We start from the raw sequence: 54,369 nt of genomic DNA on the forward strand, positions 1-54,369 counted from the left end.
TATATATCTTATTACAACAATTATCGTATAAAACAAAAACTGGGAGGAATGTCACCGGTTGAATACCGGATCAATTCCTCCCAGAAAATAGCATAACCATCTTCCAATTTTAGGGGTTCAGGTCAAGGTCTTTTTTATTACCAAATATTTACTCGTTTATCTTCGTCCATGTACATTCCGTCACCGGATTGAACGTCGAAGGTCTTGTAGAAGTCTTTTAAGTTCTTCACTTGAATTTGTGCTCTTAGTTTGGAAGGGGCGTGCACATCGATTGATAGTAGTAATTGTTTGTATTGTTCAGTTGATTTGGTACGCCAGATGGTTGCCCAGTTGATGAAGAAGTCACGTAGGTTTACGTCTGCTTCTCCCTTGGCAGCTTCTAGGGCACAGCTCAAACCACCGGCATCGGCAATGTTTTCTGAAACGGTCAACTTACCATTAACTTTTTGGCCGGCGAAGTCTAAACCATCGAATTCCTTAATCATGTTTTCGGCTAATGCATCGAAGTGCTTGTGATCATCTTCGGTCCACCAGTTGTTTAGGTTACCGTATTGGTCGAATTGACAACCGTTGTTATCAAACGCATGAGAGATTTCATGGGCGATAACGGCACCGATACCACCGAAGTTTTGACTTGATGATTGTTCTAGGCTGTAGAAAGGTGCTTGTAGGATGGCAGCAGGGAAGACAATCACGTTTTCTAGAGGTGAGTAGTAAGCGTTAACTGTGTTAGCGCTCATGTCCCAGATGCTCTTATCTACTGGTTGGTTCCACTTGCTGAATTTATCCTTAGTGATAATCTTGTCGATGTTTTCGACGTTAGTGTATAAATCACCGCCATCTTTCTTACCAACTACCTTGAATTGGTGATAAAGTGGGTTGATTTCATCAGGGTAACCAACGTGAATAGCTAGGGCGTTTAACTTGGTGATGGCCATCTTCTTGGTGTCTTCGCTCAACCAGTCGTTTTGAGATAGACGCTTTTCGTAAACGTTAATCATTTTAACAACCATGTCGTTGACATCTTGTTTAGCCTTTTCACCGAAGTACTTGCGGCCGTAGTAATCACCAACGACTTGGTCAAATAAACCGGATGCTAGGTAGTAAGCAGCTTTTTTAGGTTTAGTAGCTTCCTTCTTACCTGAAAGGGTACGTGAAAAAGTACCACCGATTTGACGGAATTCTTCTGATAACAGACCAGCAGAACCCTTAACAACCTTCACAATCATCCAGTTCTTCATCTTGGCGAATGTATCATCGTTGACGATTTCATTGAATGCTTTGAAGTAGTCTGGTTCAGTCACGATGACTTGATCAGGCACTTGGCCAATTAGACCAGTCACGTAGTTATCCATATCAAACTTGTCAATTTGACTAGCTAGGTCACTGTAGCTCATTGGGTTGTACATCTTGGTGAAGTCGGCATTTTCTTCGGCTGACTTGATGTGTGGTGCAATTGTTCTATCAAAGTCTTCAGCGGCATCGACGATGTTTTTAGCTTGTTGTTCGTCGTAGCCAACCATGGTTAATAGTTTTTGCATCATGTCGCGGAAAACTGGCATTAGTTTGGCACCTGCCGGGTTTTGTTTATCATAGTAGGTCTTATCTGGTAGGAAGGTTGAAGCACCGCTTGCGTACAATGCGTTGTACTTGGCGTTCTTCATGTCCGCTTCAATGCCGAAACCAAATGGTAGGGGTAAACCAGATAGAGTCCAATCAGATAGTTGTTGGTTTAAATCGTCGAATGATTTAACGTCTTCGATTCTTTGAAGGGTGGCTTTAAGTGGTTTGGCACCATCTTGTTCACGCTTATCAAAGTCCATCGCTAAATCGTATAACTTCTTGAATTCTTGCATATCGTCATTTGATGGTTGCATTGATCCATCAAGTAGGGCGTCAAAGTCATTCATTAAAGTTTTATCGATATTATCGACTAGGTCCATGAAACCACCGGTTGAAGAGTGGTCTGATGGAATGATTGCGTTCTTAACCCATTCACCGTTAACGGCTTGATAGAAGTCGTCTTTGATTAGTGATTCGTTAATCTTGTCATTACTCATTTTGACACCTCATTTACGTTTATTTTTTTGCTATATCCCTAGTATATAAAAAAGCTATTCTAAAGTTAATAGAATAGCTTTTCTTTATTGTTATTTGTTGATTAAATCTTCGATTGAGTTGATGTTCTTCATGTACTTAGGAACAGCCAATCCAACCTTAGCACCATTCAAGTTTGGACCAACATCGTCGATTTTGTCCTTGTATTGTTTCAAGTATAAACCAGCAGTGTTAGGTAACCAAGCTGATAGTGAAGCATCGGCAGCGTTAGTTGCGATTGATGCCCACATTGGTTGCATTTCTAGTGCTTGGATAGTTGCCTTGTAACCCATCTTGTTTAGAACTTCAGCCATCACATTAGTTGATGCGATTTCTGAATCCCAAGCAACGTAAGTTAACTTAACTGCTTTACCATTACCTCTAGGAGCGCCCTTAGTCCATTCTTGGTATAACTTAGGGTTCTTCTTGATGAAGTTGTCAGCAGCGACCTTAGGATCAACACCAGCATTAGTTTGTAGCATTACGTCTGACATTTGAGATGGAGTCCAGTGGAATTGCTTTAGAATCTTGTAAGCACCAGGATTATCCTTGGCTAGACCCTTTCTAGCAATTGTGTGGATTTGTTCTGAAGAACCGTAAACATTCTTAGGATCCTTTAGGAACTTAAGAGGGAACTTCTTGAACATCCAGTGTGGTTGCCATCCGGTAACTACGATTGGTTGTTTGTACTTAATTGCTTTAGCTAATGTAGAAGTCATTGCAGCAGTTGAACTAGTTTGTAGTTGCCATTTGTTTTGTGCTAAAGGATATTCCTTTAACGCATTTTGTGTAGAAGCCATAATACCAGCCCCGGCATCAATACCAGTGATGGTGTAGTTGATTTGAGGACCTAACTTCTTATGAGGATTGTATGGAGAAGTTAAACTACTACAAGCAGTTAGAACTGTTGCCATAAGAAACATGGTTAATGTTGCTAAAACATATCTAGTTTTCTTTCTCATTTAAATCCTCCTAATTAGTGTTTTTTGTTCTTGTTAAAGGCTTGAGTAACACGGTCTAGGATGATTGCTAGGATTACGATTGCAAAACCAGCAGTGAAACCTGAACCGGCGTTGTTTCTACCTACGGCGAAGTAAACTTCTGAACCAAGACCAACGGCACCAATCATTGAAGCAATAACTACCATTGATAGAGCAAGCATCATACCTTGGTTAACACCAGACATTAATGTGTTCTTAGCAATTGGTAATTCAACCTTGATTAGCTTTTGCCAACCGGTTGAACCGAATGAATCGGCAGCTTCAATTAAATCAGTAGGAACTTGTTCAATTCCTAGGTTAGTCATTCTAACTACTGGTGGTAGTGAGAAGATAACAGAAGCAATAACCCCGGGTACCATTCCGATACCGAATAAAGCAACGGCAGGAATTAGGTAAACGAATGCAGGCATTGTTTGCATAAAGTCTAGGATTGGTTTAACGATTACCTTAACAGTGTGACTCTTTGCCATCCAGATTCCCAAAGGAATACCGATAACAACGATAATTAAACTAGAAGTAAGAACTAGTGTTAATGTTTGAGTCATATCTCTCCAGTAACCTTGGTTGTAAATTAATACAAGACCGATAAGTTCGAAGATCATTAGTCCCCAGTGCTTGCTGTCATGTAATGCCCAGTAAGTAATACCTAGAACTAAGATAATGAATAACCAAACGGGTAGTAAATCAAATACCCATTGGAATGAGTTAACGATTGCACCGATGAAATCAGTGATACCGTTAAAGAAACCAACGAATTGAGTTAACCAGTTAACGAAACTGTTAATCCAATCCGCAAATGGAATTGGTTGCATAGTTAAAGAAAATAAATTAGCCATTATTTTGCACCTCGTTTCCAGAAATTGCGCCTAATACGGAACTTCTAATGATAATTCCTAGTAGTCGATCATTGTCGTCCAATACCGCGAATGGTACTGAAGTTTTGGAAATGTCGTTTAATAGTGACTTGATAGGTGTATCAGGTGTAGTTGTTGGAACGTCGGTTCTAAGGATTGATTCTAGGTCACGCTTGTCATCTTCGATTTGCTTGATAACATCCTTAGCATCAATTAATCCTTTGAAGTGGTGTTCTGAATCAACAACGTAAACACTTGAGTTGTGGTTGTCCTTCATTAATCTTAGCGCGGTTCTTGGACCGTCCTTTTCGATGTTGATAACATCTGGTCTAATCATAACGCGGCTAGCAGTAAGAATCTTAGTTCTGTCCACACCTTCGATGAATTTTTCAACGTATTCATTCTTAGGGTGTTGTAAGATGTCTTCTGGTGAACCGATTTGAACAATTTCACCATCACGCATGATCATAATACGGTCACCAATACGTAGTGATTCGTTTAAGTCATGTGAAATGAAGATGATAGTCTTCTTTAGGTGTGATTGTAAATCTAGCAGTTCGTCTTGCATTTCTTTTCTGTTAAGTGGATCCAATGCTGAGAATGCTTCATCCATCAATAGAATTTCTGGGTCATTAGCTAAACCACGAGCTAATCCAACACGTTGTTGTTGTCCACCAGATAATTCATTAGGGTATCTATCATCATATCCGTGTAAGCCAACTAGTTCTAAGCATTCGTGTGCTTTTTGATGTCTAGTTTCTTTATCGACTCCTTGGATTTCTAAACCGTAAGCGGTGTTTTCGATAATGGTTCTGTTAGGGAATAGAGCAAAGTTTTGGAATACCATACTCATCTTCTTACGTCTAAATTCACGTAATTCTTTCTTATCGAATTTAGTAATGCTTTCCCCGTCTAATAGAATTTCACCATCAGTTGGTTCGTATAAACGGTTCAACATTCTAATTAAAGTAGACTTACCACTACCGGAAAGTCCCATGATAACAAAGATTTCATTTTCGTTAACATCGAAGTTGGCATCGTGAACACCAACCACGCTGTTAGTTTTAGCTAAAATTTCATCTTTGGATTTTCCTTCGTTGATCATTTCTTTGGCACGACCAACATGACGACCGAAAATCTTGGTTAGATGTTTAACTTCAACTTTTTTGGTCATGATCTTCCTCCTTGAAATTGTAGTTTATTTAAAGCATAGGTACTATTATTACAAAGAAAAATGTTATGTGTCAAATAAGTTACATGCGTAAAATGCCGATTTGCCGGCTTTAAACGGCATAAGCTTGCATGATGGAGCCATTTAAGATTTATTTAATTAAAGTGTGTTAAAATGACTTAAACTGGAATTTTTAGGTTCAAAATTTGATAATTAAGAAGGAATTATTTTGGGTAATTTATTGAAAAAATTCCCCATCAAAATGGTGGGGGTTTTTGCATTAATCGGTGTAATTTTAATGTTTTTTGTTAGTCATGATGACTTTTTATATACTCAACCAATTATGCAGATTCAAAAAGTCGAAGAACTTAGCAAGAATAAGGAAGTCGATACTTTTCAAAACGTTGATCACAGTTATGTACAAAAATTAAGTGGGGTAATCACCAATGGGAAACACAAGGGTGAACACATCACGCTAAACAATACATATACAGACTCTAAGGCGATGGATAAGAAGTACAAAGTCGGCCAAAAAGCCTTTGTGGTCTTACATGGACAAGGTGAAAGTACAATTAAAGACGCCAAACGAGACACACCAGTCGTCTTTTTAATTTATCTAGCAATCGCCTTGATGTTTATCTTCCTTAAAATGGCGGGGATTACTGCCATCGGAAGTATCATCATTAATACCATCTTATTCATGGTGGCACTATACTTTGACGGCTTTAATAACGGGTCAAATGTTTTATGGATTTTCTCCATATTAGCCGTGTTATTTTCAGCTATCACCCTTTGGTTGGTAATTGGGTGGAATCGTCAAATGTTTGTGACTTTAGGATCAACCGTCGCATGTACCTTCTTGTCGATTCTAATCAGTTTGATTGTTTTTCGATTCACGCACGAGAAGGGAATTTTCTACGAATCAATGCAATATGTCACTCAGCCACCACGTCCGTTGTTCCTAGCTGAAACCATTATTGGTTCTCTAGGGGCTGTGATGGATGAATCAACCGATATTATTTCTTCATTGTTTGCGTTGAAAATGGAACGCCCTGACGTCTCAAGAAAACAACTATTCTTGTCAGGTCGAAACATTGGTAAGTCCATCATGGGACCACTAATTAACGTCTTATTCTTCATCTTTATGGGTGAAACTTTGTCGATGACACTTCTATTCCTAAAGAACGGAAATAGTTGGGGATATTCATTTTCAATGAACATGTCATTGGGGATGGTGCAAAGTCTAATCAGTGGGATTGGAATTGTGCTTGCAGTTCCGGTTGCCAGTGGATTAACCAGTTTTTTTGCAGAAAAGAGGCGTAAATAATGAGTGCAATTATCGTTTTAGGCCTTGTCCTATTAGTACTAATGGTATTGGTAGGGGGAAAACAAGGCTTTCAATCATTTTTAAGTTTGGTGCTTAATTTTGGCTTCTTATTCTTTGCGATTGTATTGATTGCATTTCACTTCCCACCAATCGTCGTCACTTTGATTGCCGGAGTAATCCTATTGGCATTGACCATCTTCTTGAGTGGAACCAATGATGAGACCAGTCGACTAGCGTTCATCGCTTCAGTATTGGTATTACTAGCACTTGTCTTATTGATTGTGCCAGTCGAACACTGGGCACAGGTTCAAGGATTCGGACTTGAAGATAGTGATGACCTAGAAGGGCTATCTCTACCAATCGGAATTAACTTTATCGATATTGCCATTTCCACAGCCATCTTAAGTACGCTGGGTGCGATTGCCGAAGCAACAATGGCGATTGCGTCTGGTTTGGATGAAATTAAGGAACAACATCCGGATATCAAACCAAACCGTTTGTTCTTTGATGGGGTCTATGTCGGGAAACAAATTATCGGTACTACATTGAATACATTATTCTTTGGATTATTTGGTGGATCATTATCATTATTTGTCTGGTTCCATGGATTGTCCTATTCATTGGGTGACATTTTAAACGATAAGGTCTTTGATGCCGAATTCATCATCATCTTGTTCTCACTAATCGGTGTTATCATCACGATTCCAATTACATCATTTGTCATGACCGAGCAATTTAAAAATCAAAAACAAACAAAGTCCTAACATTGTTAGGGCTTTTTTATTGCATTTATGCCGATAAAACTTAATACTAGACTTAAATTGAAAAGAGGCGTTGTTAATGAATAAAAAAATAGAATCAAATGACTTATTTGAATTGAAATCCATTACACAAGTTACTGCAATTAATGGAAATATTTTCGCTGTGTTAAACCGTGTCGACAAGCAAGAAAATACCTATTTTGCTGATATTATCAGCATTAACAACAAGAACGAAGTAAAGAAATGGACCGATGGTGGTAAGAACGTAAACCCTGTGCAAGTTGGCGATTACCTAGTCTATGTACATAATGGTGACCTAATGAGGATGCCACTATCAGGTGGTAGTGCTGAACAACTTACCAGGGATGCTAAGATATCCAAACTGGTTAGTGGAAAAGACGGCCAAACCGTTTTCTACCAATCATCAGATAGCAAGGTACCAGCTAAGTTTGAAACTGCTAAATTCCCAGAAACTAGAAGAGTCCACCGTTTTGACAACCGTCATGATGGTATCGGTTGGGTCGATGATCAAGCTACAGACACAATCTATCGCTACAATGTTAAGATGAACCAAAGAAACGAGGTCTACAGTTCTAAGTACGATTTGAGTTTGCAAGATGCTAACGCTAAACAAAATCGTTTATTGGTAATCAAACCAACTAATCCGACATTGGAAACTGAATCAGACGAAACTAGGGCGGTTTACGATGTTGATTTGACCAAGGATACTGAAAAGCAGGTTACATCAAGTATCGCTAAAGGTGAATTTAGCTACGCTAGTTATTCACCAGACGGACAAAAGATTGCCGTTGTCGGAAATGATGCCAAGTATCCAAATGCGACCGTTAACGAGTTATACATTTACGATGAATCAAGCGACAAGTTAACCGACGTTACCAGGGACTTCGAGGGGGAAGTATTTGGCTCAATTACCGCCGACTTCATTCAAAACGAAGGTAGTCATTTAGTTTGGATGTCAGACACCAACTTTGTCTTTAGTGGGGTTATCCACGGACATAGCATTGTCTTTGAATACAACGGACACGACATTACCACGTTGTTTGAAGCTCACTGTCATGTCGTTGATTTGACCGCCATCGATGGTGAGGTCTACTTCAGTCTTTCAACCCCAAACACTCCAAGTCAATTGGTCCAACTAGTTGATCAACAACTAGACGTGAAGTTTGACCCTAACGCTAACTTCTCAGCCCAACACGACTATGCTGACGTAACACCTTTTGAAACACCATCAAAAGACGGCAAGACTACTATTGAGGGATGGGTATTGAAGTACACCGGTAGTTCCAACCATCTTCCAGTAATCCTATACGTCCACGGTGGTCCACAAGCCAACTACGGTGAAAGTTTCTTCCATGAATTCCAAGTATTAGCTAGTCGCGGTTATGCCGTCGTCTACGTTAACCCACGTGGTTCTACTAGTTACGGTCAAGAATTCGAAACCGGCGTCATTGGTAGATATGGTAAGGAAGACTTTGCAGACGTGCAATCTGGTCTAGACGCTGCCTTAAGTCAATTCGCCGACCTAGATGAACAAAACACCTTCATCGCCGGTGGATCATACGGTGGATTCATGTCCAGTTGGGCAATCGGTCACACCGACCGTTTCAATGCCGCGATTGTGCAACGTCCGGTATCTGATTGGCACTCATTATATGGAACATCCGACATCGGAGTTCGTTTCATTAGAAAAGAACTTGGCAAGGATCTATACGATGAGGGCGGATTGGAATACTACTGGGATTGCTCACCATTGAAGTACGCCCACAACGTCAAGACACCTACTAGAATTCAACACGGTGAATTCGACATGCGTTGTCCAGTTAACCAAAGTGAAGCGCTATTCACAGCGATTAAGCAAACTGGAACAACTGTGGATTATATTCGTTATCCACAATCATTCCACGGATTCTCAAGAAACGGTTTACCAAACCTTCGAATCAAACGTTTATCAGACATCTATGAATGGTTTGATAAATATTTAAGATAGTATTAAGAAAAGCTGTTATGGAAATATTCAGCTTTTTTTATTAAATAAAAAATGACATAATAAAGTCATTACATAAAGAAAGCAGGACTGATAATGGATACTGTTATTTATTTAATTTTATTTTTTGTTGTAATCGCACTATTACTATTCGGTGCCTATGAAACACTACCAAAGATTCATAAGTTGAATAAGATCATCAACCAAAAGACGCTTGATTCATTTGGCGGAGATAAGAAACAAATCGACGCATTTAAGTCTGGTGAAAAGAAGTTAAACGTTGTTACTGGTCAATACGTGATCTTAGCAATCGTTGCGACTGCGTTTGTTTTAAGCATCATCTTCCCAGAAATGGCCAACAACTACTTAATCATCGTATTATTTGTACTAGAAGCAATTTACATCTTCCTAGGATTAAAACTACCTAGCCTAGAAAAGAAACATGGTGAATTTACCGGGGATGTTTTAAAGAAACGTCTACAAGCCATTCGTCTTACATTTTTCGCATTCATCGGTTTCTTTGTAGCCGTAGATGTGTTAATTCTAATCATTGAATTGCTATTTTCTCAGAATATAAGATTGCTATAAAACACTGAAGGAGCCTTGGTTAGGCTCCTTTTTATTTATTAAGAAAATATTAAATTAGAAAATGATGATAAAAATATGTTGCATTATTAGAAAAAGGGTGTAATATATAAAACAACTTAACCGATACGAATAAAACAAGATGATCAGGAGAGTAGTTATCCAATGATTGCGCAGAGAGTTCACGTTTGCTGAAAGTGAATGAATCAGAAGATGATGAATATGGCCTGTAATTTGGCATCGCTGATAATTAAGCGATGATGGGGTGGCAACCATTATTAATTGCACGCGTTTATATAGACGTTATTGAGGGTGGGAGTGCAAGCTTCCACTGAATTAGAATGGTACCACGGAACTCCGTTTCTAGATTTAATCTAGGAGCGGAGTTTTTTTGTTGGCTAAGTTAAAAATTCCGTTACATACATTTATATTTTTTAGGAGGTTATTCTTATGAAGAAGAATTACAAGAAATTATTATTGGCTTTTACATTTTTATTGGTCTTACCACTAACCCTTTTAGCAAGTTGTGGTAAAGATTCAGGACACACAGTAAAGATTGGTATCATGGGTGGAGACACACGTGTTTGGAAAGCTGTTCAACAACGTGTTAAAAAAGAAGGCGTTGATCTACAACTAGTTCAATTCACTGATTACTCACAACCAAACAATGCTTTAACTAACAAAGAAGTAGACATTAACGCATTCCAAAACTACGCATTCCAAGATAATTGGAACACAGCTCACCACACTAAGATTGTATCTATTGGTAAGACAATCTTCTCACCACTAACTCTATATTCAAAGAAAGTTTCAAGCCTAAAGGATCTAAAAGATGGTGCATCAGTTGCTGTTGCAAACGACGTTACTAATGAAGCTCGTGGATTAAAGCTACTTGCTAGTGCCGGTCTAATCAAGCTAAAAAACACTGCATTACCAACTCCAAGTGACATTACTGAAAACAAGAAACACTTAAAGATTGTTCCTCTAGATGCTGCCCAAACTCCAAGAGCTTTATCTGACGAAGACGCTGCTGTTGTTAATGGTAACTTTGCATTAGATTCAAACTTAAGTTCAAAAGATATCTTATTTAAAGAACCAACTAACAAATCAGCAATCCCATATATCAACATCATCTCAGCAAACAAGAGTGAAGCAAACAACAAGTACTACAAGAAGGTTGTAAAGGCTTACCAAACTCAAGCTACTAAGGATCTTCTAAAGAAACTTTACAAGGGTGAAAATATCCCTGCATGGGACATCAACTTCAACAAGTAAGTTTTAGAAATAAAATAGAGGTAGAGGTGAAATTATGGCACAAATTAGTCTAGAGCACATAGATGTCACCTTTAAGCAAAAACACCAAGTTTCAAAGGCGGTACAAGACGTAACGCTACAAATTGAAAAGGGTGATGCTTACGGTATCGTTGGTTATTCAGGGGCTGGTAAAAGTACTTTAGTACGAGTAATTAACCACCTGCAAAAACCAAGTGCCGGTAAGGTGATTATCGATAACAAAGATATTGATAAATTCAGCCATGCGCAAATTCGTCAATTAAGGAAGAATATTGGATTTATTTTCCAACACTTTAACTTAATGAACGCTAGAACAATCGAAGACAATATTCTATACCCAATGGTAGGAACTAAGACTTCAAACGAAGAAAGAAAACAACGTGTTCAACGTTTGATCAATCTAGTTGGTTTAAATGGAAAGGAAAAGTTCTACCCAGCCCAACTATCTGGTGGTCAAAAACAAAGAGTGGCGATCGCCAGAGCTTTGGCAAATAACCCACAAATCCTAATTAGTGATGAAGCAACCAGTGCGTTGGACCCAAAGACCACGCAAGCAATTTTGCAATTACTAAAGAAGATTAACAAGGAACTAGGCGTTACCATCGTCTTAATTACCCATGAAATGGACGTAGTTAAGTCACTATGTAATAAGGTAGCTGTCATGGATACTGGTAAGGTTGTCGAAAAGGGAAGTATCTTAGAAGTTTTCAGTAACCCTAAGACACAATTAACTAAAGACTTTATCGACACCACCAACAACGTTAAAGAAGCTGTGGATACACTAAGCGCCCAAGAACGTTTTGTTGAATTATCACGTAACCAACAACTATTCAGATTGCATTACATTGGTGCTTCTACTGAAACACCAATCATCGTTGATTTGTACCAAAAGTTTGGTGCCGTCGCAAACATCGTTTATGGGAACATTGAATTTATTTCAAACGTGCCATTAGGTAACTTGATTATCGAAATCGATGCTGAGAAATCAACTATCAAAGAAATCAAAGAATACCTTGCTGCAAAAGATGTTCATTTAACCAACATCAATTTGGATCAAGAAAAAATCAGAAATAGTAAGGAGGGATAGCAGATGAGTTCATTTTTGACACACTACCTACCAAACGTGATGACAATGATTCCGGACTTTGAACAAGCCACAATCGAAACATTGTACATGACATTCGTAACAGCACTAATTGGTGGAATAATCGGTTTGTTTATCGGTGTTTTACTAGTCTTAACTGGACCAGAAGGAATCAGTGAAAACATTCCTTTCTACACAGTCCTAGATAAGATTGTGAACTTCTTCCGTGCCATTCCCTTCATTATTCTACTAGCTGTGATTGCTCCATTTACCAGAATTATCGTTGGAACTGCAATCGGTACCACAGCTAGTATCGTTCCATTGGTAATCGCCGTAATTCCTTTCTACGCTCGACAAGTGCAAAACGCACTATTAGACGTTGATAGTGGAATCGTTGAATCAGCCCAAGCCATGGGTTCATCAACGTGGGGAATCGTCTTTAGAGTATATTTAAAGGAAGGATTGCCTAAAATTATTCGTTCATCCGTGGTAACATTAATTAGTCTAATCAGTTTAACTGCAATGGCTGGTACCGTTGCCGGTGGTGGACTTGGTAACCTAGCCGTCATGGTTGGTTACCAAAGATATGAAAATGACGTTACCTTTGTATCATTAATCTTAATTTTGATTTTGGTATTCGTCATTCAAATTATCGGTGATATCTTAGCCAGATTAACTGATCACGAAAACGCAAAATAAGAAGGTAGATAATAATGGAAAAAGAAGAACAATTACAGGTATTAAAGGACTTAGTCGCCTTTAATACAGTAGATGCCAACGAAAAAGACATTGCAGATTATTTAAGCCAACTATTTAAGAATCATGGCATCGCAAGTGAAATTGTGGACCAATTTGATAATAGAAGTAATCTAGTTGCTCACATTGGTAGTTCTTCTAAGAAGGTTTTGGCCTTTGCTGGTCATGAGGATACTGTTCACGAAAACAACTTGGCTGATTGGACCCACAATCCATTTATTCCATACGTCGAAGACGGTAAGATTTATGGTCGTGGTGTGACAGACATGAAGTCTGGACTAGCAGCCCAAGCGATTGCTTTAATCGAACTAAAAGAAGAACATGCTGACTTATCCGGTCAACTAAGATTTCTAGCAACCATCTCCGAAGAATTAACTCAGGGTGGGGCCAACTTCCTTTCAAAAAGAGGGGATGTTGATGACGTCGATGCAATCGTGATTGGTGAACCAACCGGTCAAAGACAAGGCAATCAAAACCACCATTATATTGTCTATGCTCACAAGGGAGCACTTATTTACACCGTTAAGAGTGTCGGAAAGGCAGCTCACAGTTCTACTCCAGAATTGGGAATTGATGCAATTGATAACCTTATCAACTATCGCCAGGAAGAAAAGCGATACTTTGCTAAACAAACCGGTGAAGATGATTTTTTGGGTAAGACTATCTACACACCTGATATCTTTGAGGGTGGTAAACAGGTTAACTCAATTCCGGACTTTGCCTATCAAAAGGTCATGATTAGAACCATTCCACAATTAAATAACGATCAAATCATTGCTGACTTGCAAGAATTGGTTGATTCATTTAACCAAAAGAATGGCTATAACCTTCAACTAGAGGTAAACTTCAGTGGCTATCCGGTCAAAAACGATGCCGATGCATCAATTGTCAACGCTGCTCAAGCTGCCAGTGAAGAAATTCTTGGGAATAAACTTGACTTGAAGACATTATCAATGGGAACAGATGCTTCTCAATTTAAGGAACGCAATCAAGACGTGGATGTTATCATCCTAGGTCCTGGTAATGACACTGCGCATCAAACGGATGAATACGTTGATTTAGAATCATTTTATTCATTCATACGTCTATATAAACAAATTGCAATTAACTATTTAAAGTAAACAAAAAAGCCTAAGCAAAAACGCTTAGGCTTTTTTGTTTTAGAATTCGTTCATTAATTTCCCCATGGCATAGTGAATGATCATGGTTAGAATTCCGATGATAATGTTTCTGATTACTGCGACTTTGACTTTACCGTCACCCAGTTTGGCACTCATAAAACCAGTAAGACCAACTGAGACGATAACGGCTAAAATGGTAGCTGGCCAGCGGTAAATTCCACTGGTTAGACTCATTGCAAGAAGTGGGAATAATCCACCTAGTGCGGCTGAGAATAGGGATGAAAATGCTGCTGACCATGGATTCATGTAGTGGTTTAATTCGATATTGTACTTGATGCTTACCATTGTTTCCAATGGTTTCTTAGCAATCAATTCATCGGCAATTTCTTTGGCGGTCTCTTCGGTAATTCCACGACTCATGTAGAATTCTTGCACAATCTTCTTTTCACCTGCTAGGTCGTTTTTTAATAAGTAGCGTTCTTTTTCAACTGATGAGCTTTCGGCGTCACGTTGTGAACTAACTGAGGCGTATTCACCGGATGCCATTGAGAAGGCACAGGCCAATAAATCTGATAGACCAGCGATAAAGATTGTGAAGATGTTTGGGGTTGCCACGGCAACTGAGAATAAGACACCTACGACGGTAAGGATTCCATCGTTAGATCCCAATACCCCAGCTCTTAAGGTGTTTAGTCGTTCGTCCATTGTGGCGGTTTGTTTTTTCTTTTCCATTGTTATCCCTCCCTAGGCTAGACTTCCGACTAGCAAACCGATTAGATAGGTTACTAGCATGGTTAACATTCCGGATGCGACGTTTCTTAACGTTGATTTCAAACGGTTGGCGTTACTCAACATTGCTGCAGCATATCCGGTCAGCGATAGGGCGATTAGAACCGCAATGAAAGTTGCGACTACCTTAATGTTAGCGGGGAAGAGGGAGATAGCGACTAGCGGTAGGATTGATCCGGTCGGAAATGAAATCATTGACGCAATTGCAGCCGCGTATGGACTGGTGAATTGGTTAACGTTAAAACCGTATTTTTCACGAACTGTGGTCACCAAGGCGTCTTTGTTCATCATTTCGGTAGTGGCTTTAGTGGCAAGTTCGTCTGAGATACCACTACTCATGTACTTTTCTTTAACGATGTTGAATTCTGTTTGATAGTTGTCTCTTAAGGCGACCTTTTGTTTTTCAACGGCGTTCTTTTGAGAATCACTTTCTGAATTGACGGAGACATATTCTCCCATTGCCATTGAAACGGTTCCGGCGATCATGCCGGCAATCCCTGAAATGAAAATTGAGAAGGTATTGCTAGTGGCACCGGCAACCCCAATAACGATACCGGCAACCGATAGGATTCCGTCGTTAGAACCCATCACACCGGCACGGATGATATTAATGCGTTGTGCTAAAGTTTGTTTTTCCATATTGAAGGCCCTTTCTAGTTTAGAATGGTTATTAATTAGTAATTATTATAATTCACTTTTTTCGTAAAGTAAACCCTTCATTTTTAAGGTACTACCGAACAATTATTTTTTCAATAACTAACAAAAAATTATCGGAAATATTGATATATCAATATTTTATATAATCAATAAAATTAGAAAATGATTAAAAATTATATTGTAATTTTAATGGAGTTATATTATAGTATTTAACAATATGATGCTCATTGAAAATTGGACTAATTGATTAAAAACAATCAATTGGTCCTTTTTTGCATATTTAGGAGGAATTGTAATGCCCAACTTATCATCATCACTTGTTGGTAAACATAACCAACGATTGAATGCATTAGCTCCATCAGGAATTAGAAGTTTTGATAAAAAGATCTCTTCCATCGATGGCTTAATTAAATTGACAATTGGAGAACCAGATTTGGATACTCCAGAACACGTTAAACAAGCAGGAATCGATAGCATTAAGAATAACGATTCCCATTATGCTGATCAAACTGGTAAAAAAGAATTGCGAGATGCTATCTCCAATCATTTATCAAATAAGTACGATTTAAAATACGATGCTGACAGTGAAGTGATTGTGACAGTTGGTGCGACAGAAGCCTTATACTCAACATTCCAAACAATTATTAACAAGGGAGATAAGGTAATCGTTCCAACACCTACTTTTGCTTTATACTTCCCAATCATCGAAATCCTAGGGGGAGAAGTCATTAAGGTCGATGTATCTGAAGACGACTTCATCTTAAAACCAGAAAAACTAAAGGCCATCCTAGACGAATATGGTGACTCAGTGAAGGCCTTACTATTGAACTATCCAAGTAATCCGACCGGAGTTGAATATTCAAAAGAAGACTTAGCCGGACTTGCAGAAGTAATTAAACAACATCCGATGTATGTTTTATCAGATGAAATCTATAGCGATTTAACATATGGAGTAGAGCACTACTCAATTGCCAACATGTTACCTGAACAAACAATTTACCTAAGTGGTTTATCAAAATCACATGCGATGACAGGTTATCGTGTTGGATACATCTGTGGACCAGCCGAATTCATTAAGAAGGTTGGAATGGTTCATGCGTTCGTAGTTACATCAGTTACAAATTCTGCCCAAGTTGCGGCTGCTGAAGCGCTAATCAACGGTGAAAATGATTCGATTGAAATGGCTAAAATTTACCAAGAAAGACGAGATATCCTATACAAAGGTTTGACCGAATTAGGTTTCTCGATGCCAGAACCAAAGGGAGCATTCTACATGTTCGCTAAGATTCCAGCACAATACGGTAAAGACGATGAAAGTTTTGCACTTGAATTAGCTAACAAGGCTAAGATTGGTGTTATCCCAGGTAGTGCATTTGGACCTGGTGGAGAAGGTTACATCAGATTGTCATATGCTTCATCTAAAGAAGTCATTTTAGAAGCGCTAAAACGATTACAAATTTTTATGAAATAAAGGGGTAATTAACATGGACAGAAGAATTCCAAACATCATGGGGACTCAACACCCAGACAACGCTAACGTTCCTTTTTTTAAGGACGATAACGACAAGTTCGTGTCCGCATTCAATGAAATTAACGAAGCGTATCAAAACTATTCCACATTAGACGCAGATGAATATATGTGGGATTGGGAAGGAAAACATGCTGACTCTTCCGTAATTGATCGTTTGTATTCTGAACATTACGATTACTTCAGTAAACATCCACTTGGAAACGACAAGTTCTTAACTTTCCGCTTACCAAACATCTGGGAAGAAACTGGTTATAGCTTAATGCAAGCTATGACTACTATCTTATTAGCTGAGGATTTTGCTCAAGACTTAGGTTTCAAAGACCGTCCATTATTCGAAGCAATCTTGCCAATGGCTAGAACCGCAGAACAATTGGTTAACATGGAAGAAAAATTCTCAAGCTTAGCTCACTTCAAATCAAAAGAATTTGAAAATGGTCACAAAAACAACGACCGCTTAAGAATGATTCCATTATTCGAAAGCTTTGAAGCTCAATTCAATGCTCCAGATATCTTGAATAAGTACGTTGAAATTTACAAAGACGAATTTGGTGAAGACCTAACATACCTACGTGTGTTCTTAGCCGGATCAGATTCAGCTCTATCAAATGGTTTCTTAAACAGTATCATTGGTAACAAGTTAGCCTTAACTAAGTTAGGTGAATTTGAAAACGAAACAGGTATCGATGTATACCCAATCGCTGGTACCGGTAGTGCCATCTTTAGAGGAGGACTATCTCCACTAATGGTCGACAGATACTTAGAAGAATTCCCAGGCCTAAAGACTGCTACCATCCAATCAGCATTCAGATATGACTTTGACTTAGAAACTGTTGTAAAACCAGCTGTAGCTAAGTTACGCGATGGTCTACAACACAATGCCTTTAGAATCATCAACGACGATGACCAAAAGACATTACTATCAGTTGCTGATAAGGCCGCAAAACAATACCATGAAACTCTAGATCCACTAATCAACGACCTACAATCAGTCTTTGATTCATTCCCTAAGCGTCGTGATAGACACCAACACGTTGGTATCATCGGATACTCTAGAGATGTTGATGGATACAAGATGCCAAGAGCCATCACATTTACTGGTTCACTGTACTCAGTTGGGGTTCCACCTGAAGTATTAGGTACTGGTCGTGTGTTAAGCCAATTAACTGATGATGAAATCAGAGCATTGAAGCAATACTATCCAAACATGAAGCATGACTTTGCGCATGTCTTGAAGTACTACAGTGCTGATGCATTAGATTCATTAATCGAAAAGAACGCTTCTTGGAAGGGTGTTAAAGAAGACATTCAAGCCATCGAAGACGCATTCGACATCAAGGCTGGCCCAACTAATGAAGATGAAAAAGAACACGCTAAGTTAGCAAACGATTTAGTTCGTATTGATGACCAAGAAGTTCGTGAAATCCTAATTGAAAAGATGGGACGCCTAAGACATTTCTTAGGTTAATTCCAAATAAAAAAGCTAGTGAGTAAATCTCACTAGCTTTTTTATTATGTGTATTTATTTTGATTGTGTTTTAATAGCCAGATTAACATGACAGTAACGATTAACATGATTACTGCGGCTACCCAGTAAGTGAAGTGCATTCCATAAACGAATAGGGAATCGTTACCATATGGGTAAGTGGTAATTTTTTTGCCGTTCTTAAAGCTCATTGCACCGTATAGGATGGATGTCGAGATTGATAAACCAAGGGTAAAACCAATGTTTCGACTTAATGCAAGGATGGATCCAGCAATCCCTTGTTGATCCTTGGCAGCATTTTCCATCACCATTGGGTTGTTTTGGAATAAACCGTTGGCAGTGGAGAAGACTACAAATCCTAATAGCATGAACATCAGTGTCCAGTTTGGTTGCATGATAGCAAAGATGACTTCGGCTACTACGAAAACAAGTGAAGCACGTAGTGACATAATCACGGCACCGTACTTATCACATAGCACACCACCTAAGTAGGCTGTAAAGACGTTTACCACCGGTAGGACACTCATTAGTAGTCCGGTGTGTGATGGTGAGAACTTCAAGGTGTCTTGAATGTAGAAAGGAAGCAAGACGTTGTTGAAGTAGATGATGATGTACATGAACATCAAAGCAATGATACTGATTGAAAAACCTGGATTCTTAAATAGGCTCAATGCTAATATTGGATCGTCGACACGACGTTCTACTACGATAAATGCGATTAGTAGAATTAGACTAGCGATAAATGACAAAATAACGATGGTATTAGCAAAGCCAATTTGTTGACCAGTAAATATACCAATAAAGAATAAACCGATTAGGACGGCCAAAATAATGAATCCTGGCCAATCAATATGAATGGCTTGGCGTTCCTTGATTGATTTTTTTTGATAGACAAATTCACCAAAGACGTATGCAAAGATTCCGATTGGCACGTTAAATAGGAAAATCCAGTTCCAATCGGCGATGGAAAGAATGATTCCGGCAACTGCGGGACCAGCGATGTAACCGAGTTGACCGATGGTGGTGTTGATTCCTAACGCACGACCGCGAAGGTTAAACGGAACGGATTCGGTGATGATTCCAAGGTTGGTTGCCATGGTCATGGAAGCACCCAGACCTTGTAGACAACGGGCAATCAATAAGACGATTAGGTTTTCAGAAAGTCCACAGATTAGTGAACTAATGGTAAAGATTAAAGTTCCAAGCTGAAATATTTTCGCCTTGCTGATTTGATCCCCTAGTTTACCGAATAAAATAAGCGACATACAGATAAGAATTAAGTAGGCCGAAGATATCCATTCTGCTTGGTTCATTGGAATATGTAAGTCTTTAGATATCTGCGGTAAAGCGGTATTTACGATACTCATGTCAACGGTTCCTAGAAAGGAAACTAATGCCACTGACAAGATAATAAAAAACTGTTTGCGATTCATTTGTGCACTTCCTTTAATTGATAATATTAATTGTATCAGATGAGCGACAAAAGAAAAATTATGGAGTATAGTATCGTAAATGATAAAAAGAAGGTGTCGCCATGGACATAGTCACAAACGATGAATATATCGGAGATAGCCGATTAGCTGAATGGTACTTCAAATCCAGGGATGGGTATGAGTTAGACAGCTTTTCATTAGGCTATTTTTTAAAAGACTTAGGTGATTTTGTTGTTGTGAAGACCATCGATTTAAACGGTTCGTTGGACACAGTGACAGCATTTTTGAAAAGTGACATTTTAGAAATAAGGTATGAAACGGCCTATACCGACATGCTGAATTCCTATATTGAACAGAATATGGAAAGTGATTTATACGATCCTTATCATTTAATGAACCAATGGGATACATTTAACGCCAACACAATTCAGCAGGTCTTATTGAATTGCTTTGAAGCCGAGAAGGTGATTAGTGTTTGTGTGTTAGAGGGCGAATACGTTGAGCATGGCAAGATTGTCCTATTGACCGACAACGTCATGACGCTCAATGAATCCGAGTATCTCGCTGATTTAAACGAGCATGAGAACTGCAATACGACAATTAGAATTAATAAGACCACAGAGATTAACTTCTTGAGTAAGAATAATCATTTATACGAGCAGTATTTATTGAAGAAGCCAGAATCAAATAATAAATAAAAAGAAATCGAGATGATTCGATGATTTATGGAATTCAATTAGATAGCGATAGTCGCTGTATTCACTACCATCAGCCACACGATATCGCGGCCATGGAATGTGGCCAGTGTCACCAATACTTTGCGTGTTATCAATGCCATAATTTAGTGGTTGATCACGACTTTGTACCGATTAGTACCAAAGACACTAAGCCGGTCATGTGTGGCCGTTGTAAGCACAAATTAAGCTTTCAACAATATCAAGACAAGGTATGCCCATATTGTTTCGCACAATTCAATCCGAAGTGTGAATTACATGAACATTTATACTTTAAAGACTAAAAAAGACTAGCATCTGCTAGTCTTTTTTATTGCTTAATGGTATCGATGAAGTCTAGGTAATCAGCTTCTTCACCGGATTCTACTAAGTTATTTTGAATTGGTTCTGATAATAAATCGACTTCATCTGATTCAATGTAACCAGCGAATGTCGCATTTCCCATTAGTTGAATCCAACGATTGTCGGGTTCTGTGTAGACTCTAGTTTGGACCTTACCTCCGGGATTGAAGACGTCGATTGGTTCGTTGACGTCAACTAATTCAGGGTAGTTCATCGCAAATGCCATTGAAGTGGCAGACATTCCAGTTCCGCAGGCGTTGGTGAAACCAACACCACGTTCGAACGTTCTAACAAAGATCTTATTCTTGCCTAAAATCTTGGCGAAGTTAATGTTGACCCCATCAGGATAGTAGTTGTTTGGTTGATTTAGATAAGTTCCTAGATTGAATAGGGGTTCTTCTAAATCAGCATCATCTTCAACAAAACTAATTAAGTGTGGATTAGGAACAGCCATTGAAGTGAACTTTAGATGGTCACTAAATTCTGGAATTTCTTCGTTAATAATTTGGTCAAAATCTAAATTGGTATAGGGTAAATCTGAGGGTGCAAATCTAACTGGAGCGATTTGAACGCCGACCCATGAAACACCCTTCGCAATGTCGTCAAAAACATGGACGTTTAAATCTGCTTGCATGGTTTGGACCTTAAAGTCAGTTTGATCGAACTTTTCGGCTAAGTAACGGCCAACACAACGAAGACCGTTACCACACATTGAAGCGACGCTTCCATCTGAGTTAAAGACCTTCATTTGACTGATGCATTCGTCGTGGTCTGAGTGATCGACGACTAACAAACCATCTGAGTATGGTAAAACGTCGCTTTTAGCTAGCTTTCTGGCTAGATAACTTAATTGGTAGTCATCCAATGAATCCTTTAGTTCATCGACATCCAATAAGAAGAAATGGTTCTCTGAACCGTGTACATAATGTAACTTTGTCATAAATTAATCCTCCTTGAAGAATTGGTTGTAGATGCTTACAACAGCCGAATCAGTGTATTCTTGGTCGATTCCAATCATAATCGCAATCTTGGAAGCGCCTTGGTTAATCATGTTAATTGGAATTTTCTTTTCGGCTAATGGCTTGATGATTTGGCTGATTGAACCAACTGATACGGCCATGTTTTCACCAACGACCATGATTAGTGCGTAGTTGTGAATCCATTCTAGTTTGTCAGGATGGATGGCTTCTGAAATTTCCTTACATAGGGCATGAATAGTGTCATCAGAAGCTTGGTTTCTATCAAAGATGATAGTCAAGTCATCAATACCTGATGGCATGTGTTCATATGAAATCCCGTACTTCTTGAAAATTGAAAGAATGGTCAAAGTACCACCAATTTGCTTGTTCAATAGGTATGAGTGAAGGTACAAAGCTGAGAAACGATCATCGGCAGAAATCCCGGTGATGACGTGTGAATGCTTTACTTCGTCTTCTGGAACAATCAATGTTCCGGCGTCATCTGGTCGGTTAGTGTTTTTAACGTTGATTGTTACGTGACCCTTGATGGCGGGGATGATTGCTTCATCGTTAAAGACTGAGAAACCAGCGTAGGCCAGTTCTCTCATTTCACGATAACTCATCTTAGTGATTGGATATGGGTTATCCACTAGGTGTGGATTAATTGCGTAGATGGAGCTAACGTCTGTGAAGTTTTCGTATACATCAATATGTAGACCAGTAGCGACAATCGAACCAGTGATGTCTGAACCACCACGAGCAAATGTAGCGATGTTTCCTTCCTTGGTGTATCCAAAGAAACCAGGAAAAACTAATTTTTCATCGTCTGAATATTTGAAGTTTTCCAAATTGGTATAGGTCTCATCCAATAGGTTGGCTGCGTTTGGATTAATGTCGTCTAAGACGATTCCAGCATCCTTAGGATCTACGAAACGAGCCTTCATTCCACGACTGTTTAATACCGCAGCCATTAATTTGGCGTTCATTCTTTCACCGTTGGCTTTGAATGCAGCCATTAGGTACTCGTCGCTTTTGTAATCTTTCTTTGCTAGGTTGGTGAATGTGTCCTTAATTCCGGCAAATTCACCTTCATCAACGTCATATGCGTTCGCGATTTCAGCGTAACGACTAATGATTTCATCTAGAGTAGCTTGATAATCCTCTTTGTTGATTACTTGGGTTGCGTATTGAATTAATAGATCTGTGATTTTGACATCATCATCAAAGCGTTTACCAGGAGCGGAAACGACAACGACTTTACGTTGTTCATCTTCTGAAATGATGTTTATAACCTTGGCGTATTGTTCGCTATTGGCTAGTGAACTTCCACCAAATTTTACTAATTTGGACATGTAAATCAACTCGCAATCTTAAATTATTGATTTGTATTTTAACATTAAAAAATAATTAGACAAGTTATCATTTTTGAATTTTTTACGCAATTTAAGTCCCTCATATGGAAGTAAAAAAACATAAAAAAATAATTTCACAAAATCGCTTGACGTAATTCAACTATTAGAATATAGTTAAACGTAATCGAAGAGGTCGCAAGCGAGATTAGTAGATGAAGTCAGTCACTGCAATGACTATGAGCTTTATTGAAAGGTGAACTTGCCGAAGTTAATGATTTTTTGCAGAGATCATTTTCTGGGACGTGTGTGAAGAATGCATGGACTGTCACAAGAAAATATGTCTTGTGGAGCGCTTTCGACAATTGAATCCTAAAAATTAGAAATTGATTAATAAAAATTTTAAAGGTTCTTTTGGATAGTGTGCCCACTCATCCAAAAGAACCTTTTTTGTTTTCAATTTGTCGAGTTTAAAACGACCTAAAAATCATTCGATTAGAAAGGCTGTTTATTATGACAAATCAAATTACAGATAATGACATTAATGCAGATGGACATTTGCAGATAGATGGTTGCGATGCAGTTGAACTTGCTCACCAATTTGGAACTCCATTGATGGTTTACAACGTTTCAGCTATCCGCGATCAATTCCATCAGTTTAATAAGATTTTTGAACAAAACGATATTGATTACGAGATTTCATACGCTAGCAAGGCGTTTGCCAATACAGCGATGTATCAATTGGTGAACCAAGAGGGCGGACACATCGATGTTGTTTCCGGAGGTGAAATTGCAGTTGCTTTGCATGCCGGTTTCCCAGCCGAAAAGATGAGTTTCCACGGTAACAACAAGTCTTTAGAAGAATTAAGACTAGCGATTAAAAATCACGTTGGTGTCATCATGGTTGATAACTTCCATGAAATTGAACTAATCAACCAAGTGGTTGAAGAGTTGAATGAAACCACCAACGTCATCATGAGAATTACTCCAGGAATTACAGCTCATACTCATGAATTTATCCAAACTGGTCAGGTTGACAGCAAGTTTGGTTTTGATCTTGCATCAGGCCAGGTTGAAGAAGGGTTTGAACTACTACATAAGAACTCAAGAGTTCATGTATTAGGTTTTCATGCTCACATTGGTTCACAAATTTCATCACCAGATGGTTTCAATGCATTAGCAGTTAAGATGATGCAAATAGCTAACAAGTTCAACACAGAATACGACTTCACTACTAAAGTCTTGGACTTGGGTGGCGGATTTGGAATTCAATATGTTTCAACCGACGGCTACCTAGCTCCTGAAAAGTTTGTTGAAAGTATCATCAACACCATCAAGGAACAAGCCAGTCAATACAACCTACAAATTCCAGCTATCTGGATTGAACCAGGTCGAAGCATCGTCGGTTCAGCCGGTTTAACACTTTACACCGTTGGATCACAAAAGAGAGTTGACGGCATCAAGCCATACGTCGCAGTCGACGGTGGAATGGGTGATAACATCAGACCAATGTTATACGACGCTGAATACGAAGTTGTTTCAGCAAGCAACCCACGCGCCCAACCCGTTGAAGAGGTTCGTTTAGTTGGTAAGTACTGTGAATCAGGAGACGTTTTAATCAAGAACGCATCCGTACCTAGCCTAAACGCCGGAGACGTCGTTGCCGTCTTAGACACAGGGGCTTACGGATACTCAATGGCTTCCAACTACAACTTGAACCTAAAGCCAGCAATTGTCTTTGTGGAAAAGGGTAAGGCTCAATTAGTCACTAAGCGTCAATCATTTGAAAACTTATACGAACTAGATAATAACTTAGAATTAGGAGATTAATTATTATGGCAGAACTAAACGCACAAGAAATCATTAGCTATATTCAAAACGCAGAAAAGAAGACGCCAGTTAAGGCATATATTAATGGAAGAATTGCACAAATTGATTTTCCACAATCAGTAAAGGTATTCGGAAATGATCAAAGCGCAACTGTCTTTGGTGACTGGAAAGACATCGAACCAATCTTGAAGTCAGATTTAGTGACTGAATACGAATTGGAAAACGATGCTAGAAACTCAGCCGTACCACTATTAGACATCAAAAACGTTAACGCTCGTATCGAACCGGGTGCTACTATCAGAGACCAAGTTAAGATTGGTGACCGCGCGGTTATCATGATGGGTGCCGTTATCAACATCGGTTGTGAAATCGGTGAAGACACCATGATTGATATGGGAGTTGTCATGGGTGGTCGTGCCATCGTTGGAAAGCACAGTCATATTGGTGCCGGTGCAGTCCTAGCGGGTGTAATCGAACCAGCTTCAGCTACTCCAGTTCGCATTGACGACAACGTATTAATCGGTGCTAACGCCGTTGTAATCGAAGGAGTTCACGTTGGTGAAGGTGCAGTTGTTGCAGCCGGATCAATTGTTTTACACGACGTTGAACCAAACACATTAGTTGCCGGAAACCCAGCACGAAAAATTAAAGATATTGACGATCAAACCAAGGGAAAGACTCAATTAGAAGATGCACTAAGAAAGTTGTGATGATATGACCTTAGATTTAATTGCGGTGAGACGCCATTTGCATCAGATTCCAGAATTAGCGATGCACGAAAGTCAAACCCATCAATACCTATTAGAATTAATCAACGAATTTGCTACAGATAATATGGAAGTTTTTACTCCTGAACAATTACCAACTGCGATTTTGGTAAAGGTGAATGGAAGCAACTCGACTAAAACCATTGGTTACCGTTGTGATATGGATGCCCTACCGGTTAGTGAAAAGACTGGGTTAGAGTTTTCATCAAAGCACGAATCGGTGATGCACGCATGTGGACATGATATTCACATGACGGTTGCAATCGGATTGTTGGAACACTTTGCTCAATGTCAACCAGTCGACGACTTGATTTTCTTCTTTCAACCAGCCGAAGAAAGTAAAAGTGGCGCCAAGGTAGCAGTCGACAGCAACCTATTTGCAGGTGACTGGCATGTTGATGAATTCTACGGATTACACGACACACCAGAACTACCAGCTGGAACCATTGGATGCTGCTATCCAACCTTGTTTGCCGGGACCAGTGAAGTAGATATTACCTTAATTGGTAAGAGTGGCCACGCTGCTTATCCACACCAAGCAAACGACATGGTGGTTGCTTCAGCAACGCTAATTACCCAATTACAAACCATCGTTTCAAGAAATGTTGATCCAGTCCAAGGAGCAGTATTAACCTTTGGACAAATCAACGGTGGAACAATCAGAAATGTGATTGCCGGAAGAGTAGACATCAAAGGAACCATTCGTGGTTTGAACCAAGAAATGATTCAAACAGTTAAGACCAGGATTATTGAAATATGTAAGGGAATTGAAGTTGGTTTCAACTGTCAAGTGAAGGTTGATATCAACCAAGGTGGCTACTACCCAGTCAACAATAACCAAAAGTTAACCGACCGTTTTATGAACTTTATGCAAGCAAATCCAGATGTGGATTTCACAGTCACAATGCCCGCAATGACCGGAGAAGACTTCGGTTACATTCTTCATCACTTTGATGGAACCATGTTTTGGCTAGGTGTTGGTAACACATCAGCACTTCACACCGACACATTCAATCCTGATGAAAGCTGCATTGAAAAGGGAATTAACGCAATTAGTTCATTTTTAGAATTCGAAATGAGAGAAGACGATTAAAATGACACAAAATATTGATATTATGACCGCAATCATCACACCGTTTGATGATAATGGCAACATTGATTACGCTGCATTAGAAAGAGTCACTCAACACTGTCTAGAAAATGGCAGTCGTGGATTTGTGATTGGTGGAACCACAGGAGAAACACCAACGCTTACCACTGAAGAAAAGATTGAACTATATACTCGCTTTGGTGCCATGGTTGGCGACAGCGCATACGTGATTGCCGGAACCGGTAGTAACAACACAAAAGCAACTATCGAATTTAACCGCCAAGTGCAAACCATCGCCGGTATCGACGCCTTGTTAGTAGTCGTACCTTACTACAACAAGCCCGACCAACGTTCAATGATTGCTCACTTTACCTCAGTTGCTGATCAAGCAACGCTACCAATTTACATTTACAACATCCCAGGTAGAACTGGCGTTACCATGGCTAACGACACCGTAGTTGAACTATCACACCATCAAAACATCATCGGTGTAAAGCAATGTACATCAATGGAAGACCTAGAATACTTGGTTGACCATACAGAAGATGGTTTCCACGTATACAGTGGGGAAGATGCTCAAGCACTATTCGCCAAGGCTATCGGTGCAGATGGCATCATCTCAGTTGCTTCTCACATCTATGGCACCCAAATGCGTGAAATGTATGAAGCACTAGAAATCGGTGACTACCGTCATGCCGGTGAACTACAAAGATGGCTAACCCCACGTATGAATGCATTATTCATGTATCCATCACCATCCCCAGTCAAGGCCGTGTTAAACGCACAAGGCTTTGCGGTTGGGGGATGCCGCCTACCAATTTTGCCATTGGATGACGAAGAACGCAGAAACTTAGCGCGTCATTTGGAACTACCAGAAGACGCATTACTACATGACTTAGGTTTGGAGATGAGAAACTAATGAATATTTTTCTAGCAGGAGCAACCGGATCAATGGGCCAAAAGGTGGTCCACTTACTAGCGGATAAACCAGGATATAACATCACAGGGATTCTAACCAGTAAAACTGATGTGAACCCAAGTGACTACAACTTATCAGACGACGTTAAAGTCTTCACCAGTCTAGATGACATTGAAGGCGACTACGACGTTTGGATTGACTTCACTCAACCAAACATCGTCTTTGATAACGTCAAATACGCAATTGAACACCACATCTCACCAATCGTTGGGACCAGTGGATTATCAGAAAACCAAAAACAAGAACTAATCAGGCTAGCTGACGGTGAAAACGTCAACGGCCTAATCGCCGCTAACTTTGGTTTATCAGCAGTGCTATTAATGCAATTTGCTCAACAAGCTGCTAAATACTTCTCAGACGTAGAAGTAATCGAAATGCACCATGAAGACAAGACTGACTCACCATCAGGAACTGCCATTCACACAGTCGACATGATGAGTGAAACCAAACAAGGACAAAACATCAACCAAGAAGATGAACCAGCTAGAGGGATGTACTACAAGGGGGTTCCCGTTCACGCTGTTCGACTACCCGGTTACGTGGCCCACGAACAAGTATTATTCGGTGGCCCCGGTGAAGCATTAACCATTCGACAAGATTCATTCGATCGTGAATCATTCATGCAAGGAGTATGGGTAGCATTAGAAAAGCTTCCTGAACTACACGGCTTGGTCGATGGTCTAGAAAATATTTTGTAGGAAGTGATTGTATGCCAAGAACCAATCCACAGCTTTTGAGAACTTATAACCACCGTTTAAACGGAATCGCACCATCTGGAATTCGTCATTTCGACGACACGATTTCAAAAAACGAAGATCTAATCAAGTTAACTTTGGGGGAACCTGACTTAGATACCCCTGAACATATCAAGCAAGCAGCGATTCAAGGAATCAACGACAATGATTCACATTACTCAGCGCAAGCGGGTAAGGTCAAATTAAGACAAGCAATTACAAATTACTTATCTACCCGCTGGCACATTAAATACGATGCCGAAGAAGTCGTGGTGACCAACGGTGCGACTCAATCAATTTATTCAGCACTACAAGCAATCGTGAACCCTGGGGATGAAGTTATCATTCCAACCCCAATCTTTTCATTGTACGAACCAATTATTGAAATCTTGGGTGGTCACGTCGTCGATGTTGATACCAGTCAAACTGGTTTTAAATTGACACCAGCATTGCTAGAAGATGCCCTAAAACAACATCCAGGCGTCGTTGCATTAGTAATTAACGACCCTAACAATCCAACTGGTGTATCTTACACCGAAGACGAAGTTAAAAAGTTAGGACAAGTTATCGCAAAATCACCAATCTGGGTACTTTCAGATGAAATCTACGGTGAATTAACCTTTGATCATGATCATTACTCATTAGCACGCGAAATTCCAGACCAAGTGCTATACATCAATGGTTTATCAAAATCACATGCGATGACCGGATGGCGTTTTGGATACATATGTGGTCCAAGCGAAATTATGCAACGAATTAAAATGATTAACGCCTACATGGTGACCTGTGTCGCTGACAACGTTCAAGATGCAGCACTAGAAGCAATGACTAACGGTCAAGAAGACGCCTTTCAAGCTAAGGCAATTTATCAAAAACGTCGTGACTTTGTATCTTCTAGGTTAGATCAAATAGGTGTTGAATACGTGATGCCGACTTCAACATTCTATTGTTTCATCAAAATCGATGATAGTTACGGAAAAGATGACTATCAATTTGGTTTAGACCTTGCCGAAAAGGTTGGCCTAGGGGTAATTCCTGGTCGCATGTTTGGTAAGAGTGGAGAAGGTTACATCAGAATTTCCTTCGCCGCTAGTGAAGCAAAACTAATAGCCGGTCTCGATCGACTAAATAAATTTATTCAATTATTAGGAAAATGAATTGACAAATCTGAAAAATAAAGTATATTAATAATAAAGTGTATGCATATAAAAGACAGATGTCTATTCAAAATAGATAAAAAGTGAGGTTTGTAAAGATGAGAGAGTATAACGTAGCAATTTTAGGAGCAACAGGTGCAGTAGGTATGAGAATGGTCAGACAACTAGAGGACTCCACCGTCCCAGTTAAGAACTTGAAGTTACTTGCTTCAAGCCGTTCAGCTGGTACTAAGATTGAATTCAAGGGTGAAGAAATCGAAGTTGAAGAAACAACTCCAGATTCATTTGAAGGAGTCGACATTGTGTTAGCTTCAGCCGGAGGGGCTACTTCCAAGAAGTTCCTACCAGAAGCTGTAAAGCGCGGTGCCGTATGTATCGATAACACCAGTGCATACCGTATGGACCCAGATGTCCCACTAGTTGTTCCAGAAGTAAACGTTGATCAATTAGCTAACCATCGTGGAATTATCGCCAACCCTAACTGCTCAACCATTCAAATGGTGGTTGCCTTACAACCTGTCTTTGAAAAGTTTGGTTTAAACCAAATCGTTGTATCCACTTACCAAGCCGCTTCAGGTGCTGGACAATCAGCATTAAATGAATTTTACGGCCAAGCTCAAGACTACCTAGACGGTAAGGAAATGAGCGCAGATATTTTACCTACTAAGGGTGATAAGAAGCACTATCCTTTAGCATTTAACCTATTACCACAAATTGACGTCTTTGAAGAAGACGGTTCTACTCATGAAGAATGGAAGATGGTTCATGAAACCAAGAAGATCATGTTAAACGACATGGATGCTTCAGACATCAAGGTTAACGCTACCTGTGTTCGTGTACCGGTTGCCATTTCTCACGGTGAATCCGTATACTTCGAAGTAGAAGACAAGTCAGCTACTAAAGAAGATATTCAACGCGTTATCGAGCAATTCGATGGTGCAGTTCTACAAGACGACCCAGATCATCAAGTATATCCACAACCAATTACCGCAGAAGGCAAGCGTTCAACTTTCGTTGGTCGCATTCGTGCAGACCAAGAAAATCCTGGATGCTTTAACATGTGGGTGGTAGCGGATAACTTGTTAAAGGGTGCCGCTTGGAACACTGTTCAAAACGCTGAAGAATTAGTAAAGCGTGATTTAGTGCGTGTCCCAGAAGACTACTACCGTGGTTAAAAAGGGTAAATAAAAAGAGTCACATTCGATTGAATGTGACTCTTTTTTGTTGTTATTGATTATCTTTTTTAGCTAATTCTTCTCGGCAATTTTTGCAAAGGCCAAAGACTTCAATATGAATCTTGTTGGTTTGAAAACCAGCTTGATCCATCGCTTCCTTGGCTAATTCTTGTTTTAATTGCTTATAGTTAGGGAAGTCGATATCTTCGATTTCACCACAATTATCACAAATAGCGTGGAAGTGAGGAGAACCAAAGAAATCATATCTAATTCCACCATCTTCAGCAGGTAGTGCAATGATAATATCTAACTTTTCGAATAATTGTAACGTGTTGTAAATGGTTGCAATACTTAGGTTAGAAAATTCTTGCTTCAAAGCTTCGTAGATAGTGTCTACGGAAGGATGATTATCATGATTAATTAAATACTTTAGGATAATCTGTCTTTGAGGTGTAATTCTTACATTATTGTTGCGTAAGGTTTCTAAGGCCTTTTCGTACATTTCGTTAGACAAACACTCTACCCCCTTTGATTATTACTTTATAACTATTCTATCTTAATAATAAGATTAAAAAGCCCAGAAAGCAAATAAAATCAACTATAAAGCGTCAATTGTAGCCTTAATTTCATCATTTAATGGTGAAATGTTGAATTGAGAATTCTTATCAGGCCAATATTGATGTTTGAATTGAACAATTCGTTTAATTAATTCCAGTTCGGCATCGGTAGAAATGTTTAAAACATTAACGTAGACGATGGGGGCATCGCTTTGCAGATTGGAGATACCAGCGACACCGACGAAATGTTTGGTCTCCTTATCCATAACACCCCATAGCAAGCCTTTTTGACTCATGATGTCGTTCATGATGGCATTGATGAAGTTGGAAGTGCTCATGATGTCTGTTTTTTCATCTTGTTGCTTTTGAAAATCAATTACTGATTGAAGCTTAAATTCTGTTAACCAATCCATATAAAAATGTTCAGTGATGATTGGTCTTAATCCTTCAAAACTACGCATAATAAGTCTCCTTAAATTTACTAGACTTTATTATAGTAGAGAAAAACTAAATTTGAAAGAAATCAGGTGTTTAATTTATTTGAGGAATTTGTCGTGAATGTGTTGTTCTTGTTCTTCTGTCATGCAACAACAACCACCAACGAACTTAAGATCTAAGTTGAACCATTGGGCAATTAGTTCATCGAATTCTTCAAATGATAAATCGTCGTGATTCCATTCCTTGATTTCTGGATTGTAAGTCGCACCAGAATTAGGGAAGGCGATGAATGGTTTATGGGTAGGGTGACTTTGTTTCAACACCTTTAATGCAGGAGTGACTAGTTGTGGTTTGGTACAGTTCAAACCATAAGCAATTACGTGTTCTTGTGATTCCAAAAATGATGCCACTTCAATTAGTGAGCTGCCGTCGGCTAGATGGGATTTATCCCTCAATGACGCCGCCACAATCACCGGAATATCGAATTGCTTAGTGTATTCGGTAATCGCCTTTAATTCGTTGATGTTAGGTAATGTTTCCAAGATTAACACATCGATGCCTGCTTCAACCATGGCCTTGATACGACCCTCGTGAAAGGCGATGTATTCTTCATCGGTCAATGAGTAATCCCCGGTGTATTCGGAACCGTTGGCTAAAAAGGCACCGTAAGGGCCGACCCCACCCAATAACCACTTGGGGTTAGGATTAGTTGATTCATTGCGGCCGCGGTCGGCTAATTCAACGGCCTTTTTGATTAAGGCGATGGCTTGATTTTCACTGTAGCCAGCTTTGACTAAACCAGGCACACTGGCTTGGTAGGTGTTAGTGGTAGTCATTGATGAACCGGCATCGAAGTATTTCTTGTGGACGTCGACGATTAGGTCTTCGTGTGATTCTAAAGCAGCGGCGGTCCATAGGTTGGAGTTTAGTTTTAAGCCACGTTCTTCCAAACCGGTTGACATTGAGCTGTCGATTAAAATGTGGTCTTGTTGATTAATCCAATTATTTACTTTATTCATGATGATCCTTCTTTCTATATACTAATGCGTGCCAGATGTAGCAGATGATAGCAAATGGCACTCCGATGATGATGGCAATACGTTGGTTAGGGTCAAACGCGATTCCGACCAATGAAAGCAGACAGATGATGATGACTAGAATTGGTAGAAGTGGGAATAGTGGTGCCTTGTACTTCAACTCGCTAGTGGAGTGACCAGCCTTGATAAATTGGCGTCTGAAGTTGAAGTGCGCCCAACCAATTACCAACCAGACGAAGACAACGGCAAACGCTGAAATCGCGGTTAATGCTAGATAAACGGTGTTTGGTGCATAGATACTTGAGAATAATGCTAATAGTCCACCAGCAATAGTGAGGATTAGTCCATAGACGGGAATTCCGTTCTTGGATAACTTCGCTAGTCCCTTTGGTAGAGTGTTCTTGTCTGCTAGTGACCAAAGCATTCTAGATGCAGCATAGACTCCAGAGTTAGCACCCGAGAAGATGGTGATAAATAGGATTAGGTTCATGATGTCTGATGCGTATGGGATGTTGATGTTAGATAAGATAGTGACAAATGGACTTTGCGCTAGTGATGAATCACTTTGTGGCAAGATGGAACCCAATGCCACGATGGTCCCGATGAACAAAATTACCAAGATGATTAAGGTATGCTTGATTGATTGTGGCACGGTCTTTTCGGGGGTTTGACTTTCACCAGCACCCACGGCAATCATTTCCGCACCTGAGAAGGCGAAGTTGGCTGATAACACGATGGAGATGACTGGAATTAAACCATTGGGAAAAATCCCGTTAGCGGTTAGTTGGCCGAAGAATGGTTTGAAATGGGTGTGGTGAATTGGGATGATCTTAAAGATGATTAGAATCCCAAGGCCTAGAAATACGACCAGTGCTAATACCTTAATCAATGACATCCAGAATTCACTGGAAGAAAATAGGTTCATGTTGATGATGTTTAACAACAAAATGATGACGGTGAAGATTAAGCTAAATCCCCAAACAGGAATGTTTGGAAAGTATTGTTGTCCAATGGTAGAAAGGGCAATAAATTCGGAACCCAGCGCAATTGTCCAGGTTAACCAATACATCCATGCAGTAATGAAACCGATACCGGGATTTATGTATTTACTTGCGTATGTATGAAATGCTCCTGTGTTTGGATCATGAACGGATAATTCACCCAGACAGGCCATTACCATACAGACCAGAATTGAACCAATTACGTAGGCTAGAATGGTTCCGATTGGACCTGCTGTTTGAATTGAGTATCCAGTACTCATGAAGATACCAGTTCCAATCACACCACCAAGCGACATGGTGATAAGATTTCTGGCCTTTAAATTTTTTGAAAACTGATGCGAACTCATAAATAAACCTCCTTAAAAATAAAAAAAGCACCCGCCCTTACAAAAAGGGCGAATGCTTCGCGGTACCACCTTATTTTTATAGCTAAAATGATACATTGATATCATTAACTATCTTATCCAGAACCTGTTGATTCCTTCGTGTTGTAACATACACAAATGTCGGGAGCTAAACAATTCACTCTCGAAGGTTCAGAGACCATTTTCGATAACTTTGAAACGTTCATTTCCACCAACCATGAACTCTCTTGGCAATCATCCGTTACGTACTTTTTCTCATCAAAACCTAATATATTATTATGTATTTTTAATTATAGATACATTATAAAAATTTTCAAGGGGAAATTTTTGAATTAACTGTTTAGCATTATTGGCAAAATATGCAATAATAGAAAGGAGATATTAAATTTTAAGCGAAAGTGAGATTTAATTATGACTGAAAAATTCTTAATTGGTACTTACACTAGAGATACAAGTGAAGGAATCTATGAAATCGAATTAGATGAAAACAAAAAGCAATTACAAAACCTACAATTGGTTGCCAAGGCTGGTAATCCAACATATGTAGCCGTTTCAAAGGCCAACCGTTTATACGCCATCGACAAGGGTGAAAACGGTAAGGGTGGTGCACTAGCACTAGATAACTCAACTCGTCCCGCTAAGGAAATCAACGTTTGTTTAAACGAAGACACCAACCCAGCATACATCACTGTTGATGAAGGTCGCCAATTTGTATACACTGCCAACTACCACACCGGTGAGGTAATGGTATACAAGATTGAAGAAGACGGATCACTAACTTACTTAAACAAGGTTGTTCATCAAGGTAACGTGGGTCCACGTCCAGAACAACAAAGTGGTGCTCATCCCCACTATGCTGACCTAACTCCAGATGGCCGTTTAGCTGTTGTCGACTTAGGCCAAGACATGGTTTACGTATACGACATCGCAGATGATGGTGCCTTAACCGAAGTTTCTACATTAAAGATGGAAGCTGGATTTGGTCCTCGTCATGTTGTCTTCGACGAACAAAAACACGTTGCATTCATCGTTGGTGAATTAAGCAGTAAGCTAGCTGTTGTGAACTACGATAAAAATGATGGTAGCTTCCACTTAGACCACATCGTTGCCACTATTCCTGATGACTGGACAGAACACAACGGTGCCGCTGCCATCCGTCTATCAAGTGATGGTAAGTTTGTCTACGTTTCAAACCGTGGTAACAACAGTATTGCGGTCTTTGAAGTTAAAGACAACGGTAAGGTTGAACTAATTCAACTAGCAAGCACTGAAGGTGACTTCCCACGTGACTTTAACTTCAGTAGCGATGAAAAGTTCATGGTAGTTGTTAACCAAAACACTAACGACGCTACCTTATACGAACGCGATTCTAACAGCGGTAAGTTAACTGTTGTTCAAAAGGATGTTCATGTTCCAGAAGGTGTCTGTGTCGCACGCGAAAAATAAATAATTAAAAAAGACTTACGGATTTTCCGTAAGTCTTTTTTTAGTGTTGTTGCCAAAAATGATTCAATTTTTGTTTAGTCTGATTGATGTTAAACGCGGTCGATAATTGACCCTGGTGCCAATTTCTTGGGAAGAGTTTTTGGTAACGATTTTGTTTGAATCGTTGATCCATTAGAACGACGTTTCCGACATCCTGGTTGGTTCTAATTAATCGACCGGCGGCCTGAAAAACATTGTTTAATCCCGGTAGTTGGTAAGCAAAGTCAAAACCATGACCGTTTTCGGCATCGAAGAAGTACTTGATTAAATCATTTTCTGGATTTAAACCTGGTAGTCCAACCGAGACAATCCCGACACCAATGAGGTGGCTACCCTTAAGGTCGATTCCTTCACAAAAGATTCCACCCAGTAGGGCAAAGCCGACCAAAGTGTCATTGTCATCTCGTTTAAACGTATCGATGAATGATTGTCGCTCTTCGGGACTCATTTCGCTTTCCTGAACGAGAACGTCGACGGTCGGATTTTCTTTTTCAAACGCTTCAACGACATCGTTTAAATACTTACCAGATGGTAGGAAGATGAGGTAATGACCATTCTTACTACTAATCATGGCGTTAATGGTATCGACAATTGGTTGAATACTGCTCTTTCGCTTGGCGTAGGTGGTTTGAATGTAGTTGGTAATAATCACCTGTTGGTTATTTGGATTAAACGGCGAATCGATTTCATAGACCAGACTGTCTTCTTCATCCCCCAAGACTCGTTGATAGTAGTCCATTGGTGAAAGAGTGGCCGAGAACAAGACGGCACTGCCACCAAGTTTGAGTGACTCACCGATAAACGGACTGGGGTCCATGCAGAACAGTTTGATGATGACGTTTTGGTCGCGGTCATAAAACATTCTGGTTTTAAACGTGTCGTCATATAGTTCGGCAATCCGTTGAAAACTAAGCAAGGTGAAGTAGTAATCGACAATCGTGTCGTTTAACTCTTCATCCTTTTCGTCTTTACCGAGCCAATCGGATATGACATCGCAGAGCTTATTGAGTTGTTTAACAAACGCGCTTGGCGGATTATCCAAGTGAACGTATTCCTCATCACTTTCGGTTAGCGGCTTGACGTTTAGGGTGTATGACCTGCGGAATGATTTCAATGCCTTATGCAGTCTTTCGTTATCCTCTTGGTCCTTGGTGGCCTTGATTAGGTCGGGTAACATCTTGTTGGAGATTGCTGCCGAGTACATGTCACGGGAACGGTTGACCAGGTTGTGGGCTTCGTCGATTAAAAAGATGTTGTCGGAATCTTCGACCGTGAAGAAACGTTGGAGGTGCACTTGTGGATCAAATAGGTAGTTGTAGTCACAGATGATGACGTCACAGAATTGACTCAGATCGAGTGAGAATTCGAAAGGGTCAATCTTGTATTGTTCGGCGTATTGTTGAATTACGTCGAAGTCGATTTGATCGACATGTTCCAATACATCCTTGATGGCCGGTTTCAAACGGTCATAGTAACCAATCATGTATGGATTATCTTCAGGCTTCAAATCCTTTTCAGCCTCGAAGGTAATCTTTTCCTTGGCGGTTAAAGTGATGGTCTTGGCCTTTAGTCCCTTATTTATCATCAAGTCCATCGCTTCCTTGGCAACGATACGAGTGCTTTGTTTAGCGGTCAGATAGAAGATGCGGTTGGCTAATTCTTGGCCCATCGACTTAACGGCGGGAAAGAGCGTCGAAATCGTCTTCCCGGTTCCAGTGGGAGCTTGAGCAAATAAGTGCTTGTGATTGGCGATTGTCTTGTAGACGACAGCGGAGAAGTTACGTTGACCGTGTCTGAATTCTTTAAACGGAAAGGCCATTTGATTGGCGGTCTTGTTTCGTTCCTTAATGATGTCGGTTCTAAGCTTTAGCCATTCTTCGTATTCACTGATGAGGTCGTCGAAGAATTTTTGGGCCTCATCTCGATTGATGGTGATTTCATTGTCGGTGATGATTTCATCGGGCGTTTGAACATAGGTAAGGGTCAACTTGACCTCATCTAGTTCATCAAATTTTTGCATTAACAGATATGCGTAGACCTTCACTTGTCCCCAGTAGAGTGTCATGATGCTTTCCGGTAAGTCCTTAAATTCAACGTCGGATGTCTTAATTTCGATGATTTCGGCATCCTTACCGTCGATTAAAACACCATCGGCACGACCTTCGATGTGAAAGTCGATGTCGTTAATCTTGAGTTTGGTATCCAAATAGTATTCACTCTCAAAGTGCATGTATTTGCTCTTTTGGAGTTTGCGGTGGATTTGGGCACCTTTTCTAGCGGTATTGGAGCTATTCAAACGGGCGTTTAAGTCACCACTTCTCAGTGTGAACTCGACTAGGTCTCTGATTCCGATGCGATTCAAGATGGTTCCTCCTTTCGTTTAGGATTGATATGTAATTTGTAACAGAATTGTAACTTATGAAAAAATTTTTGATGTGCTAGGCTAAATTATAGAGATAAAAGAAAGGGGTATATTTATGCCTAGAGGATTTAAAGAAGAATTAATGTTTACAGGGATGATGGCCGGACTTATGGTTATCGTTATGGAAGCATATAACATCGCGATGGCTAGCGGAATTCACGCCGGTTTTATTGTCGAAGTACTAGTGGGCTACCCACTAGCATTAGTAGTTGCCGCCATCTTAGATTTAGTGTTAGTTGGCCCACTCGTTAAAGCTATCTTTTTCAATTATATATTCAAACCTGAATGGGAACAAACACCAATTAAGATTGCGCTATGCATTTCAACCATGATGGTACTTGGCATGGTGACCTTAATGTCACTATTTGGAATCATCGTTACCTTTGGTTTTGAAAATATCACATGGGCAATGTATGGTCATGCATGGATTTTAAACCTATGCCTAGCATTACCACTACAATTAGTGATTGTTGGCCCAATCTGTCGCTTACTATTAGGTAAGATTCAAGCCGCAATTGATGAAAAATAATCATGAAAAGCTACCGGATATACGGTGGCTTTTTTTATTTTCTTGAATAAATCTAAATTTAGATAAATAATTACTGAAAAATATTCTAAATACCGTTATTATATAGGTAGAATAAGAATTCGAGGAGATATAACATGATTAAAATTGTGACGGATTCAACAGCTCTAATTCCAGAAGAAACTGTTAACAAGTACGACATTAAAGTAATTCCATTGAACGTCAACATTGGTAGTCAAGCATACCAAGATGGCATTGATATGGATGGTCAAAAACTAATTCAATACATCAAAGACAATCCAAAGGGTGACTTTCCTACTACCAGTCAACCTTCAATCGGTCAATTCGTTGAAGTATACAACGAACTAACCAAGGACGGCGACACAGTTTTGTCACTACACATGACCGATTTATTAAGTGGAACTGTCCACGCCGCTAGCCAAGCTAGTGAAATCGCTGACGGAGACGTTAAAGTGGTTAACACTCACTACATCGATCAAAGCCTAGGGTTCCTAGTGGTTCAAGCAGCTAAGATGGCTCAATCAGGTGATTATACTCGTGATCAAATCATTGACCACGTGAACCATGACATTGAAAATTCCGAACTATACATCGGTGTAAGTACACTTGAAAACCTAGTAAAGGGTGGTCGTATCAGCAAGGCAACTGGTATTATCTCAAAAATGATGAACTTACACGTTGTCTTCCAACTATTACCAGATGACCTAAAGCTACAACTAAAGGGTCGCGGTAAGAAGACCATCACTAAGTGGTTAGACCAATTCTTTGAAACTAACGCCAACACCAACTACAAGTTCATCGGTATCAGTTACACTGGTAGTGACGAATTTGCGATGGCATTAAAAAAACGTCTGGAAGAACAATTCCCAAACGTTAACGTATTAGTTCAATATACTTCATCAATCGTTGCAGCTCATACCGGTGAAAATGCATTTGCCATCATGACTTGTAAACAAGATGACTAAAGATAACTGAAAAGATAATTCCTAAAATGGCACCAATGATAGGTCCTAAGAAAGGGACCACCGCATATCTCCATTGTGATAATCGTTTGTCGTAAGTTCTAGAAAAGAAGAAACGAGGAACTAAATCACGAGTGGGATTAAATGCGGCCCCAGTGATTGGAGCAACGATACTTATTATAATCATCATTAGTAATGATGAGAATAAGGTCTTGATCCACCATTGAGCATTGATGTCATTTTGCATTTCTGTATTAACGATAATCAAGAAGGTCCCGATGATTTCCCACTTGAAGTTACGCTTCCAATTGTTGACGTCGCGAGGGACGGTCGCATAGAAGTTCAAGTTCAAAGGAAGACTAGCCAACCATTTTGACCAGACTGCCTTGACGGTTAGTGATGCTAGCCAGGCACCGAGGATTTGGGTAAGTACTTCACCAATCATTAGCCACCAGTGAATTTGGTGGTTAACGGCTAGGGTGAGTGATACTACCGGATTGTATTCGGCGGTCCCAAAGAAGAAAGTTGTTAGAAGGGATGGAATCAGGATACTAATACCCCAGTAAAATCCGGTAATAAAACGGTTTTGTCCTTTGGGGAATAAGAAGTAGTTAATGATAACACTGGTTACTAATCCCAAGGATAACATTATGTAGGTTCCGATAAATTCACCTAATAATAGTTTCATTTCCATCCCTCCTTTAGCTGTCTACAAATGATAGATTATCACTTATTGAAATAAAATTAAAACCATATCAGATAAAAAGTGAAATCATTTCTTGGTTTCACTTTTTGTTTGCGTTTAGTTGGTTAATGATATCGATAACGTCTTGTTTGTTCACGAGACGGTGTTCTAAGGTGTTATAAAACATGGGTTGGTGTTGTTCGATGATTTTACGATCGGACTTGTTTCCCGATAGGTAGGCGACGTCACAGGCATCCGCAATGTTTGCAACTTTAGGAAAACCGGCCGCACTCATGACACTACCCAAGACAGTATCAGCATCCTCGTAATTTAAATCATCCAAGTATTTATCGTAATTCATCAATCCACCACCTAATCTTAATAAAAGATTATTATACAAATAGGAGGTCCAACTTGCTAGCAAATAGCTTTTACTAGTCGAAAAAATAATAATGCTGTAATATGTTATATTAGTTAAAACAGTATGGTATTCCTCGGCGGGAACAATCGATAGGCATATCGACAGGCGGGCTCGCGTTAGATAGGCGCGAAGGAAATATTATACGAAGGAGACTTGTTATGCAAAGTCGAAATAAATGGTTTGCATTGGTCGCTGTCTGTCTAGGATTCTTCATGGGTCTGTTAGACGTGACCGTTGTAAACGTTGCTCTACCAACCATTCAGACTAGCTTTAACAGTAGTTTTAGTCAGTTACAATGGGTCATTAATGCTTACACATTAATGTTTGCGGCCGTGTTGTTCCTAATTTCTAAGTTAGGGGACTTAATAGGGAGGAAACGCATTTTTATCATTAGTTTGGTACTATTCTCTGCTTTCTCACTAGCATGTAGTGTCGCACCAAGTATTACTTGGTTAATCATCTTCCGTGGCATTCAAGGAATCGGTGGTGCCGGAATGCTTAGCCTTTCCATGAGTATCATTGCCGACATCTTTGAAGGTCCATCAAGAGGATTAGCTCTTGGAATTTGGGGAAGTGTGGCAGGTCTATCCACCGCACTTGGCCCATTATTCGGGGGAATTCTACTTAGCTTCTTTAGTTGGGAATCTATCTTTTGGATGAATATCCCAATCGGAGTGATTGCGCTATTCATGAGTGCCAGATACATTCCAACTTCCAAGACGTTCAATAGTGGCAAAATCGATTTTATTGGAATGCTATTATCATTTGCCTTTATGTTCTGCATTATTTTAGGCTTAATTCAAAAAGAAACCCACTATGGATACTCTTGGTTCGATATGCACGTATTTGCCTTGTTGGCAGCTGGTGTTATTCTAATCGCCATTTTTGCCGTTTGGGAAAAGCACTTTTCAAGTCCAATGTTAGATCTTAGTTTGCTTAAAAACAGACAGGTAGTTGGAAGTGCCATCTCCAACCTAACATTAGGAATTGCCATATATGCAGCATTTAGCTACATCATCGTGCTATCATAAAACTACATGGACTATTCAGCACTACAAAGTGGGGCGCAACTAATGTTAATTAGTGCGTTTTCACTTGTGATTGGCCCCATCTCTGGTAAGATTGCCACTAAGATTAATCCGGGACTAATCATCAGTTTCGTATTAATTCTAGCCGGTGTCGGAATGTTCGTCCTACCAGTCTTCTTGGGTAACCAAAACCACTGGTACGGTTTGATACCTACATTCGTAACCTTAGGTTTGGCCAATGCATTCGTTAATCCACTATCATCTAACATTGCCGTTAGTTCCGTAGAACCAAAGGAAATTGGGATGACATCTGGATTACTAAATGTTGGTAAACAATTCGGGACCAGTCTGGGACTAGTTGTATTAGGATTAGCATTGACCGATAGCTACAACGCTCACTTAGTTACTTCTAAGATGGGTGATTCATTGATGCACTTGTTCCAAAATGCTGGACCATTTGCGGGGAGTGAAATCGCTGAAAAGATGCACAACTCATCGTTGTTATCTATCGTGCACAATGCCTTTTATCGAGGTATTGATAGCGTGGCGGTTACAGATGGTTTCATCTTTATCGTTGCCGGAATTCTTTGCTACATCTTGTTATGTATGAGAAGCAAAAAGAGTAAATAAAAAGTCGCTCGTAAAAGCGGCTTTTTTTAGTGGCGACTTGATTGGTGGCCACCGTTATTTGATAGTTTAATGTTGTTTCGTTTGAACTTTTGTTGAGCTGAGTCTGGTTGGAAATCAAAGTGGTGCATGCGACCATTATAAGGTTTTCCGGCCATCTTGATTTGCACCCAGTCAGCCATGATGCGTTGCATATTTTGCGCTGCTTTAACGCGGCTTTCAATGCCTTCGGTCTTGGCAGCGGGTTCGATATTATCTCTCAATTGATTGATCAACTTTTGGTGGTAGACCAATAGTGATTGGGTCAAAGGAGAGTCCTTGTATGAGTTGAATAGGCGTTCGATAAAACGCATTGCGTCTTTTGAGTTTTTGGGTTCGTAAAATCTTTCGTTATTATCCATAATTGCCTCCAAAAAAATAACCATCATGCATATTATACATGATGGTTATCATTTTACATTGATTAGTCTTCCAATTCAATTTGACCAGTTAAGCTGAATAAGAAACTTAATAGGACAGCTAGGAAACCACCGACAACGATACCGTTGTCTAGGATGATTTGAGCAGCTTGTGGAAGTGATCTGAAGATTTGTGGGTAAACTGTTACACCAATACCAGTACCAACTGATAGGGCAACAATTAATAGGTTTGCATTCTTGCTGAAGTCAACGTTTTGTAGAATACGGATACCTTGAACCCCAACCATACCAAACATTACGACCATAGCACCACCAAGCACTGAACTTGGAATTACTGTTGCCACAGCTCCAGCCTTAGGAAGTAGACCTAAGATTAATAGGAATAATCCGGCGTAGTAAATTGGGCGTTTAGTCTTAATACCTGATAGTTGAACCACACCAACGTTTTCTGAGAAAGTTGAGTATGGGAAGGTGTTGAAGACACCACCAAGCATAGCAGCGATACCTTCAGCACGGTAACCGTTAGCTAGGTCTTTTTCGCTTAGCTTACGACCAGTTAAATCACCCAGTGCCAAGAAGACACCGGTTGATTCCACCATGGTAGTTAGTGATACTAAAATCATGGTTAGAATAGCTGACCAGCTGAAGTGTGGTGTACCGAAGTAGAAAGGTTGTGGGAAGTGGAACCAGCTTGCTTGTGCGACTGAAGCAAATGAAATCATGCCAAGTGCATAAGCAATCACTGTTCCGACTACCATCCCAACCAATACAGAGATTGATCTAAAGAAACCTTTTCCAAAGATGTTAATCAAGATAATAACGGCCATGGTAATTAGACCGACGATTAAATCGTGAGGGTCGGCGAAGTTCTTAGCTGAAGCATTTCCACCACCCAAGTTTTGAACGGCAACTGGTACTAATGAGAAACCAATAATGGTAATTAGTGAACCAGTAACCACTGGTGGAAAGAACTTACGTAGTTTTGCGAAAAGTCCTGAGATTAAGAATACGAATAAACCAGAACAAATAATAGCTCCATAAATATATGCGACACCTAAAGTACCACCGATAGTTTCAAGTGGTGTAATAACTTGTACCGCACATCCCAATACAACGGGAAGACCAATCCCAGTAAGTGGGGTCTTCTTAAGTTGTAGTAGTGTGGCAATCCCACACATAAAAATATCTGCAGAAACCAGGTAAGTCATTTGAGCTGCATTGAAGTGTAAGAAAGCACCGATTAGCAATGGAACGATAACGTCACCTGAATACATTGCTAACAAGTGTTGGAAACCTAAAATGGCAGCCTTGAATTGGGATACCTGTTGCAAATTGCTTTCATGTTTATCCAAACAAAATTCCTCCTAATATTTAATTATTACCCTGAAAAATAAAAAAACCTCAATGCTAGAAAAAGCAAAGAGACCTTCATCTTTTTGCTTATAGTCCGAACTTTACGGTTCCGGGTAGAAACTTACCAACCTTATTATGGTAAATATATAGGCAATAACTGATTTAATTTTGTAAATTCAATATTAGACGAATTTTGCAAAAAAAGCAATCCTTATAATGAATATAATTGTTCAGTTTCACAATTATAAGGTACAATGGAAAGTACTATTTGATAGATACGAGGGGGGAATAATCTTGAAGCATATTTTAGCAATTCACACCGGTGGAACTATTTCAATGTCTCAAGACGAAAGCGGGGAAGTTGTTCAAAATGAACAAAATCCAATCGCCAATCAACAAGATAATTTATTAGATCAAGGAATCGATATTACAAATGAGGAGATTTTTAACTTACCATCTCCACATATGACCCCTGATAGAATGCTTGAAATCGCTAATCGAATTAAGGAAGCAAGAAAGCAAGGATACGATGGTGTCGTAGTTACCCATGGTACCGATACCCTAGAAGAAACTGCATACTTCTTGGACTTAACTTTGGCCAACGATTTTCCAGTCGTCGTAACTGGTGCCATGCGTTCATCAAACGAAATTGGTTCAGATGGTCTATACAACCTATTGAACGCTGCAGCAACCGCTGCTAGCCCACAAGCTAAGAACAAGGGTGTCTTGGTGGCAATGAACGATGAAATTCACACCGCCAGATACGTTACTAAGACCCACACTACTAACGTGGCGACTTTTAGAACACCAACTTTTGGTCCAATCGGAATTATTTCTAAGCACGAACCAACATTTTACCAAGAACTAATCCAAAGTGAAGTCGTAAACGTTGATTCACTAGTGGACCACGTTTATCTAATCAAGGCCTTTGCCGGCATGGACGGGACCTTGTTTGACGCTTTAGATAATGATCAAACTAACGGTCTAGTAATCGAAGGACTAGGTGCTGGTAACCTACCTCCTGAAACATTAGATTCAGTAAAACGTTTAGTCGATAGAAACATCCCAGTCATTTTGGTTTCCAGATGTCTAAGTGGGGTTGCACAAGACATCTACGCCTATGAAGGTGGAGGAATTCAACTGGAAGAAATGGGCTTAGAATTCTGTCACGGTCTAAACGGACAAAAAGCACGTATTAAATTAATCATTGCGTTAAGTGCGCACAAGTCTGGTGAAGAGTTAGCTAGATTTATGAGTAACGCAATATCATAGAGTGAGGGATGTTTATGAACTCTATCATTGCAGATTTAAATGCAGCAATGAGCAAGGAACAACTGGTGAATATCTACCTAAACACTGGTGATATTTTTTATACCGGCTATATTGAAACTTATAACGATGACGAGGTCATCATTGCCACATACGAATCAAGCGGTCTAGCCGACGGATACGTCGCAATGAAGACTGCCATCATTGAGAGTGTGGAACGTCAAAGTGAAGACCTAGACAGCATCAAAGAAAAAATGTTAATCGCCAAGGATGAAGGATTAATGGAATCCAAACCCAGCGAATTACACTTTGATTCCAACAACAACTTGTTCCCACAAATTTTAATTCAAGCATACTTAAACCAAGAGGTTATCCTAATTCACGACAATGAAGCGGAACGTTTCTACACAGGGATGGTTAAGAAAATCAGCAATGATTCCTTTAAGTTCTTACGCATTAACAAGTTCGACTTCATGCAAAATGAATTGGTCACCATGGGCTTTAACCAAAGCATGATTATTGAATTCCAAGGTCGTGAACTAAGTGTCATGAGCAAAGTAATGGGCAAGGTCAAAGAACAAAACATTGCCAAGACCGCCGAATCAATCAACAACATCATCGATTTGTTGAACGATTCATTCCATCATCACAACCTAGTCGAAGTTCGTTGTAGATACAATGACCACTTCTTCTATGTCGGGGAGGTCATCATGTTAAACGACAGTGGTGCCATCCTAAAAGTTGTCGACATGTCTGGTCAATTTGGTGGCTATGTCTTCATTCGAATGAATGGCATCCAACGAGTCACCGTTGGCAACGACTACCTTGAATTGGTTCAACTAATGAAGGACCAAAACATTGCTGATCATAATGCATCACAACCGGTATTAAACGATTCAAGAGAATTCGACAGTACCGAAGATAATTTAAATGCTATCTTGACGCAATCCATGAACAAGCATCAATTGATTCGTTTACAATTGAAGTCTGGTAGTAACTTCTTAGGTTACCCGGAAAAGATTGGCCCCGAATCAATGAAGTTCAGTCTATTGGATGAAACAGTCAACTTCTTCATTTACGGACAAAAGATTCCGTTAAATGACATCGTTGAAGTAGGTTTTGAATACATCTATGCTTATTTAGATGAACAACGTCTAAGAAGAAAAGGCGATATGTAATAAAAAAAAGGAACCCGACATTTCGGGTTCCTTTTTTGCTTAGCCTAATTTTTGTTTGATAATATCTACTTCATCTTGATTTGGGGATCTGCGCATGCTCTTAATGTCATGCAATTCCTCTACACTAAAATGTAGGTTATAAGCCAATAATGTATCTGGCATATCATTATTCTTTTGATAAGTAACAATTTCTTCAGCAATCTTATTCAATTTACGATTCATAAGAACCCTCCTAACAAAATCCATCCGACAATTACATTATAACTTATTTTAGTATAAGAAGAAAAATAAAGTCTAAAAAATTAGGATAATTTGGATAGCGACAACCACAACAACGAAGATTATATAATCGGTTGCTTTGATTGTAATCTTTTTGAAATGGGTTCGGCTGTTTCCTTCAACGAATAAATGTGAATTCATTCCTTGAGCTAGTAGGGTGGACCAGTTCATGGCAGCTAGGATTGACTTGAAGTAAAGGGTTGGAGAAACATAGGATAGATGCACGTTTCTCATTTTAGCGGATAACTTGATGTCGACAATCTCTTGTTTGATGGTTTCAATCAAGTTAAAGGCGCCCATTACTCCGTAGGCAAACTTGCTGGGTACGTGAAAGTTTTGTTCCAGACTACCAGCCAAATCCTCGATGGAGGTCTTACATGTGTAAGTTCCACCCAGTGTGACAAACGCGTATAGACGAGTCACCAATAAGATACCGTATTGATAGTCGCCATTTATCTTTTGGGCGAAATAGATTCCGACCGCAGGAATTAAAGTGACGAATAATAAGTATAGGATTCGCTTAAATGAAGCGAAGAAGATTAGATAGATTAGACTAACAACGAAGATAACTAGGTTTAGTCTAACTGATGTTGTAAATGAAATTTCCAATGCAATTACTAACATCATCAGTAGTTTTAATACGGGATTCATTAAAAGGCCTCCTGATAAGTTAGTTTGTGATCATCAAATGCTAAATGGTAATCAACTAGGTTCTCTAGACCATGAGTTTGATGAGAGATTAGCAGTTGCGTTTGACCGTTAGCCTTTGCGTGATTCAATAAATCAACGACAACGGTAACATATTCAATGTTGATACCATTAAAAGGTTCGTCTAAAAGAAGAAGTGAGTGTCCCATCATGACTATGCTTAGGATTTGTAGTCGTTTCTTTTGGCCATCACTTAAAGAGTAGATGACACGATCGGATAGCTCATCTAGACCAAGTTTGTTAGTGTATTCAGCGATTTGATTGTCGTCCAACCAGTTGTTGAATGCATTCTTCTTGGATAGTTCTAGTTCGTCTTCGACGGTGATTTTAATGAATTGCTTGGTTGATTCTTGGAAAATCATTCCAACACTTTGTAAGTACTTGTTTAAACGGATTTTACGAATTGATTTGTGGTTGAAATTAATTTCTCCATCAAAATCATGTTGCTTGATAAATGTTTTGAACAGACTTGATTTACCACATCCGTTGGGACCGGTAATTAAGGTCGTTTTTTGTTTCATCAAGTCTAAATCTAAATGATTGATTAATTGCATGTCGTAGTTGGCAATTGATAAATCTGCACAGTTAATAATTGGTTCTCCAACAACTTCGTTTGATAGTGGACGATTTGTGGAATCGTTGAATTGATTGAACAATTCTTTGGCCGCCGCATCATCTAAAGGTTTAAACGTTGTGTTGTCTTCATCGAAACCAATTAACTGGTCGATTCGATTTTCGTAGCCCATAAGGTCATGATCGATATCGATGACAATCTTGTCTGATTCCTTTAGCTGGCTCAATAGACTAATCAGTTCCAGACGAGACTTGATATCGACATTGGCAAATGGTTCATCCAATAGAATAACAGGAGCGTTAATCGCTACGATGATACTTAGTGCAACCTTTTGTTTTTCACCACCAGAAAGAGTCTTGAATTCGCGCTTTCTTAACTCATTGGTATTGGTGAAAGAAAGGGCGTCTTCGATAATTTGATCCATTTTATCAGGTTCAACTTGAAGATTTTCTAGGGTGAAGATGAATTCATCTTCCACGGTAGCCATACAAAATTGTTGCATTGGATCTTGGAACATCATGGAAATGGTTTGTCGTAATTTCCATTCTGAAAATTCAGCGATGTCTTGGTGATTAAAATTGATAACGCCGTCGATTGTACCGTCGTTATATTGTGGATAAAATCCTGCGATTGTTTTCAAAAGCGTTGATTTACCAGACCCAGAAGGACTGTATATCAATGCCATTTGATTAGATTCGAAATCCAGGCTAACCCCTTTAAAAGTCGGCTTCGAACTACCAGTATATTGGTATGTCAAATTGTTAATTGATAAGTTATTCAAAAAGTGACACTCCTATTATTTGATAACGTGACTCTTTTCTAACATGTTGGCGATTAGTTTTGATAACACACCACCAAATATGAAGATTGAAATGAATCTTGCGATGAATAAGATTATTAGCATGTGGATGGCATAAGCATTGTAACCACTCTTGAACCAGTCATAGATAAATGTGATGACAGTAGTTGAGATGGTAGTAGCGAATACACCTAACCAATCGAAGTGCTTGTATTTAGTAGCAACGAAACCTAATTCAGTTGCGATACCTTGTTCAATACCAGAGATGATGGTTTCAACACCCCATTGTCCACCTAAGAACATTTCAACGATGGCACCGATTACCTCAGCTAGTAATGGAGCACCTGGACGTTTGAAGATAAAACCAGCAAGTGGAGCTGCCATTACCCAAAGACCAAGTAGTAGATCGTTAGCAAGAGGTGCTAGACCATAAGGAGTAAGTGCAAGACTTACTGCGTTGTATAGAAAACCTGTGGCGAAAAAGATAATTCCACAGATAATTGAGATTAATGTAAGTAAAATGATGTTTCTAAGTGACCATGTGTTTTTCATAGTTTCCTCCAGAAAAAAGGACCCCAAACAACACGTGTTTGGAGTCCAATTTATTTTTATAATTTGTAAAGCATTAAAAATAAAAGGGTTGTTTTCCTTCGCAGGGATTATCCTGAATCAGGTACTATGGGTATGAATCTCAGCCGAATTCCGGCACCCCAAACATTAATTATCAATTTAAATTAACTATACTATTGATTAAATTTAAATGCAATGCTTATATTTTTATTAACATTTTTAACAAGCGGGATGCCTTGTCGTAACGGTGATTTCGTGGTAACTTTAGATAGTGAAATTATGAAAAATGGAAGTAAAAATGAATGAAGAAATCAGTGAAAAGACTAACAATAATATTCGTCGCGGCGATTGGATTAGGGGCATACGAACAATTTAATAATCCATTCTCATTTATTCGCCAAGAATACAATAAAATAACGAACTCAAAACAAGGTTATCAACCTGACTATCAACAAGATCCACAAACTTATAAGACCGACCTAGTGAAGGTGTCACAGAATAAAATAACGAACGCGAGTGCTGCTGTGGCATTGGATGCTACTAAGAATAAGGTCGTTTATTCACAAAATGGGGACAAGAAGATTAAGGTGGCATCATTAGCTAAACTAATGACCTTATATCTAGCGATTCAAAAGGCCGAAAAAACCAACGGCTGGAATCGAGTAGTCGACACCAGTAACAAGGGACTAAAGAAACTAGGTGACGACGTTGAACTAGGTGGCTTTAAGTTTAAGGATGGCCACAAGTACACCGTCAGAGATTTGTATAAGGCCGCTTTAGTCCAATCATCCAACAATGCTGCAATTGCATTGGGTCAATGGGTGGCAGGATCTAACGTTAAGTTCATCAAGATGATGAATGAACAAGCCAGAGCATGGCATCTAGACGCTACTTTTGTGTCATCATCAGGACTAGAAAATAGTGACTTAGGTAAATTTGGTTTCGCTCAAGTTGGTGGCAAGGACGATGCCAACATGATCTCAGCCAAGAGTATCGCAATCATTGCCGACCACGTCCTATCAATTTATCCAAAGGCAATTGATGATGCCAAGCAAGTATATGAAAAAGTTGACGGTCAAACTTTATTTAATGAAAATAGTTTACTACCTGGTAGACCTTTTTACGATGAAAGTTTGCATGTCGATGGTTTAAAGACCGGTTATACTGTTGCCGCTGGACTATGTCTAGTTGCGACTGCTCAACAACCTGGCAAAGACAGAGTAATCACCGTCGTTGTTAACGATTATGCCGAATTTTCCGACACTGCCAAGTTGATTAAACTGGTTAACAACCACGATTCAGCATTGAAATAATAATAGTTAGCATAAGAATTTTGTATTTTTTCCAAAATAGTGTAGAATAGTAAAGTATCTTTGATTACTAGTATAAAGGAGAAGATTTATGGAATCGGCCTGGAATATAGTTGGCCTACTTCTTTGGATAATTTTGGTTATTTATGCAATTTTTATTATTCATAACATCGGGGTAAGAAGAAGTAGACTAATCATAAATGGGCACTACGACTTTTCATTAACTCACCATTTAAAGACGATTGCACAAATCGTCGTGTTATTTGCTGGGATTGGATTCATGTCTTTTGAGACATTCTATCCAAACGTTAATGGATCAAACGTCGTCACAACACGTGACTTCAAGCCATTAATTTTGGATACCAATGGTAACAGCTCTTACTATGTGAAGGTCAAAAGTGGGAATAATTCATCTTTGAATCAGTCTTACTCATATTTGGTTAATGGACAACGTCTATCAGTATCAAGTTCAGCATCAAGTGTGCTAGTCGGTACTAATAGCGAAATTAATGTTCAAAAGTCAGCGGTTAGATGGAATGACAATGAAGCTAAGACGCTAGACAAGAAATACCAAAGAGCGTGGGTTGCCGACGTAACCGTTACGTATAAAGACAGTTTTTGGAATGGAATCGGATTACATGCAAGACGTCAGTTCAAGAGTTATACTCTAATCCGTATTCCGGATAATTCATTTATTTATAACGAAAAATAAAAAGCCTCTGGATTTAATCCAGGGCTTTTTTTCGTTTAGTCTTGTTTTTGTAGTTTAGAATGGTGAACTCCGTAGGCGAAGTAGAAGATAAATCCAATCACAATCCAGATACCAACTGAAATCTTGGTAATGTCTGGAAGCATGATGATAAAGAAGATGCTGAATACACCAGCTACGATTGGTAGGAATGGATACCATGGCATCTTGAATCCTGTGTTTTTAATATCTTTTCTACGACGAAGTTTAATAACACCAAATGAGATGAATGCGAAGGCAATCAATGTTCCTGCGTTAATCAATGAAGCTAGTTGAGTCAATGGAACCAAACCAGCAAAGACAGCTTGAACGATAGTTGCGATGATAATCGCATTCTTTGGTACGGAGTGCTTGGCGTTAACGCGGCCAATGAATTTAGGCAAAAGACCGTCTCGACCAAGTGCATACACTAGGCGAGAACCACCGATGAACATAGTCACCATGGCGGTAAAGATTCCAAACAAAGCACCGATAGTAATTAGCTTGTTGAATGCTGACAAGTGAATGATTTGAAGAGCGTAAGCGGCGGGATCGTCAACGTTTAGTTCCCTGTAGTTAACGATTCCAGTAAGTACCATTGAAAATGCGACATATAGAACGACGGCGAAAACCACAGTTCCGATAATTCCCTTGATAACGTTCTTACCTGGGTCGATAGTTTCAGCGGAGTTAGAAGCTAATGCATCAAAACCGATGAAAGCAAAGAAGACAGTGGCAGCTGCTGTGAAGATACCACCCATACCAAATGGAGTTGAGTGGAATTGAGCAGGGTAGAAAGGAACATAGTTACTGGTCTTAACGTAGAAGGCACCGATGATAATAAAAATAATGATAATGGCGACTTTGACAATCACGGCGAAGTTTTCAACACGTTTAGACATTTCTGAACCCATTAGAAGAATTCCTGCGATGACAACCACAATGATGACGGCTGAGATGTTAATCACTCCACCTTCCATTGGACTGGCTTGTAGGGCGGTTGGTAAATGAATTCCGATGGCGGCTAAGATATTGTTGTTAAAGTAAGCAGCAAACCCGGTCGCTTCAGCCGATACTGCTAAGAAGTATTCAAGGATTAAGGCCCAACCCAAAATCCAACCAACAATTTCACCATAGACAACGGAACCAAATGAGTAAGCTGATCCGGCAATTGGCATGGCTGATGAAAATTCAGCGTAGGCCATACCAACTAATCCAGAAACGATGGCTGCCATTAAAAAGGCAATCGCAACGGCAGGACCAGCATGACTGGCAGCTTCATGGCCGGGAAGGATGAAAATCCCGGTACCAATCACGGCACCGATACCCAAGCCAATTAAGTCTTTAGTGGTCAAAGACTTGGATAATCGTGAATCGGCCTCTAAATAATTGCTAACCGATTCCTTTTTAAAAATTTGCATAGATATCAACACCTTTTCTTGTTTATTTGTACTATTAACTATATAATGAGTACCAACATAAGTAAAATTAATAAATTCAATATTTACATAAGAAAAGATGATATAAGATGAATCGATTTATTGTACTAGAGGCAGTATTACAGAATAAGAGTTTCACCAAAGCAGCAGAACAACTAGGGTATACCCAATCTTCCGTCAGTCAAATGATGTCCAATCTGGAAAAGGAATTCAATATGCACATTCTAAAACGTTCCAGATCTGGGGTGGAATTGACACCGGATGGGGAAAAACTTTATCCACACATCAGACAAGCACTTCGTCAATACCGTGGATTAATCGACACCGCCAATGCCATCAATGGCCTTCAATCAGGAACGGTCAGAATCGGAGCAATTACCAGTGTTAGTTGTTACTGGTTGCCTGACCTATTCAAAGAGTTTAAGGCGCTTTATCCACAGATTAATTTCGTTTTAAACCAGGGTGACTATGGAACCATCATCGATTGGTTGAAAACCGACCAAATTGATTTCGCCATCATGACCGCTGAATACGGAGAAGGTTTTAATAAGACAATTGTCCACAACACTAACATGAATGCATTTATTCCCGTTGACCATCCATACGCCAACGCAGATGCTGTGCCAATTGAAGCACTCGCCGATGATCCATTCATCCTAGTTGAGGGTGGTGGCTACAGTGAACCGCTTGAAGCATTTAAAAAAGCCGGTGTTAAACCCAACGTGCGCTATAAGATTCAAGATGACTACACCATCATGGCGATGGTCGAAGCAGGACTAGGGGTCAGCATCTTATCCGAACTAGTTTACCGTCGAACCGATTTCAACATCGTCAGCAAGCCAGTCGAACCCAACGTGACTAGACCGGTCGCAATTGTTTATAAGAATAAGGATGAACTACCAATCGCCAGCCAACATTTTGCGAAGTTCATTATCGATAGAAAAGAAGAACTCAAATAAAAAAGCCATTGGATTGAATGTGAACTGAACCCCTTGAGTTGGAGAAATCTAACCTAAGGGGTTCTTTTATGTTTTCTAAAGAATTAAAATTAGCTGCCATTAAAGATTATTATAATGGTTTAGGATTTACAAAAATTATTAATAAG

The 54,369-nt window shown here is 39.5% G+C and carries 53 protein-coding genes, 3 riboswitches and 2 other annotated features; of the genes, 30 read left to right on the forward strand and 23 right to left on the reverse strand.

The genetic code is table 11. The annotated features are described in order from the left end of the window. Window positions 1-3: 3 nt before the first annotated feature. The gene (locus OEZ61_RS08175) at window positions 4-96 is read left to right on the forward strand and encodes an IS3 family transposase (protein ID WP_080719905.1); all 93 of its coding nucleotides are present in this window, start codon (window positions 4-6) and stop codon (window positions 94-96) included. Window positions 97-137: 41 nt separating this feature from the next. Here OEZ61_RS08175 and OEZ61_RS04270 read toward each other — a convergent pair whose 3' ends face one another. From OEZ61_RS04270 to OEZ61_RS04285, 4 genes are all read right to left on the reverse strand, one after another. After that, window positions 138-2,060, reverse strand: coding sequence for a M13-type metalloendopeptidase (locus OEZ61_RS04270; protein ID WP_290047013.1), 1,923 nt, complete (start codon window positions 2,058-2,060; stop codon window positions 138-140). 90 nt (window positions 2,061-2,150) lie between these two features. Further along, a complete protein-coding gene (locus OEZ61_RS04275; protein WP_034535062.1) occupies window positions 2,151-3,059 on the reverse strand; it encodes a glycine betaine ABC transporter substrate-binding protein in 909 nt (302 codons plus the stop codon). A 14-nt stretch (window positions 3,060-3,073) separates the two neighbouring features. Further along, complete coding sequence (locus OEZ61_RS04280) at window positions 3,074-3,934, reverse strand: proline/glycine betaine ABC transporter permease (protein WP_053792949.1); 861 nt, start codon at window positions 3,932-3,934, stop codon at window positions 3,074-3,076. Further along, window positions 3,927-5,126, reverse strand: coding sequence for a glycine betaine/L-proline ABC transporter ATP-binding protein (locus OEZ61_RS04285; protein ID WP_034532579.1), 1,200 nt, complete (start codon window positions 5,124-5,126; stop codon window positions 3,927-3,929). Before OEZ61_RS04285 ends, OEZ61_RS04280 begins: the two co-directional genes overlap by 8 nt. A 295-nt stretch (window positions 5,127-5,421) precedes the next feature. On the opposite strand from OEZ61_RS04285, the gene OEZ61_RS04290 reads away from it, so the two are divergent. The 8 genes from OEZ61_RS04290 (at window position 5,422) to OEZ61_RS04325 (ending at window position 14,055) form a co-directional block, all read left to right on the forward strand. Then, a complete protein-coding gene (locus tag OEZ61_RS04290; RefSeq protein ID WP_225426810.1) occupies window positions 5,422-6,450 on the forward strand; it encodes a YibE/F family protein in 1,029 nt (342 codons plus the stop codon). Next, window positions 6,450-7,214 carry a YibE/F family protein gene (locus OEZ61_RS04295; RefSeq protein ID WP_290047019.1) on the forward strand — a complete coding sequence of 255 codons (765 nt, stop codon included), beginning with the start codon at window positions 6,450-6,452 and terminating at the stop codon, window positions 7,212-7,214. Before OEZ61_RS04290 ends, OEZ61_RS04295 begins: the two co-directional genes overlap by 1 nt. A 76-nt stretch (window positions 7,215-7,290) precedes the next feature. Then, window positions 7,291-9,219, forward strand: a complete 1,929-nt coding sequence (locus OEZ61_RS04300; protein ID WP_198178275.1) for a S9 family peptidase — start codon at window positions 7,291-7,293, stop codon at window positions 9,217-9,219. Window positions 9,220-9,312: 93 nt separating this feature from the next. Beyond that, window positions 9,313-9,804 (forward strand): hypothetical protein, encoded by a 492-nt coding sequence (locus tag OEZ61_RS04305; RefSeq protein WP_198178276.1) that lies wholly within the window; start codon window positions 9,313-9,315, stop codon window positions 9,802-9,804. A 130-nt stretch (window positions 9,805-9,934) separates the two neighbouring features. Continuing rightward, window positions 9,935-10,169: a binding site (T-box leader), on the forward strand. An 82-nt stretch (window positions 10,170-10,251) separates the two neighbouring features. Continuing rightward, window positions 10,252-11,076, forward strand: a complete 825-nt coding sequence (locus tag OEZ61_RS04310; RefSeq protein WP_290047022.1) for a MetQ/NlpA family ABC transporter substrate-binding protein — start codon at window positions 10,252-10,254, stop codon at window positions 11,074-11,076. A gap of 34 nt (window positions 11,077-11,110) precedes the next feature. Beyond that, window positions 11,111-12,181, forward strand: coding sequence for a methionine ABC transporter ATP-binding protein (locus OEZ61_RS04315; RefSeq protein ID WP_053796865.1), 1,071 nt, complete (start codon window positions 11,111-11,113; stop codon window positions 12,179-12,181). A gap of 3 nt (window positions 12,182-12,184) precedes the next feature. Next, window positions 12,185-12,877 (forward strand): methionine ABC transporter permease, encoded by a 693-nt coding sequence (locus tag OEZ61_RS04320; protein WP_290047023.1) that lies wholly within the window; start codon window positions 12,185-12,187, stop codon window positions 12,875-12,877. A 14-nt stretch (window positions 12,878-12,891) separates the two neighbouring features. Further along, window positions 12,892-14,055 carry an ArgE/DapE family deacylase gene (locus OEZ61_RS04325; RefSeq protein ID WP_290047024.1) on the forward strand — a complete coding sequence of 388 codons (1,164 nt, stop codon included), beginning with the start codon at window positions 12,892-12,894 and terminating at the stop codon, window positions 14,053-14,055. 39 nt (window positions 14,056-14,094) lie between these two features. On the opposite strand, the gene OEZ61_RS04330 is transcribed toward OEZ61_RS04325, so the two are convergent. Continuing rightward, on the reverse strand, window positions 14,095-14,787 hold the full coding sequence (locus OEZ61_RS04330; RefSeq protein WP_034535052.1) for a VIT family protein: 693 nt from the start codon (window positions 14,785-14,787) through the stop codon (window positions 14,095-14,097). A 12-nt stretch (window positions 14,788-14,799) separates the two neighbouring features. Next, window positions 14,800-15,483, reverse strand: coding sequence for a VIT family protein (locus OEZ61_RS04335; protein WP_290047025.1), 684 nt, complete (start codon window positions 15,481-15,483; stop codon window positions 14,800-14,802). Window positions 15,484-15,796: 313 nt separating this feature from the next. Here OEZ61_RS04335 and OEZ61_RS04340 point away from each other — a divergent pair, with 313 nt between their 5' ends. Together OEZ61_RS04340 and ppcA are read left to right on the forward strand one after the other, a co-directional pair. After that, complete coding sequence (locus OEZ61_RS04340) at window positions 15,797-16,972, forward strand: aminotransferase class I/II-fold pyridoxal phosphate-dependent enzyme (protein WP_290047026.1); 1,176 nt, start codon at window positions 15,797-15,799, stop codon at window positions 16,970-16,972. Window positions 16,973-16,985: 13 nt separating this feature from the next. Continuing rightward, window positions 16,986-18,497, forward strand: coding sequence for a phosphoenolpyruvate carboxylase (gene ppcA / locus OEZ61_RS04345; protein ID WP_290047027.1), 1,512 nt, complete (start codon window positions 16,986-16,988; stop codon window positions 18,495-18,497). Between the two features lie 44 nt (window positions 18,498-18,541). On the opposite strand, the gene OEZ61_RS04350 is transcribed toward ppcA, so the two are convergent. Beyond that, window positions 18,542-19,948: an MFS transporter gene (locus OEZ61_RS04350; RefSeq protein ID WP_290047028.1), complete on the reverse strand. Its 1,407-nt coding sequence runs from the start codon at window positions 19,946-19,948 to the stop codon at window positions 18,542-18,544. A gap of 101 nt (window positions 19,949-20,049) precedes the next feature. Here OEZ61_RS04350 and OEZ61_RS04355 point away from each other — a divergent pair, with 101 nt between their 5' ends. Beyond that, window positions 20,050-20,646 carry a hypothetical protein gene (locus OEZ61_RS04355; protein ID WP_290047029.1) on the forward strand — a complete coding sequence of 199 codons (597 nt, stop codon included), beginning with the start codon at window positions 20,050-20,052 and terminating at the stop codon, window positions 20,644-20,646. A 20-nt stretch (window positions 20,647-20,666) separates the two neighbouring features. Next, window positions 20,667-20,966: a CHY zinc finger protein gene (locus OEZ61_RS04360; RefSeq protein WP_080768538.1), complete on the forward strand. Its 300-nt coding sequence runs from the start codon at window positions 20,667-20,669 to the stop codon at window positions 20,964-20,966. 26 nt (window positions 20,967-20,992) lie between these two features. Here OEZ61_RS04360 and dapF read toward each other — a convergent pair whose 3' ends face one another. Next, window positions 20,993-21,964 (reverse strand): diaminopimelate epimerase, encoded by a 972-nt coding sequence (gene dapF, locus OEZ61_RS04365; RefSeq protein WP_290047030.1) that lies wholly within the window; start codon window positions 21,962-21,964, stop codon window positions 20,993-20,995. A 3-nt stretch (window positions 21,965-21,967) separates the two neighbouring features. Then, window positions 21,968-23,335, reverse strand: coding sequence for an aspartate kinase (locus OEZ61_RS04370; RefSeq protein WP_094751053.1), 1,368 nt, complete (start codon window positions 23,333-23,335; stop codon window positions 21,968-21,970). Between the two features lie 179 nt (window positions 23,336-23,514). After that, window positions 23,515-23,699, forward strand: a riboswitch (Lysine riboswitch). 146 nt (window positions 23,700-23,845) lie between these two features. Here OEZ61_RS04370 and lysA point away from each other — a divergent pair. The 7 genes from lysA (at window position 23,846) to OEZ61_RS04405 (ending at window position 31,064) form a co-directional block, all read left to right on the forward strand. Next, window positions 23,846-25,162, forward strand: coding sequence for a diaminopimelate decarboxylase (gene lysA / locus OEZ61_RS04375; RefSeq protein ID WP_290047031.1), 1,317 nt, complete (start codon window positions 23,846-23,848; stop codon window positions 25,160-25,162). 5 nt (window positions 25,163-25,167) lie between these two features. Then, window positions 25,168-25,872 carry a 2,3,4,5-tetrahydropyridine-2,6-dicarboxylate N-acetyltransferase gene (dapD, locus tag OEZ61_RS04380; RefSeq protein WP_034532610.1) on the forward strand — a complete coding sequence of 235 codons (705 nt, stop codon included), beginning with the start codon at window positions 25,168-25,170 and terminating at the stop codon, window positions 25,870-25,872. A gap of 4 nt (window positions 25,873-25,876) precedes the next feature. Further along, on the forward strand, window positions 25,877-27,022 hold the full coding sequence (locus OEZ61_RS04385) for an N-acetyldiaminopimelate deacetylase (protein ID WP_290047032.1): 1,146 nt from the start codon (window positions 25,877-25,879) through the stop codon (window positions 27,020-27,022). 1 nt (window position 27,023) lies between these two features. Beyond that, complete coding sequence (gene dapA / locus OEZ61_RS04390) at window positions 27,024-27,938, forward strand: 4-hydroxy-tetrahydrodipicolinate synthase (RefSeq protein WP_290047033.1); 915 nt, start codon at window positions 27,024-27,026, stop codon at window positions 27,936-27,938. Next, window positions 27,938-28,696 (forward strand): 4-hydroxy-tetrahydrodipicolinate reductase, encoded by a 759-nt coding sequence (gene dapB / locus OEZ61_RS04395; protein WP_290047034.1) that lies wholly within the window; start codon window positions 27,938-27,940, stop codon window positions 28,694-28,696. Before dapA ends, dapB begins: the two co-directional genes overlap by 1 nt. An 11-nt stretch (window positions 28,697-28,707) precedes the next feature. Beyond that, window positions 28,708-29,889: an aminotransferase class I/II-fold pyridoxal phosphate-dependent enzyme gene (locus OEZ61_RS04400; protein WP_041153020.1), complete on the forward strand. Its 1,182-nt coding sequence runs from the start codon at window positions 28,708-28,710 to the stop codon at window positions 29,887-29,889. A gap of 98 nt (window positions 29,890-29,987) precedes the next feature. Next, window positions 29,988-31,064 carry an aspartate-semialdehyde dehydrogenase gene (locus OEZ61_RS04405; RefSeq protein ID WP_290047035.1) on the forward strand — a complete coding sequence of 359 codons (1,077 nt, stop codon included), beginning with the start codon at window positions 29,988-29,990 and terminating at the stop codon, window positions 31,062-31,064. Window positions 31,065-31,116: 52 nt separating this feature from the next. Here OEZ61_RS04405 and OEZ61_RS04410 read toward each other — a convergent pair whose 3' ends face one another. The 4 genes from OEZ61_RS04410 to OEZ61_RS04425 all read right to left on the reverse strand — a co-directional run bounded on the left by OEZ61_RS04410 (window position 31,117) and on the right by OEZ61_RS04425 (window position 34,444). After that, window positions 31,117-31,578: a Fur family transcriptional regulator gene (locus OEZ61_RS04410; RefSeq protein ID WP_225351435.1), complete on the reverse strand. Its 462-nt coding sequence runs from the start codon at window positions 31,576-31,578 to the stop codon at window positions 31,117-31,119. A gap of 84 nt (window positions 31,579-31,662) precedes the next feature. Further along, window positions 31,663-32,082, reverse strand: a complete 420-nt coding sequence (locus OEZ61_RS04415; protein WP_290047036.1) for a hypothetical protein — start codon at window positions 32,080-32,082, stop codon at window positions 31,663-31,665. A 75-nt stretch (window positions 32,083-32,157) separates the two neighbouring features. Continuing rightward, window positions 32,158-33,078, reverse strand: coding sequence for a homocysteine S-methyltransferase (mmuM, locus tag OEZ61_RS04420; protein ID WP_290047037.1), 921 nt, complete (start codon window positions 33,076-33,078; stop codon window positions 32,158-32,160). Further along, complete coding sequence (locus tag OEZ61_RS04425) at window positions 33,071-34,444, reverse strand: amino acid permease (protein ID WP_290047038.1); 1,374 nt, start codon at window positions 34,442-34,444, stop codon at window positions 33,071-33,073. The genes mmuM and OEZ61_RS04425 overlap by 8 nt, the downstream gene beginning before the upstream one ends. Before the next feature lie 41 nt (window positions 34,445-34,485). Then, window positions 34,486-34,733 (reverse strand) — a binding site (T-box leader). A 140-nt stretch (window positions 34,734-34,873) separates the two neighbouring features. On the opposite strand from OEZ61_RS04425, the gene OEZ61_RS04430 reads away from it, so the two are divergent. Next, window positions 34,874-35,908 (forward strand): lactonase family protein, encoded by a 1,035-nt coding sequence (locus tag OEZ61_RS04430; protein ID WP_057198325.1) that lies wholly within the window; start codon window positions 34,874-34,876, stop codon window positions 35,906-35,908. 40 nt (window positions 35,909-35,948) lie between these two features. Here OEZ61_RS04430 and OEZ61_RS04435 read toward each other — a convergent pair whose 3' ends face one another. Then, the gene (locus OEZ61_RS04435) at window positions 35,949-38,309 is read right to left on the reverse strand and encodes an ATP-dependent DNA helicase (RefSeq protein ID WP_290047039.1); all 2,361 of its coding nucleotides are present in this window, start codon (window positions 38,307-38,309) and stop codon (window positions 35,949-35,951) included. Between the two features lie 115 nt (window positions 38,310-38,424). Between OEZ61_RS04435 and OEZ61_RS04440 the strand changes: the two genes are divergently transcribed. Continuing rightward, window positions 38,425-38,898 carry a DUF2798 domain-containing protein gene (locus tag OEZ61_RS04440; RefSeq protein WP_217304101.1) on the forward strand — a complete coding sequence of 158 codons (474 nt, stop codon included), beginning with the start codon at window positions 38,425-38,427 and terminating at the stop codon, window positions 38,896-38,898. 134 nt (window positions 38,899-39,032) lie between these two features. Then, entirely contained in the window at window positions 39,033-39,881 is an 849-nt protein-coding gene (locus OEZ61_RS04445) for a DegV family protein (RefSeq protein WP_290047040.1), read from the forward strand. Here the strand turns inward: OEZ61_RS04445 and OEZ61_RS04450 are convergent. Continuing rightward, the gene (locus OEZ61_RS04450) at window positions 39,856-40,566 is read right to left on the reverse strand and encodes an aquaporin (RefSeq protein ID WP_057198318.1); all 711 of its coding nucleotides are present in this window, start codon (window positions 40,564-40,566) and stop codon (window positions 39,856-39,858) included. The genes OEZ61_RS04445 and OEZ61_RS04450 overlap by 26 nt on opposite strands. A gap of 97 nt (window positions 40,567-40,663) precedes the next feature. Next, window positions 40,664-40,924 carry a hypothetical protein gene (locus tag OEZ61_RS04455; RefSeq protein ID WP_290047041.1) on the reverse strand — a complete coding sequence of 87 codons (261 nt, stop codon included), beginning with the start codon at window positions 40,922-40,924 and terminating at the stop codon, window positions 40,664-40,666. Window positions 40,925-41,142: 218 nt separating this feature from the next. On the opposite strand from OEZ61_RS04455, the gene OEZ61_RS08180 reads away from it, so the two are divergent. Together OEZ61_RS08180 and OEZ61_RS08185 are read left to right on the forward strand one after the other, a co-directional pair. Next, window positions 41,143-42,015: an MFS transporter gene (locus tag OEZ61_RS08180; RefSeq protein ID WP_354669366.1), complete on the forward strand. Its 873-nt coding sequence runs from the start codon at window positions 41,143-41,145 to the stop codon at window positions 42,013-42,015. Window positions 42,016-42,021: 6 nt separating this feature from the next. Continuing rightward, window positions 42,022-42,642 carry an MFS transporter gene (locus OEZ61_RS08185; protein ID WP_354669367.1) on the forward strand — a complete coding sequence of 207 codons (621 nt, stop codon included), beginning with the start codon at window positions 42,022-42,024 and terminating at the stop codon, window positions 42,640-42,642. Window positions 42,643-42,668: 26 nt separating this feature from the next. On the opposite strand, the gene OEZ61_RS04465 is transcribed toward OEZ61_RS08185, so the two are convergent. Together OEZ61_RS04465 and OEZ61_RS04470 are read right to left on the reverse strand one after the other, a co-directional pair. Further along, entirely contained in the window at window positions 42,669-43,040 is a 372-nt protein-coding gene (locus tag OEZ61_RS04465) for a hypothetical protein (RefSeq protein WP_053791993.1), read from the reverse strand. Window positions 43,041-43,102: 62 nt separating this feature from the next. After that, the gene (locus tag OEZ61_RS04470; protein WP_248601113.1) at window positions 43,103-44,410 is read right to left on the reverse strand and encodes a nucleobase:cation symporter-2 family protein; all 1,308 of its coding nucleotides are present in this window, start codon (window positions 44,408-44,410) and stop codon (window positions 43,103-43,105) included. Window positions 44,411-44,481: 71 nt separating this feature from the next. Next, window positions 44,482-44,581: riboswitch (purine riboswitch) on the reverse strand. A 121-nt stretch (window positions 44,582-44,702) separates the two neighbouring features. Here OEZ61_RS04470 and OEZ61_RS04475 point away from each other — a divergent pair. Continuing rightward, window positions 44,703-45,683 carry an asparaginase gene (locus OEZ61_RS04475; protein WP_272946454.1) on the forward strand — a complete coding sequence of 327 codons (981 nt, stop codon included), beginning with the start codon at window positions 44,703-44,705 and terminating at the stop codon, window positions 45,681-45,683. 14 nt (window positions 45,684-45,697) lie between these two features. Then, on the forward strand, window positions 45,698-46,858 hold the full coding sequence (locus tag OEZ61_RS04480; protein ID WP_290047042.1) for a hypothetical protein: 1,161 nt from the start codon (window positions 45,698-45,700) through the stop codon (window positions 46,856-46,858). 39 nt (window positions 46,859-46,897) lie between these two features. On the opposite strand, the gene OEZ61_RS04485 is transcribed toward OEZ61_RS04480, so the two are convergent. From OEZ61_RS04485 to OEZ61_RS04500, 4 genes are all read right to left on the reverse strand, one after another. Continuing rightward, on the reverse strand, window positions 46,898-47,080 hold the full coding sequence (locus OEZ61_RS04485) for an LBP_cg2779 family protein (RefSeq protein WP_034530908.1): 183 nt from the start codon (window positions 47,078-47,080) through the stop codon (window positions 46,898-46,900). Window positions 47,081-47,152: 72 nt separating this feature from the next. Beyond that, on the reverse strand, window positions 47,153-47,788 hold the full coding sequence (locus tag OEZ61_RS04490) for an energy-coupling factor transporter transmembrane component T (RefSeq protein ID WP_034530909.1): 636 nt from the start codon (window positions 47,786-47,788) through the stop codon (window positions 47,153-47,155). Continuing rightward, window positions 47,788-49,200: an ATP-binding cassette domain-containing protein gene (locus tag OEZ61_RS04495; protein WP_290047043.1), complete on the reverse strand. Its 1,413-nt coding sequence runs from the start codon at window positions 49,198-49,200 to the stop codon at window positions 47,788-47,790. The genes OEZ61_RS04490 and OEZ61_RS04495 overlap by 1 nt, the downstream gene beginning before the upstream one ends. A 15-nt stretch (window positions 49,201-49,215) precedes the next feature. Then, complete coding sequence (locus OEZ61_RS04500) at window positions 49,216-49,770, reverse strand: ECF transporter S component (RefSeq protein ID WP_034530911.1); 555 nt, start codon at window positions 49,768-49,770, stop codon at window positions 49,216-49,218. A gap of 76 nt (window positions 49,771-49,846) precedes the next feature. Next, window positions 49,847-49,941: riboswitch (TPP riboswitch) on the reverse strand. A 149-nt stretch (window positions 49,942-50,090) separates the two neighbouring features. On the opposite strand from OEZ61_RS04500, the gene OEZ61_RS04505 reads away from it, so the two are divergent. After that, window positions 50,091-51,101 (forward strand): serine hydrolase, encoded by a 1,011-nt coding sequence (locus OEZ61_RS04505; protein WP_051961020.1) that lies wholly within the window; start codon window positions 50,091-50,093, stop codon window positions 51,099-51,101. 88 nt (window positions 51,102-51,189) lie between these two features. Beyond that, on the forward strand, window positions 51,190-51,810 hold the full coding sequence (locus OEZ61_RS04510) for an LVIS_2131 family protein (protein WP_034530912.1): 621 nt from the start codon (window positions 51,190-51,192) through the stop codon (window positions 51,808-51,810). Window positions 51,811-51,845: 35 nt separating this feature from the next. Here the strand turns inward: OEZ61_RS04510 and OEZ61_RS04515 are convergent, their stop codons facing one another. Next, window positions 51,846-53,246, reverse strand: coding sequence for an amino acid permease (locus OEZ61_RS04515; protein WP_034530913.1), 1,401 nt, complete (start codon window positions 53,244-53,246; stop codon window positions 51,846-51,848). Between the two features lie 107 nt (window positions 53,247-53,353). Between OEZ61_RS04515 and OEZ61_RS04520 the strand changes: the two genes are divergently transcribed. After that, window positions 53,354-54,223, forward strand: a complete 870-nt coding sequence (locus OEZ61_RS04520) for a LysR family transcriptional regulator (RefSeq protein ID WP_034530914.1) — start codon at window positions 53,354-53,356, stop codon at window positions 54,221-54,223. The last annotated feature ends 146 nt before the right edge of the window (window positions 54,224-54,369 follow it).

The organism is Apilactobacillus sp. EABW-1NA (assembly GCF_030398685.1).
Classification (GTDB): Bacteria; Bacillota; Bacilli; order Lactobacillales; family Lactobacillaceae; genus Apilactobacillus; species Apilactobacillus waqarii.

Bases quoted from the DNA above. Each gene is read 5' to 3' on its own strand.
- dapB (WP_290047034.1), top strand. From the start codon at position 27,938: ATGAATATTTTTCTAGCAGGAGCAACCGGATCAATGGGCCAAAAGGTG.
- OEZ61_RS04320 (WP_290047023.1), top strand. From the start codon at position 12,185: ATGAGTTCATTTTTGACACACTACCTACCAAACGTGATGACAATGATT.
- OEZ61_RS04280 (WP_053792949.1), bottom strand. From the start codon at position 3,934: ATGGCTAATTTATTTTCTTTAACTATGCAACCAATTCCATTTGCGGAT.
- OEZ61_RS04305 (WP_198178276.1), top strand. From the start codon at position 9,313: ATGGATACTGTTATTTATTTAATTTTATTTTTTGTTGTAATCGCACTA.
- OEZ61_RS04440 (WP_217304101.1), top strand. From the start codon at position 38,425: ATGCCTAGAGGATTTAAAGAAGAATTAATGTTTACAGGGATGATGGCC.
- OEZ61_RS04275 (WP_034535062.1), bottom strand. From the start codon at position 3,059: ATGAGAAAGAAAACTAGATATGTTTTAGCAACATTAACCATGTTTCTT.
- dapD (WP_034532610.1), top strand. From the start codon at position 25,168: ATGGCAGAACTAAACGCACAAGAAATCATTAGCTATATTCAAAACGCA.
- OEZ61_RS04465 (WP_053791993.1), bottom strand. From the start codon at position 43,040: ATGGATAATAACGAAAGATTTTACGAACCCAAAAACTCAAAAGACGCA.
- OEZ61_RS04335 (WP_290047025.1), bottom strand. From the start codon at position 15,483: ATGGAAAAACAAACTTTAGCACAACGCATTAATATCATCCGTGCCGGT.
- OEZ61_RS04510 (WP_034530912.1), top strand. From the start codon at position 51,190: ATGGAATCGGCCTGGAATATAGTTGGCCTACTTCTTTGGATAATTTTG.
- OEZ61_RS04405 (WP_290047035.1), top strand. From the start codon at position 29,988: ATGAGAGAGTATAACGTAGCAATTTTAGGAGCAACAGGTGCAGTAGGT.
- OEZ61_RS04385 (WP_290047032.1), top strand. From the start codon at position 25,877: ATGACCTTAGATTTAATTGCGGTGAGACGCCATTTGCATCAGATTCCA.
- OEZ61_RS04300 (WP_198178275.1), top strand. From the start codon at position 7,291: ATGAATAAAAAAATAGAATCAAATGACTTATTTGAATTGAAATCCATT.
- OEZ61_RS04370 (WP_094751053.1), bottom strand. From the start codon at position 23,335: ATGTCCAAATTAGTAAAATTTGGTGGAAGTTCACTAGCCAATAGCGAA.
- OEZ61_RS04340 (WP_290047026.1), top strand. From the start codon at position 15,797: ATGCCCAACTTATCATCATCACTTGTTGGTAAACATAACCAACGATTG.
- OEZ61_RS04325 (WP_290047024.1), top strand. From the start codon at position 12,892: ATGGAAAAAGAAGAACAATTACAGGTATTAAAGGACTTAGTCGCCTTT.
- OEZ61_RS04515 (WP_034530913.1), bottom strand. From the start codon at position 53,246: ATGCAAATTTTTAAAAAGGAATCGGTTAGCAATTATTTAGAGGCCGAT.
- OEZ61_RS08180 (WP_354669366.1), top strand. From the start codon at position 41,143: ATGCAAAGTCGAAATAAATGGTTTGCATTGGTCGCTGTCTGTCTAGGA.
- OEZ61_RS04490 (WP_034530909.1), bottom strand. From the start codon at position 47,788: ATGAATCCCGTATTAAAACTACTGATGATGTTAGTAATTGCATTGGAA.
- OEZ61_RS04295 (WP_290047019.1), top strand. From the start codon at position 6,450: ATGAGTGCAATTATCGTTTTAGGCCTTGTCCTATTAGTACTAATGGTA.
- OEZ61_RS04455 (WP_290047041.1), bottom strand. From the start codon at position 40,924: ATGAATTACGATAAATACTTGGATGATTTAAATTACGAGGATGCTGAT.
- dapA (WP_290047033.1), top strand. From the start codon at position 27,024: ATGACACAAAATATTGATATTATGACCGCAATCATCACACCGTTTGAT.
- ppcA (WP_290047027.1), top strand. From the start codon at position 16,986: ATGGACAGAAGAATTCCAAACATCATGGGGACTCAACACCCAGACAAC.
- OEZ61_RS04310 (WP_290047022.1), top strand. From the start codon at position 10,252: ATGAAGAAGAATTACAAGAAATTATTATTGGCTTTTACATTTTTATTG.
- OEZ61_RS04425 (WP_290047038.1), bottom strand. From the start codon at position 34,444: ATGAGTTCGCATCAGTTTTCAAAAAATTTAAAGGCCAGAAATCTTATC.
- OEZ61_RS04500 (WP_034530911.1), bottom strand. From the start codon at position 49,770: ATGAAAAACACATGGTCACTTAGAAACATCATTTTACTTACATTAATC.
- OEZ61_RS04445 (WP_290047040.1), top strand. From the start codon at position 39,033: ATGATTAAAATTGTGACGGATTCAACAGCTCTAATTCCAGAAGAAACT.
- OEZ61_RS04480 (WP_290047042.1), top strand. From the start codon at position 45,698: ATGAACTCTATCATTGCAGATTTAAATGCAGCAATGAGCAAGGAACAA.
- OEZ61_RS04315 (WP_053796865.1), top strand. From the start codon at position 11,111: ATGGCACAAATTAGTCTAGAGCACATAGATGTCACCTTTAAGCAAAAA.
- OEZ61_RS04415 (WP_290047036.1), bottom strand. From the start codon at position 32,082: ATGCGTAGTTTTGAAGGATTAAGACCAATCATCACTGAACATTTTTAT.
- OEZ61_RS04270 (WP_290047013.1), bottom strand. From the start codon at position 2,060: ATGAGTAATGACAAGATTAACGAATCACTAATCAAAGACGACTTCTAT.
- OEZ61_RS04350 (WP_290047028.1), bottom strand. From the start codon at position 19,948: ATGAATCGCAAACAGTTTTTTATTATCTTGTCAGTGGCATTAGTTTCC.
- OEZ61_RS04430 (WP_057198325.1), top strand. From the start codon at position 34,874: ATGACTGAAAAATTCTTAATTGGTACTTACACTAGAGATACAAGTGAA.
- OEZ61_RS04360 (WP_080768538.1), top strand. From the start codon at position 20,667: ATGATTTATGGAATTCAATTAGATAGCGATAGTCGCTGTATTCACTAC.
- dapF (WP_290047030.1), bottom strand. From the start codon at position 21,964: ATGACAAAGTTACATTATGTACACGGTTCAGAGAACCATTTCTTCTTA.
- OEZ61_RS04520 (WP_034530914.1), top strand. From the start codon at position 53,354: ATGAATCGATTTATTGTACTAGAGGCAGTATTACAGAATAAGAGTTTC.
- OEZ61_RS04285 (WP_034532579.1), bottom strand. From the start codon at position 5,126: ATGACCAAAAAAGTTGAAGTTAAACATCTAACCAAGATTTTCGGTCGT.
- OEZ61_RS04290 (WP_225426810.1), top strand. From the start codon at position 5,422: ATGTTTTTTGTTAGTCATGATGACTTTTTATATACTCAACCAATTATG.
- lysA (WP_290047031.1), top strand. From the start codon at position 23,846: ATGACAAATCAAATTACAGATAATGACATTAATGCAGATGGACATTTG.
- OEZ61_RS04505 (WP_051961020.1), top strand. From the start codon at position 50,091: ATGAAGAAATCAGTGAAAAGACTAACAATAATATTCGTCGCGGCGATT.
- OEZ61_RS04330 (WP_034535052.1), bottom strand. From the start codon at position 14,787: ATGGAAAAGAAAAAACAAACCGCCACAATGGACGAACGACTAAACACC.
- mmuM (WP_290047037.1), bottom strand. From the start codon at position 33,078: ATGAATAAAGTAAATAATTGGATTAATCAACAAGACCACATTTTAATC.
- OEZ61_RS04450 (WP_057198318.1), bottom strand. From the start codon at position 40,566: ATGAAACTATTATTAGGTGAATTTATCGGAACCTACATAATGTTATCC.
- OEZ61_RS04355 (WP_290047029.1), top strand. From the start codon at position 20,050: ATGGACATAGTCACAAACGATGAATATATCGGAGATAGCCGATTAGCT.
- OEZ61_RS08185 (WP_354669367.1), top strand. From the start codon at position 42,022: ATGGACTATTCAGCACTACAAAGTGGGGCGCAACTAATGTTAATTAGT.
- OEZ61_RS04400 (WP_041153020.1), top strand. From the start codon at position 28,708: ATGCCAAGAACCAATCCACAGCTTTTGAGAACTTATAACCACCGTTTA.
- OEZ61_RS04485 (WP_034530908.1), bottom strand. From the start codon at position 47,080: ATGAATCGTAAATTGAATAAGATTGCTGAAGAAATTGTTACTTATCAA.